Below are 56046 nucleotides of genomic sequence, written 5' to 3'. Positions count from 1 at the left end.
AGGTCCTCGACCGCGTCTCCCGCCTCGGCGACCTCCACGCCGGGCTGACTGCCACGCCGCCCTGACCCTTCCCGGCTTCCGCGCCGCCCTGCCTTCCGCGCCGGGCTGGCTACCGCGCCGGCCCTACCCTGCGTCGGCCGGCGCTCCGGGGGTCGGTCGTCCGCGTGATCGACCAGGTCCCGCTGTGCCCTCGGCACCGGCCACCACCCGGTGCGGGCGCTTTCCTATCGGCTCTAGGAATGGTGTCACCTCGTGCGTTTACATCTTTTTTGGTGTGGCCACACCAAAAAAGATGTAAACGCACCGCGAGTACTCGTCTGCCGCCGGGTTGTCCACAGGCCCCGGCGGTCTGCGGCTGCAGTTGTCCACAGCCCCTTTCGGCGTGGACCTTCGGCGGTGACGATGGGGCTGTGGACGAGACGGTGGACGAGCGGCAGGAGACGCTGGCCGGGCAGCTCGGGTGGTTGCTGCAGGACCGGCGGCAGCGGCGCGGATGGAGCCAGCACCAGCTCGCCGAACGTGCGGCGATCTCGCAGCAGCAGGTCTCCCGATTCGAGCGCGGAGCCCACGGGACCACCGCGGGGCTGGCCGATCGTCTCTTCGCCCCACTCGGCTTGCGGCTGAAGGTCGACGTCGAGGCGGCGGACGGGCCACTGGACGAGGCCATCGACCGGGTGCGGGCCGACCTGGTCGAGCGGCAGCGGATGGTGCTCGCCGACTTCCGGCTGTTGGCGGTGCTGGGCGCACCCCGGTTCGGCCACGTGATCGACGGGACGGCGGCGGCGCTGCTCCAGGGCGTGCCGGTCGCGGCGAAGCGGATCGACCTGCTGGTGGCCGAGGACGAGCTGGAGCTGCTCGCCGAGTGGATCTATCGGGTGCCGGGTCTGCGGCGGCGTGACGAGCGGTTCCGGGACTTCTCGCGATACGACATCGATCCGCGGGACGCGGGGCCGCTGTGGTGGCGCACCGCCCTGGTCGAGCTGAGGGTGCGGCTGGTGGCGGAGCTGCCGCGGCCGGTGCTCGTCACCGTGGCCGAGGACGGCGGGGACGAGCACCGGGTGGCGGTGCGGGCGCTGCCGGCCGTCGAGGCCGACTTCGCCGAGGTGGCGCGGGTGCTCAGGCGCCTGCGGGCCCGCTGAGCACGTCGTCGGCGTCGACGATGGTGTACGCGTAGCCCTGCTCGGCGAGGAAGCGCTGGCGGTGCGCGGCGTACTCGGTGTCGATGGTGTCGCGGGAGACGACCGTGTAGAAGTGCGCCTGGCGGCCGTCGCCCTTGGGCCGGAGCACCCGGCCGAGGCGCTGGGCCTCCTCCTGGCGCGAGCCGAACGTGCCCGACACCTGCACCGCCACCGCCGCCTCGGGCAGGTCGATGGAGAAGTTGCCGACCTTCGACAGGATCAGCGTGCGCAGCGAGCCGTCCCGGAACGCGTCGAACAGCCGCTCGCGCTCCTTGTTCGTGGTGCCGCCGTGCACGATCGGCGTGGGCACACCCTGCTCCTCCAGATAGCGGCCGATCTCGTGCAGCTGCTCCAGGTAGGCCCCGATCACCAGGACCTGCTCGTCGGAGTGCCGCTGGATCAGCGCCTCGATCACCGGCAGCTTGGCCTTCGCGGTCGCCGCGAACTTGTACTTCTCCTCCGGCTCGATCGCGGCGTAGGCCAGCCGGTCGGCGTCGGGCAGGGTGACCCGGATCTCCGTACAGTCGGCGGGTGCGATCCAGCCCTGGGCCTCGATGTCCTTCCACGGCGCGTCGTACCGCTTGGGGCCGATCAGGCTGAACACGTCGCCCTCCTTGCCGTCCTCGCGGACCAGGGTGGCGGTCAGGCCGAGGCGGCGGCGGGCCTGCAGGTCGGCGGTGAACCGGAACATCGGCGCGGGCAGCAGGTGCACCTCGTCGTAGACGATCAGGCCCCAGTCGCGCGCGTCGAACACGTTGAGGTGCGGGAACGTGCCGTTGCGGCGGGTCGTGAGCACCTGGTACGTGGCGATGGTGACCGGGCGGATCTCCTTGCGCTCGCCGGAGTACTCGCCGATCTCGTCCTCGGTCAGGGTGGTGCGGGCCAGCAGCTCGCGCCGCCACTGCCGGCCGGCGACGGTGTTGGTGACCAGGATCAGGGTGGTCGCGCTGACGTCGGCCATCGCGGCCGCGCCGACCAGGGTCTTGCCCGCGCCGCAGGGCAGCACGACGACGCCCGAGCCGCCGGCCTGGAAGTGCTCCACCGCCTCGCGCTGGTACGAACGCAGCTGCCAGCCGTCCTGGCGCAGCGCGATCGGGTGGGCCTCGCCGTCGACGTAGCCGGCCAGGTCCTCGGCCGGCCAGCCGAGCTTGAGCAGCACCTGCTTGAGATGGCCGCGCTCGGACCCGTGCACGGCGATGGTGTCGGGGTCGAGCTGCGCGCCGAGCATCCCGGCGACCTTCTTCGACTTGGCCACCTCGACCAGCACGGCGCGGTCCAGCCCGCGCAGCACCAGCCCGTGCGCGGGGTCGTTGAGCAGCTGCAGCCGGCCGTAGCGGTCCATCGTCTCGGCCACGTCGACCAGCAGCGAGTGCGGCACCGGGTAGCGGGAGAAGCGCAGCAGCGCGTCCACCACGCCCTCGGCGTCGTGCCCGGCCGCGCGGGCGTTCCACAGCCCGAGCGGCGTCAGCCGGTACGTGTGCATGTGCTCCGGCGAGCGCTCCAGCTCCGCGAACGGGGCGATGGCCATCCGGCAGGCGGACGCGTCGGGGTGGTCGACCTCGAGCAGCAGGGTCTTGTCGGACTGGACGATCAGCGGGCCGTTCGTCATGCTCACCTCGCGCTGGGGATGGAGGGTCAACAGTCCAGTCTCCCACGGTATGGCCGAACGGCTGGCAACCGTTCGTGCAGCGTGGGCGTCTATCATCCCGACACAGGCGGACATCGAACCTGGGGAGGCCTGGTGCGCCGTTTACTCGTGGGCCTGTTGGCAGTCACGACGCTGGCCCTGGCGGCAGCATGCGATCCGAAGGACCCGAACGCCGGAAGGCAGCCCGATTTCGTGGCCGCGCCGACCGATCAGCCCGTGCCGGCACCCGCGTCGAGCGCTCCGGAGCCGAGCGCGGAGCCGTCGCCGAGCGTGGTGCCGTCGCCGACGAAGAAGCCGACGTCGAGCCCGACGCCTGCCGGCTGCCCGCAGGGCGAGTACCAGAAGGTCGTGGAGCAGGCGCTGGCCACGCTCGGCGGGTACGGCACGGTGACCGTGGACGGCAAGCAGTCCGCCGCCGACTGCGCCGCGATCAAGAAGTTCCAGAAGCGCTTCGACATCCGGCCGGTCAACGGCAAGGCCGGTCCACTGACCCGCAGCGTGTCGCAGCGCCTGGTCAAGTCGAAGCCGAGCAGCTGCAACGCGGGCAACGCCCTCACCGCCTGCATCGACCTGACCAACCAGACCACCTGGATCATGAGCGGTGGAAAGGTGATCTACGGTCCGACGGTGACCCGGACGGGCATGGCGGGCTACACCACCCCCACCGGCTCGTACACGATCCACGACCGGCAGACGAAGAACTGGTCGACCGACTGGGACGTGTGGCTGCCCCTGTGGCAGCGGATCGTGGAGGGAAAGGGTTTCCACACCACCACGACCTACATCCACAACAGCAGCATCGGCTCGCACGGCTGTGTCAACCTGCTGCCCGTCGACTCGCAGAAGTACTGGAACACGCTCAAGAGCGGTACCGCGGTCAAGATCTTCGGGCGCCGTCCGGGTACCTGATCGATCCTCCCCCGTACGGTTGATGACGGTCATTCTTTCGGGCTAAAACGAGACTAGGCCGCAACCGCAGACCGTCCGGGATGCGTAATCCGATTGCCGTGCGCGTTCGGGGCGCCAAACGGGGGCGAGCGCAACGTCAGATGGGCCGTGGCGGTTAGGGGCAGCCACGGCCCATCACCCTTTCCGGGCTCATCTGCGGCTGCGGTAGGTCGCCCCGGCCACCGACAGCACCAGCAGCAGGAAGATGCCGCTGCCGATCGACTCCCCGGCGGCGTCCACCACATTGCGGCGCAGGCCCAGCCAGGCGTAGAAGAACCAGGCCACCAGCCCGCCGCCGACCGCGCCCGCGATCATGACGAGGTTGCGCGAAGGCCCCCGCGCCGGGGGTCGGGCCGGTTCGATCTGCTCGGCCGCCGTCTCCTGGTCAGTCGTCATCGTTTCCCATCCCTTCCCGGTTCCAGCGTGCCATCCGGTGCCCGGTTGCGGCTGAAATGCCAGGCATTAGAGGGATAGGAATGGAGGTCAGTCGGCCGGCGCCGCCGCGGTGATCCGGTGCAGAGCGAAGGTGTGCAGGGTCTGCGTACGGTCGTCCTCGGCGCGCAGGTAGCCGGCCCCGATGGAGACCGGCCGGACCAGCCGCGAGGCGTTGGCGCCGTGCGCGTCCACGTACCCCACCCAGACCTTGGCCTTGTCACGGACCGCCTGCTGCAGCACCGCCAGCGCGTGGCTGTGCGCCTGCACCGCGGTCAGGCTGGACATCGGCTGCCCGGCGGCGGCCCGCACCTCGGCGGGCGCGCGGCGGGCGGCGCGGGCGCGGGCGTCCCCGCGGCGGATCTCCTCGACGATGCCGAGCAGCCGCGGCGCGGTGAGCCCGGGGGCGTCGAGGGCGTCCGGCGTCGGCTCCAGCGCCGGCCGGGCCGCCGCGCGGCGCACCTTCGGCCTGGTCAGCACCGCCGCGCCGGTGGCGTCCTCGGGCACCGGCGAGTATCCGGCGTCGCGCATCGAGGTCAGCAGCCGGGCCGAGCTGAACGGGGTCACCAGCACCGTCGGCGCGAGCCGGCGCAGCTGCAGCCCGCTGAGCCGCCGGTCGGCCAGCGCCGCCGAGATCAGGCCCTCGTCGTCGCTGCGCAGGTAACTGGTGGCGGTGCCGGTACGCAGCCCGCCGTGGGTGCGCGAGACGTCGTCCACCAGGTACGTCAGCGCCTGCGGCACCGGGGTCCGGGACCGGCGCGCGAACAGCGTGTGCAGGTCCGGCCCGGCATAGCCGGCGTCCAGCGCCCGGCGCAGGCTGGCCGCGGTGACGCGGTAGACGCTGGCCCCGCCGCCCGACTCGTGCTCGGCGACCAGGTCCAGCTCGGCGGCGAGCGCCGGCTCCGGCGGCCCCGGCACCACCACGGTCAGGTCGGCCTGGATCAGCACGTGGTCCACCGGCGGCGGCAGCAGCGTCGCCAGCGCGACGGCCACCGGAGTCTCCTCCGGCGGCAGGTCTCCCTCCGGCCGCCGCCCCAGCGGATCGTCGTCGCTTCCGGCCATCGCCGCCTGTTCCACCAGCACCCGGCCGTATCCGGTCAGCGCGCCCAGGGCGGTGATGCCCAGGTCGGCGGCCTCGGCCAGCGCCTCGCGGTGCAGGTCCTCCCGGCCGCGCAACCGCCGCGGCGCCTGCCAGCGCAGCCATTCCAGCAGCTCGTCGGCGTCCGGCCCGGTCCCGGGCAGCAGCTCGCCGAGCGCCGCCAGCACCACCCGCCGGACCGCGGGCGTGCCGGCTCGTTCCAGCTGCGGCGACAGCACGGTCAGCGGCTTGTCCTTCAGGTCGCGCTGCCCGGCCAGCCCTGGCTGCCGAGGCATGGCCAGCCACGCCCCGGCCAGCAGCGTCCAGCGCTGGGCCAGCGGCGCGACCCGCCAGTCGTCGTACCCGGCCGCGGGCAGGAACGCCACCTCCGAGCCGAGTTCCAGCTCACCGATCAGCCCGGCCGCGGCGGCCGTCTCCAGCAGCAGCCCGGCCAGCGGCTCGGTGATCCCGGCCGCCTTGGCCAGGCGGCGCAGCGGCAGCACCCCGATGCCCCCGGCGCGCAGCACCGCGGCGGGCTCGTCGCTCAGCGCCTCCAGCAGGTCCTCGGTGTGCCGTACCACCGTCATCGCCTGGCCCGCCCCGGCCCGGTCCACCGTGGTCGTCGCCCGCGGCGCGGCGCTGACGGTGGGCGGCAGCGGATGCAGCGGGCCCAGTGGACCCGCGTCGCGGCGCAGCAGCAGGCCGAGCTCGCGGGGCAGCTCGACGGAGCCCTCCGCGGTCTCCACCAGCAGGTGGTGTTCGAGCAGCCAGGCCACCGGCTCGGTGCGGTTGGTGGTGGTGCCCACCGGGGGGCCCTCGGCCAGCCGGTCCAGCACCGCGCGGGCGGCGGGCGGCGCGGCCAGCAGCGTACGGCGCAACCGCGCCGGGTCGGTGACCAGCGCGACGACCGCGCCCTTCAGATCGGCGGCAGTGTCCAGCTCGACCGCGGGACGGCCGAGCCCCGCCAGGTACGGCGAGCACACCTCGTCGACGGTGGCCACCAACCGCAGCGTGTCCGGGTCACCGGGGCTCGCCGGATACAGCAGGAATCGCGCGCGCAGCCGCTCGATCGCCTCGGTCACCCGGGCCGGTTCCGGCCCGCCGGTCGGCGCGCAGGCCATGGCCACGATCGCGGCGGCCGACGTGGTGCCGTCCGATGGGGACCGGGTGAACCGGGCCGCGTCGAGCACCTCCAGCGTGAACCGGTCGAGCGTGTCGAGCGTGCGCGCCACCGACACCCGGGTCTGGGCCCGCGCGGCCAGCACCGCCAGGTCGGTGGGCACGGGGGTGATCAGGTCGGGGCGCAGGCGGAGCAGCGCGCCGAGGGCGTCGTCGGACAGCGCGCGCAGATGGTCGGACAGCTCGGTGCTCATCGTGCCTCCACGCTATCCGGTCCGCGGTGCGCGCGCGGCAGTCGTAAGGACGGGACGGTGACGCGGAACCGGGGATTCCAGTTGGGCCCCCGGATCACGATCGCTAGCCTTGTCAGCGGGCCACCACCGGCGTGGTCCCTCAGACGTGACGGGCGCCGGACGCCCGCGGGGAAAGAAGCAGGTGTGCGGTAGTGCCTACGGGTCGCGTGAAGTGGTACGACACGGAGAAGGGCTTCGGTTTCCTGACCCGTGACGAGGGTGGCGACGTCTTCGTGCACAAGGCCGCGCTGCCCAACGGCGTGGAGGAGCTCAAGCCCGGCCAGAAGGTCGAGTTCGGGGTCGCCGCGGGCCGCAAGGGCGACCAGGCGCTGCAGGTCAAGCTGATCGACGCGCCGCCGTCGCTGCAGGAGCTGCGCCGCCGTCCCGCCGACGAGCTGAACACCCTGATCGAGGACATGATCAAGGTTCTGGAGTCGAAGATCCTCCCCGACCTCAAGCGCGGCCGCTTCCCCGAGAAGAAGACCGCCCAAGCCCTCGCCCAGGCCCTCCACACCATCGCCCGCGACCTGGAGGTCTGACCCTCCTCCGCCGCAACTTTTAAAGACTCGCGCCCTCAGGCACTACCTGAGGGCGCGAGTCCTTAAAAGTTGAGCCAGATCAGAGGGTGACGGGCGGGACCAGGCCGGCGGCGGCGGCGCGGTGGAGGAGGGCTCGGGCGGCGGCGTGGCCGTCGGGGCCGAGGTCCTCGGTGAAGTCGTTGACGTACAGCTTGATGTGCTGGTCGACGACGTCGGGCTCCATCTCCTGGGCGTGCGCGAGCACGTACGCGCGGCTGGCCTCGGGGTCGGCCCAGGCGGCTCGGACGGAGGCCCGGATCCAGCCCGTGGCGGTCGCGGCGTCGACGGCGCTCCGCTTGGCCAGGATCGCGCCGAGCGGGATGGGCAGGCCGGTGTCCGTCTCCCACCACTCGCCGAGGTCGACCAGGCTCGTCAGTCCGTACCGTCCGAAGGTGAACCGGGCCTCGTGGATCACCAGGCCGGCGTCGTAGCGGCCGGCCGCGACCCCCGGCATGATCTCGTGGAACGGCACCACCTCGATGCGTCCCGGGACCTGCCCGGTCTGCTCCGCCCACAGCCGGAACAGCAGGTACGCCGTGGTCCGGTCACCGGGCACGGCGACCGTCGCGCCGGTGACGTCCGCGCGGCCCGCTCCGCTGGTGGCTCGTCCTGGCGGCCCGCCTGGACGGCGGTCCTCCGGCGACTCCCCACCAGCGGTCAGCAGCAGCGGCCCGCAGCCCCGCCCGAGCGCCCCGCCGCAGGGCAGCAGCTCGTACTGGTCGAGCAGCCACGGCAGCGCCGCGTAGCTGACCTTGACCAGGTCGAAGCGCCCGTCGAGGGCGGCGGTGTTGGTGACGTCCACGTCGGCGAAGGTGACGTCCAGCTCCGGCGCTCCGGGCACCAGGCCGTGCACCAGCGCGTGGAAGACGAAGGTGTCGTTCGGGCACGGCGAGAACGCGATCTTCATGAGCGGCGGGCCTTCCGGTGCCGGTCGTGCACGATCATGGTGGCGAGGCCGGGCAGGCCCCAGAGCACACCGGCGACGCAGATCCACAGCCAGCTCTCGTGACCGTTGGCCGACAGCCAGTCGCGGAAGAACAACAACACGAGCCCGACCAGCGCGAACGCGGCCATGCCGCCGAGAGCGAAGGGGACGGTCGGGGGGTCCAGCGGTTTGGGTGGTTCCAAGGGCACGACAACAGCGTACGCGCTGGCAGGATAGGCACCATGCCCCTGCTGCGCGCGCTCCAGACGTTCGCCGACGTCGTGGTCCGGACCATCCGGGTGCTCATCGCCACGGTGAGCAGATCGGTCGTCGGCATCCGCTGGCTCACCCGCACCGCCCTGCGGATCCGGGTCCAGGGTTCGGGCGGCGTCACCGGCGTCGCTCGCCTGTACGACCTGTATGCCGTGGTGGTCGCCGCGGACCTGTCGCTGCTCGTGGGCCTGGCCTGGGCGGCCGCCGCGCCCGGCCGGCTGGAACTGGCGCTGGCGCTCGGGGTCGGGCTGCTCCTCGCCGTGCCCGCCGGGCTGCTGGTCTCGGGTGCGCCCGCGACCGGGCGTGCCCTGATCGGCCTGTCGCTGGTGGGCCGCGCCGTCGCGACGCTGCTCGCCGCGCAGTGGCAGCCCGGCTGGATCCTGCTGGCGGTGCTGGTCGCGCTGATCCTGCCGCAGTGGGTGGTGCACCTGGTCCTGCTGCGCCGGCTGCTGCCGCGCGACGCGCACGTGTTCGGCGCGCTGTGGCGGGCGATGCAGTACGCCGCCATCGCCGGCCTGGTGGCCGGGGTGACCGGCCTGGTCATCGGGGCGTTCGTCGCGGGCTGGCCGCTGTGGGCGGCCGCGCTCTGCCTGTCCGTCGGCGCGCTGCTGGCACTGCGCCTGCCCGCCCCGGGCGCACCCGCCCCCGGCCCGGCGCAGCCCGCGCCGCCGCCGGCCAAGCGGCTGCCGCAGCAGGAGCAGCGCACCATCCCGGAGGGATTCCACGTGTACCGTCCGTCGTCGCTGGACCCGTCCGCCGATGAGGGGAAGAAGAAATGACGCTGCTGGTGGTGACGGCGGTCGCCGCCGAGGCCGAGGCGCTGGCCCGCGGCCTGCCTCCGGGCGCGGCCGTGACCGTGGCCCCGGTCGGGGTCGGCCCGGCCGCGGCCGCCGCGGGCACGGCGCGGCTGCTGGCGCTGGCCGGGGACCGCTACCGGGCGGTGGTGTCGGCGGGCATCGGCGGCGGCATCGGTCTGGACCCCGGCGCGACCGCCCTGGCCACCCGCTGCGTGGCCGCCGACCTGGGCGCGGACTCGCCGCAGGGTTTCCTGAGCCTGGACGAGCTGGGCTTCGGCAGCGCCACGGCCGATGTCGACCCCGCCCTGCTGGCCGCGCTGCGCGAGGCGCTGCCGGACGCGGTCGCCGGCGAGGTGCTGACCGTCTCGACCGTCACCGGCACCGCCGAGGGCACCGCCGAACTGCGCCGCCGCCACCCGACCGCGGTCGCCGAGGCGATGGAGGGCTACGGCGTCGCCTGCGCCGCCCAGGGCGCGGGCCTGCCCTTCGGTGAACTCCGCACCATTTCCAACGTCGTCGGCCCTCGCGACCGCGCCGCCTGGCGCATCGGCGACGCCTTCGCCGCCCTCACCGCCGCCGCCGCGGCTCTCGCCGGGCTCCACTCCTGACGTCCGCGCGACAGTTTCGGGGAAAGTGCAGCCATGGAGACGGCGACGGCCGCAGTTTCCGTGAAACTGCGGCCATCCGGGGTGCGTGATCGCTACTCGACCTCTTCGACGACGCCGTCGTCGTAGATGGTGGGCGGGGCGGGGATGACGGTCTCGTCGATGAGGACCTCGCTGTGCCCGCCGCAGCCGTGGTCCAGGGAGACGATGCGGCCGTCGTCGGGGGCGTACACGTTGGCGCAGGCGCCGAACATGCGGCCCAGCGAGCCGCCCAGTTTCACGTAGAACGCGCAGGACACGCAGCGCGCGGTGCGCGGCGCGGCGAGCGAGATCGGGGCGTCGGGGCCGTTCTCGCCGTCGTACCAGCGCTGCGCGGCCTCCTCGCGGCCCAGCGGGGACAGCACCCGCGGGCGGCCCAGGCCGAGCTCCCAGGCGACCTCGTCGACCTCGGGGTCGCCACCCAGCATGTACCCCGGGGTGAGCCGGTCGTCGTCCTCGGGGGTGGGCAGCAGGTCGCCGACGCCCAGGTCACCGGGGTGCAGCCGCTCGTGCCAGGGGACCCAGCCGGGGGCGAGCAGGGCGTCGCCGCCGGGCAGCAGCACCGTCTCGCAGACGGTGACGTGCTTGCTGCGCGGGGCGCGGGTAACCGTGACGGCCCACTGCCAGCCCCGGTAACCCGGCAGGTCGCAGGCGAAGTAGTGGGTGACCACGCGGTCGCCTTCGGCGACCACGTTCAGATGCTCGCCGATGTGCCCGGCTTCCTCGGTGATCGCGGCACGTGCGATGTCCACGGCCTCGGCGCAGGCTTGATCGACTTTCGGGGCGCGGGTGGCGGTCCTGGTCACGTTCCCCATTCTTCCTCATCGCTGATTCGGAGTTTCGCTGACCCGGTAGCCCTGGCCGGAGGCTCGCGGGGCGGGTCGCCACAAGACGATCTCCGTGGCTCGGTACCCAATCGGCCTTCGATCTGGAACGATGCGCCCCATGAGCACAGCTGGTCCTGGTGTGGTCGGGGGCGTCGACCGCTACTTCGAGATCTCCGCCCGCGGGTCGACGATGTCCCGCGAGGTGCGTGGTGGCCTGGCCACTTTCTTCACGATGGCGTACATCGTGGTGCTGAACCCGCTCATCCTCGGCGGCGGCAAGGACATCGACGGGGTGTCGCTGCCGCTGGCGGCGGTGGCGGCGGCGACCGCGCTGATGGCGGGTCTGCTGACGATCCTGATGGGTGTCGTCGGCCGGTTCCCGCTGGCGCTGGCGGCGGGACTCGGCGTCAACGCCCTCGTGGCGTACGAGATCGCGCCTCTGATGACCTGGGCCGACGCGATGGGTCTGGTGGTCATCGAAGGTGTCATCATCGCGATCCTGGTGTTGACGAACCTGCGGGTGGCGGTCTTCCACAGCGTGCCGATGCAGCTGAAGACGGCCATCGGCGTCGGCATCGGCCTGTTCCTGACCATCATCGGCTTCGTCGACGCCGGCTTCGTACGCTCGACCGGCCAGGGTTCGCCGCCGATCGGGCTGGGCATCGGCGGCAAGATCGTGACCTGGCCGGGCCTGGTCTTCGTGATCGGCCTGCTGGCGACGATCGTGCTGGTCGCGCGCAAGGTCAAGGGCGCGATCCTGATCGGTATCGCCGGCACCACCGTGCTCGCGATCATCGTCGAGGCGATCGCGAAGGTGGGCCCCGCGGGCGGCCCGGCGGGCACCCCGGCCGGCTGGGCGCTGAACGTGCCCGTGGTGCCGGACAAGTGGGTCGGCAAGCCCGACCTTTCCCTGCTGGGCAACTTCAACGTGCTGGGCGGGTGGCAGAGCGCGGGCATCGTGGTCTGCGCGATGTTCGTCTTCACCCTGCTGCTGACCGACTTCTTCGACACGATGGGCACCATGGTCGCCGTCGCCCAGGAGGGCGGCATGCTGACCGAGGACGGCATGGTCCCGCGTACCAAGGAGATCCTGCTGGTCGACTCGATCGCGGCGGCGGCGGGCGGTGCGGCGAGCACGTCGAGCAACACGTCGTACATCGAGAGCGCGGCGGGTGTCGCGGAGGGCGCGCGGACCGGTTTCGCCAACCTCGTCACCGGTGGCCTGTTCCTGCTGGCGATGTTCCTGGCCCCGCTGGTCACCGTGGTGCCGTTCGAGGCGGCCTCGGTGGCGCTGGTGGTCGTGGGCTTCCTGATGATGACCGCGGTGCGCAACATCGACTGGACCGACTACGAGATCGGCATCCCGGCGTTCCTCACCATCGTGATCATGCCGTTCACGTACTCGATCTCGAACGGCATCGGCGCCGGTGTCATCACGTATGTCCTGATCAAGGCCAGTAAGGGCAAGCTGCGCGACGTGCACCTGCTGCTGTGGATCGTGGCGCTGCTGTTCGTGGTGTATTTCGCCGTGGGCGCGCTGGAGAAACTGGTTTTCTGAGAGCGTGACCGCGCTCACCTGGGTAAAGGGATATCGTTAGCCAAGCTTATTAGCTAAGCTAATAAGCGTGACGGAGCAGGTGGTGATGGTGGCGCAAGCTTCTCCCGAGGAGCTGACCGAGCGGCTCCGCGACGCCATCACCCGGCTCAACCGTCGGCTGCGCCAGGAGCGCCCCGTCGGCGATCTCACCGTTACCCAGCTGTCCGCCCTCACCAGCCTGCGGATCGGCGGCGCGCTCACCCCGCGCGAGCTGTCCGAGGCCGAGCGGGTGCAGCCGCCCACGATGACCAAGATCGTGGCGAAGCTGGAGGAACGCGGTCTGATCAGCCGGACGCCGCACCCCACCGACGGGCGGCAGGTTCTGCTGTCGCCCAGCGAACGAGGGCTCGCGGTGCTGGAGGACTACCAGCGGGTGCGCGACGAATGGCTGGCCGGCAAGCTGGCGGGATTCACCGCCCAGGAACGCGACACGGTGGCCCGTGCCGCAGCACTGCTGGAGCGGCTCGCGCGCGACTGATCGCGAGGGCATCCTCGCGGTCAGGCAAGCGGAGGCCTGATCCGTCCGATCCGACCGGGACACCCCCGGCCGGTGAGCGGCGGCAAGGCTATCCGAGGAGGCGCACTCCGCGTGCGGGCAAGACTGAGCACCACCTTCCGTTCCCTGACGGTTCGCAACTACCGGCTCTTCGCGGGCGGTCAGCTGATCAAGCTGATCGGCGTGTGGATGATGTACGTCGCCCAGGACTGGCTGGTCCTGGAGCTGAGCAACGACTCCCCGACCGCGCTGGGCCTGGTCACCGCACTGCAGTTCGTCCCCGTCATGCTGCTCACCCTGTACGCGGGCACGCTGGCCGACCGCTTCGACAAGCGCACCCTGCTGATGGTCTCCAACGGGGCCTGGGCCCTGCTCGCCATCGCGCAGGCCGTGCTCATCGCCACCGGGGTCATCCAGCTGTGGCACATCATGGTGTTCGCGGGCCTGCTCGGCGTGGCCCAGGCCATCGAGACACCGGTGCGCCAGGCGTTCGTATCGGAGCTGGTCGGCAAGCCGCTGCTGCCCAACGCCCTGTCGCTGTCCGCCGCCACCTTCCAGACCGCCCGCATCACCGGCCCGGCGCTGGCCGGTGTCGCCATCGCCTGGCTCGGCACCGGCCCGGTGTTCCTGGTCAGCACCGTGATGGCGGTGGCCCCGGTGCTCATGCAGGCCCGGATGCGCCCCGCCGAGCTGCATCGCCCCGAGCTGCCGCCGCGTGACGAGCGCGCCGAGGCCAAGGTCGTCGACGGCCTGCGCTACGTGCGCACCCGGCACGACCTGCTGCTGCCGATGGTGATGATGCTGGTCATCGCGATGTTCGGGTACAACTTCCAGCTCACCCTGGCGCTGCTGGCCAAGACCGTGTTCGCCACCGGCGCGGCCACCTTCGGCCTGTTCAACACGGCGCTGGCGGTCGGCTCGCTGGCCGGCGCGCTGGCAGGGACCGCCCGCAAGGGCCGGCCGTCGGTGTACCTGCTGCTCGCCGCGGCGGTCGCGTTCGGTCTGCTGGCCATGGCGGTCGGCTTCGCGTCGAGCAAGTGGCTGGTCCTGCTGCTGCTGGTGCCGACCGGGTTCAGCACGGTGTTCCTCGGCCAGGCCGCCAACCAGCGGGTGCAGCTCGGCGTCGACGGAGCGTTCCGCGGCCGGGTGATGGCGCTGTACGTGCTGATCTTCCTGGGCACCGCGCCCATCGGTTCGATGGTCATCAGCTGGATCGCGGAGACCTTCGGCGCGGCGGCCGGCATCTGGCTCGGCGGCGCGGTCTCCCTGGTCGCGGCGCTGGGCGCGCTGGTGTGGCAGCTGCGGCACGCCGGGGACCGGCTGTCCTTCCAGGCCCGGCCCATGCCCCGGGTGCGCGTCGTGCACGCGGAGAGTGTCGCCGCCGCGTGATGGAATGCGGCCCATGGACTTCCACGCCGCACTCGAAACGGATTTCGCCCGGCTGGTCGAGGTCAGCGCCGGAAACCTCGACCGGCCGGTGCCGAGCTGCCCCGGCTGGACGGTCGACGATCTCGACCGCCATGTCGCCGCGGTCTATCTGCACAAGATCGCCTGTATTCGGGACAAGACCGAGCCGGCCGACTGGCCGCCCGCCGAGCTCGCTCAGGAGGAGACGCAGTCTCAGCTGCGCCGGGCCTACCGGGAGCTGACCGACGAGCTGGCCGCTCGCGCCGACGACGAGCCTGCGGGCAACTGGTATGCCCCGGACCCGACGGTCGGCTTCTGGCGTCGCCGGATGGCCCAGGAGACCGTGATCCACCGCATCGACGCCGAGCTGGCGGCCGGGGTCCCGTCCGTGGACGTGCCGGCCGACCTGGCCCTCGACGGCATCGACGAGGTGCTGCGCATTTTCCTGGAGTATTCCGCCGCGACCTGGCACGACGAATTCGTCGAAGACCTGCGTGTCGGCGGCGGCCGGTCCGTCGCGCTGGCCGCGGGCGGGCGGCGCTGGCTGGTCGCCATCGGACCGGACATGCTCACCGTGGCCGAGGGCGACGGCCCCGCCGCCGCCGAGGTCACCGGCTCGCCGGACGCGCTGCTGCGCTGGCTGTGGCGGCGGTCCGACGACGCCACGGTGACCATCACCGGCGACTCCATCGCCGTCGCGGCCTTGCGCGACCTGCTGCGCACCGCGACCCAGTAGCGTCCCTCCCGCCCGGAGCGCTTCAAGATCGCCGTTTTAGGGCAGAACCTCCGGTGAGACCAAAGGTTCTGACCGAAGACGGCGATCATGCCGCCCCTCACCCCACCGGAGACCGGCTTGAACCATGCCTCCTGGCTCAGACGCGTCGGCGCGGCCGTGGTCGACCTGCTGGTCGCGGCCGTGTTCGTCGTGCTCGCATACGTGATCGACGGGCCCGAGGTCGTCGCGCCGTCGCTCGATCCGCGGACCGGGCAGGTCGTGCCCGGCGCGCCGAGCGGAGGCGGCGTCGTCCACTGGACGGTGCTGCTGACCGGGCTTGCGGTCGTCGGATACAACCGGTGGATCCAGGCCGGGGACACCGGCTTCAGCTGGGGCCGCCGGGTGCTGGGCGTCAAGCTCGTCGGCGACCGCACCGGCACGCCGGTCGGCGCGGGGCGGGCCTTCCTGCGCGATGTGGCCCACGTCGTCGACGCGCTCATCTGCTACCTGGGGTTCCTGTTCCCGCTGTGGGACGCCAAGCGGCAGACCCTCGCGGACAAGATCGTCCGGACGGTCGTGGTCGAGGCCTGATCGCGCGAGCGCGGATTATTCCGGCCGGGCGGCCGGTGATCGGTGACGTCAATCAACTGGCGGGGAAAGGGCAGGTGGGCATAGTGTCGTTCAATGTGGCGACCGACAGCGCTCTTCCGCTCACTCTCGGAGTGATCGCGCTCGTCGGTATGCCCGGTGCCATCGCCGCCGTGATCTGCGCGGACGACGTCGTCGCCCAGGTGCGCAGCCGGGCCGAGCAGGTCCGTGAGTCCTGGCACGAGCAGCGCACCCTCGATCGCCTGGAGCGCGCGTTCGCCCCGGCCCCGCCCGCCGGCCCGCCGTGGGTCGCCGCGGCCCGCGTCGCCACGGACGCCATCGGTTCCGCCCGGGAGAGCATGGTCCAGTTCGCCGCCGAGCGCCTCAGCGCCGTCGGCCTCGCCCCCGCCTGGCTGCCGCAGCCCGCGCCCGCCGGGCCGACCCTGGTGCCGTTCGAGGAGATCGTCGACCGGTTGCGGGAGTTGCCCCGCGACGATGCCGGCTACGACCAGGCGCTGCGCGACGCGTGCCAGTGCCTCGGCATCGCCGAGCACCTGACCGAGGTGGACGGCCTCGACCTGCAGATCGAACGGGTACGGGTCGAGGGCGCGCTCATCGCTGCGGGAGTGGTCCTCGCGGAGGCCTGATGCGCCTGTTCGTCGCCGTCTTCCCGCCACCCGGGGCGGTGGGCCACCTGGCCGCCGTGGTGGACTCCCTCGCGGTCAGCAGGGCACGCGCGCGGGTCACGCCCACCGAGCGGTGGCATCTGACCCTGGCGTTCCTGGGCGAGGTGCCCGACGAATCGGTCGGACCGGCCACGCTGGCCCTGTCCGCCGTGGACGGTCCCGTCGGCGAGCTGCGCATCCGAGGTGGCGGAAGGTTCGGCCACGGGCGTTCCACGGTGCTCTGGGCGGGCGTCGAGGGTGACGTCGACAGCCTGACCCGGGTCGGCCGGGCGGTGCGCCGCGAACTGCGGGCGCGCCGCCTGCACCCCGACGACAAGCGGTTCGCCCCGCACCTGACGATCGCCCGCCCCGGCGACCGGATCGGCCACAGCGAACTCGCGGGCGACCTGGCGACCTTGCACGACTACACCGGCCCGGCCTGGCCGGTCACCGAACTCGTGCTGGTGCGCAGCCTGCTCGGCCCGCACCCGTCCTACACCCCGCTGGCCCACCACCCGCTCTGAGCCCCGCCCCCGTGCCGGGTGCGAGCGCCCAGGCGCGCGGCGGCTCCGCCCGCCGTCTCCGCCCGGTGTGATCGTCTGACTTTGCCTGGCACCTGTGCGTATCTTGATCGCGTATTCGCCCGGCTGCCTGGCAAGTCGGGCGATCACTCGCGGCGTGGGCGGCGGGCGGCCGGGTTCACCAGGCCCAGGCCTCCGGGCCGGGGCCGCCCTTGCCGATCGGCGGGAACAGCTCGTCGAGGCGGGTCAACGTGTCCTCGTCGAGGGTGACGGCGAGTGCGCCGAGGGTCTTGTCGAGCTGCTCGGCGGTGCGCGGGCCGATGATCGGGGCGGTCACGCCCGGGCGGGACAGCAGCCAGGCCAGCGCGACGTCGGCGGGGTCGGCGTCGAGGGACTCGCAGAGCTTCTCGTACGCCTCGATGGTGCCGCGGTGCTCGGCCAGGGTGTCGGTCGACCGGCCCTCGCCGGACCGCCCCGCCGTGCCGTCCTTGATCTTGCGGAGCGCGCCGCTCAGCAGCCCGCCGTGCAGCGGCGACCACGGGATGATGCCGACGCCGTACTGCTGCGCGGCCGGGATCACCTCCAGCTCGACGTGGCGCGTCATCAGGTTGTAGATGCACTGCTCGGCGACCAGGCCGAGGAAGTGGCGGCTGCGGGCGGCCTCCTGCGCCGCGGCGATGTGCCAGCCGGCGAAGTTCGAGGAGCCGACATACAGCACCTTGCCCTGGGCGACGAGGGTCTCCATCGCCTGCCAGATCTCCTCCCACGGCGTCTTACGGTCGACGTGGTGCATCTGGTACAGGTCGATGTAGTCGGTCTGCAGGCGGCGCAGCGACGCGTCCGCGGCCTTGACGATGTGCCGGGCGGACAGCCCCTGCTCGTTGGGCCACTCGCCCATCTTGCCGTAGACCTTGGTGGCCAGCACGACCTTGTCCCGGCGGCCCCCGCCCTGCGCGAACCAGCGGCCGATGATGTGCTCGGTGATGCCCTCGCCGATCTTCCAGCCGTACACGTCGGCGGTGTCGAAGAAGTTGATGCCGTGGTCGAGGGCGCGGTCCATGATGGCGTGGCTGTCCGGTTCGGACGTCTGGGGACCGAAGTTCATGGTCCCGAGGCAGAGCCTGCTGACGGTCAGGCCGGTGCGGCCAACAGTGGTGAACTCCATGAGCACCCACCCTATCCCCGCCGGAACGGTGCCCGGCGGGGCGAAAGGAATCGCGTCAGCTTTCTCGGGCTGCGGGGGCGCCGCCGAAGAGCACGTCGTCCCAGCTCGGCAGGCGCTTGCGCGGCTTGTCGCCGGGGCCGGCCGCGGCCGTGGTGTCGGCGGGCTGCCGGCGCGGGCGCAGCACGGCCAGCGACGGCACGGCCGGCACCTCCTTGGGTGCGTCGGCGTCCTCGTCGAAGGCGCTGCTGTCCCGGCCACCGGCCAGCACGGCGCTGGCCGGGCGCTGGCGCGGCGCGTCCGAGGGCACGTCGAGCCCGCGGCCGGGGCCGCTGCCCAGGGGCCGGTCCATCGCGGCGACCAGCGCGTCACGGCCGGCCCGGATCGGGTCGCGGCCGGGGCGGCGCGTGGTGTCGGCCGGCGTGGGCAGGCCGTGGCCGCTGCGGCTGGGCGGCGGCGTCTGGCCCGCGGTCGGGTCCTGGCCCAGGATCTGGGTGGGACGCTCGGCGCACAGGTACTGCGCCATGTCGTCGTGCGGGGACACCGACTGCCGGTTGCGGTCGAGCTCCCAGATCGCCTGCGCGGTGGCCTTGCCCGAGGGCCAGGTGGCCACGACGCGCCAGGTGCCGTCGTCGCGCCGGTACGCGTCCCAGGAGATCTTCTCGGTGTCGATGCCGTGCTGGGCCAGCCGGCCGTCGACGACGTCGGCGAGGGTCGCGCCCTTGTCGGAGCTCTTCAGCCGGGTGCGCCGCGCGTGCTGGGCGAGCATGGCCCGCTCCTGCAGCACCGGGCCGGCGTAGCGCAGCACGCGGTCGACCGGCACGCCCGCGATGCGGGCCACGTCCTCGGCGCTCTCGCCGGAGCGGATGCGCGACTGGATGTCCCGCGGGGACAGCACGGTGGCCGCGTCGAAGGGCGACGCAGTGATGGTCATGGTGTGCGCGCCGGAGCCGCGGTCGGGATGGGTCGCCGAGGCGACGCGGTCGTCGATGGGCAGCGCGAGCAGACGACCGACCTCGTCCGCGAGCACGAGTGCCTGGCCGTCTTCGGAGAGAGCGACGAACCGTACGGGTCGCATCGTCAGCCTCCGTCCCCTGTGCCGGTCCATGCCGTGGCTGCCGGGGGGAGTTCCCGGCCACGGTATGACGTTCCCAAGAGAACACCGTACGCGTTGAAGGCACACCCGCGCACCCGCCACGCCGAGTCTGACGACACGCTCACATTCGCGTGCGGACATGTTCGGGGGTCCACCGTGGCCGGTGGGCCGCGTTCAGCCCCTGCGTACGGCGGCCAGCGACGTGGCCAGACCGCGCTTGAGCCGCGCGCCGAGCGGGCGCTCGACCCAGCGGTGGATCAGCCACGACACGCCGAGCATCAGCGCCACGATCCCGGCCAGCAGCAGCCAGTGCGGCGCCCGGTCGCGCAGCGCCACGATCAGCGTCTGCCCGATGGCCTGATGGATCAGGTAGAGCGGGTAGGTCAGCGCGCCCGCGACGGTCAGCCAGCGCCAGCCGACGCGGTGGAACGCGCCGAGCGCGACCGCCGCCAGCAGCGCGAAGCAGCCGGTGACCAGGGCGGCCACGCTCCACCAGCTGAGGTGGAAGTGCTCCAGCGGCGGATAGCCCTGCAGCCGGTACAGCGCGATCAGCCAGTTGACGCCGACCAGCCCCCACAGCAGCAGGTTCGAGCCGAACCGGTGGATCAGGAACAGCGCCACGCCCGCGACGAAGTACGGCGCGAACTGCGGCACGATCATGTTGTTGATCCAGCCCTGGTTCCAGGTGGTGGAGAAGACCGCGACCAGTGTCCACACGCCGCAGAAGTAGACGACCCGGCGGTAGGTCACGCCCAGCCAGACCACGATCGCGAAGAGCAGGTAGAAGCGCAGCTCCGCGCCGAGTGACCAGTACGACCAGTCCTGATCGGTGACGCCCAGCCCGCTCTGCAGCATGGTCAGGTTGACCAGCGACTCGGGCGCGGGCAGCGGCCCGCGCAGCGCCGGCCAGGCGGCGAGCACGGCCGTGGTCAGCACGACGCCGACCCAGTACGCGGGGAACAGCCGGACGACGCGGGAGACCGCGAACTCGCCGAGGCCGCGGCCCCAGCTGCTCAGGCAGATCACGAAGCCGCTGATCAGGAAGAACAGGTTGACGCCGAGCCAGCCGAAGGAGGCGACGGCGGCCAGCGGGCCGAACAGCGAGCCGGGGTCGACGCCCCACGGCCCGCGTACCAGATGATGGGCGACCACCAGCAGCGCCGCGGCCAGCCGCAGCCCGTCGAGGATCAGCAGCCGGGCCGGCGCGGTCCGCGCGGCGGGCGCGCCGTCGGGGCTCGCGGCCGGGGCGTCCACGACCGAGACCACCGGCCGGCCGGCCGTCGGGGCGTGCGCCGGCAGGGTCTGCGGCGGCGCCTCCAGCGGGATGGCCTTCATGACCTTCAGAACACGGGTACCCCCCGCTCGGGTTGAGGCGTCTGCCGCCTTTTTTCCGATCGGCTCCGTCTGCGTCGACACCAGTGGGACCCCTTGCGCTGGTCGGATGGGCTCGCTCTGAAGGCGGTTGCCCAGCCGTGCCGCTGGATACACCCGGCGGAAGGGGCGAGCCTATCCAAGGCACCTGGTTATCCGGGCAAAAGCCGCAGACATTCACCGGTACGCGGACAAAAATGCGGCGGAGCCCTTCGGGCCCCGCCGCATCAGGTGCGTGAAACGGTCTACAGCTGCTCGATCACGTAGTCGATGCTCGCGGTCAGCGCCTGCACGTCCGACGGGTCGATGGCCGGGTAGAGCGCCACGCGCAGCTGGTTGCGGCCCAGCTTGCGGTAGGGCTCGGTGTCGACCACGCCGTTGGCGCGCAGCGTCTTGGCGATCGCGGCCGCGTCGATGCCCTCGTTGAAGTCGATCGTGGCCACCACATTGGAGCGCAGCCCCGGGTCGGTCACGAACGGCGTCGCCACCGGCGACTTCTCCGCCCAGCGGTACAGGATCTCGGCGCTCTCCGCGGTGCGCTGCGCCGCCCAGGACAGGCCGCCCTGCGCGTTCATCCAGTCCGTCTGCTCGGCAGCCAGGAAGATGGTGGCCAGCGCCGGGGTGTTCAGCGTCTGCTCCAGCCGCGAGTTCTCGATCGCGGTGACCAGGTCCAGGAACGCCGGGATGTACCGGCCGCCGGCCTTGATCTCCTCGGCGCGCGCGATGGCGGCCGGGGAGAGGATGGCGATCCACAGGCCGCCGTCCGAGGCGAAGCACTTCTGCGGCGCGAAGTAGTAGACGTCGCTCTGGGTCAGGTCCACGTCCAGGCCGCCCGCCGCCGAGGTGGCGTCGTGCAGGATCAGCGCGCCCGGGTCGGCCCCGGCCACCCGCTGCACCGGCACCGCGACACCGGTCGACGTCTCGTTCTGCGGGATGCCGTACGCGTCCACGCCCTCCTCGGCGACCAGGAACGCGGCGCTGCCCGGCTCGCCCTTGTGCACCGTCGGCGCGCCCAGGAACGGGGCGTCCTTGACGGCCTTGGCGAACTTCGCGCCGAACTCGCCGAACGTGGCGAACTGCGCCCGGTCCTTGATCAGGGAGAACGCGGCGACCTCCCAGAAGGCGGTGGTGCCACCGTTGCCGATGATCACCTCGTAGCCCTCGGGCAGGCCGAAGAAGTCGGCCAGGCCCTGGCGGAAGCGGGCGACCTGGTTCTTCACCGTCTTCTGCCGGTGCGAGGTGCCGAGGAAGGAACCGGCGACCGAACTGAGCGCCTCCACCGCCTGGGGCCGTACCTTGGACGGGCCGCAGCAGAACCGGCCGTCGACAGGCAGGAGCTCGGCAGGGATGGTGATCGGCGTCTCGGCCATGACATCAGTCCTTCAGGCGTGTCAGATCGTGCGAGAAAGCATCGGCGACGCTGCCAATGCCGCATTCTCCCACGTCAACGACCCACCCCAGGGCTCCGTCCCATCGTTTCCCCCGTGACGGTCCTCACGCACGAAGGGCGCCCGTTGTGCGGACGCCCTTCGGTGTTCAGACCATTCAGTGGTGGCTGATGGCGCTCCAGCCTTCGACTTCCTGGGCCTTGCGGGTGCCGGGGCCGACGTACGTCGCCGACGGGCGGACCAGGCGGCCCAGCTTCTTCTGCTCCAGGATGTGCGCGGACCAGCCGGCCACCCGGGCGCAGGTGAACATCGAGGTGAACATGTGCGCGGGCACCTCGGCGAAGTCGAGCACGACCGCCGACCAGAACTCGACGTTGGTCTCCAGCACCCGGTCGGGGCGGCGGGCGCGCAGCTCGGCCAGCGCCGCCTTCTCCAGCGCCTCGGCCACCTCGTAGCGGGCCGCGCCCAGCTCCTTGGCGGTGCGGCGCAGCACGCGGGCGCGCGGGTCCTCGGCCCGGTAGACCCGGTGGCCGAAGCCCATCAGGCGCTCGCCGCGGTCGAGCACGCCCTTGACGTAGCCCTCGGCGTCGCCGGAGCGCTCGACGCCCTCGATCATGTGCAGCACCCGCGACGGCGCGCCGCCGTGCAGCGGGCCGGACAGCGCGCCGATGCCGGAGGAGATGCAGGCCGCGGCGTCGGCGCCGGTGGAGGCGACGACCCGGGTGGTGAAGGTGGAGGCGTTCATGCCGTGCTCGGCGGCGGAGATGAAGTACGCGTCGACGGCCTTGACGTGCCGCGGGTCGGGCTCGCCGCGCCAGCGCTTCATGAAGCGCTCGACGATCGTCTGCGCCTTGTCGATCTCCTTCTGCGGCACGGCCGGCAGGCCCAGGCCGCGGGCCGACTGCGCCACGAACGACAGCGCGGTCACCGACACCCGGGCGAGGTCCTCGCGGGCCTGCTCGTCGGAGATGTCGAGCAGCTGGCCCAGGCCCCAGTACGGGGCGAGCATGGCGACCGCGGACTGCACGTCGACGCGGATGTCACCGGAGTGCACGGGCACCGGGAACGGCTCGGCGGGCGGCAGGCCCGGCCCGAACTTGCCGTCCACCAGCAGCGCCCAGACGTTGCCGAAGGAGACCTGGCCGATCAGATCCTCGATGTCGACGCCCCGGTAACGCAGCGAACCGCCTTCCTTGTCGGGCTCGGCGATCTCGGTCTCGAAGGCGATCACGCCCTCCAGGCCCGGCTTGAAGTCGGACATGTCGTTCTCCCGGTTCGTCGACCTGAGGTTAGGTTCAGTTCGAGCAACATCTTGCCCCGCGGGTAACCGTTTGGCGACCCGCCCCGCACACGCCGGAAGCGTCTTCTTCGGCCGGCGGGGGACTTGTCAACGGGATTTCCACCGGCGGCGAGCTGGCACGACATGATTTCCGCTGCCGATACGCAGTGCGACAGGATGACTACGTGACTTGGAGCACATCTTGACCACCGGCCCCTCCGCCGCCCCGCACGATCTGGCGCGCATGCGCCGCGAGTACGAGCCCGCCGCCGGGCCCCGCCCGGCCGTGCGCGAGGAGCCCCTCGTCGAGGAGCACCTCGCCGCGGACTGGCCGACCCAGTTCGGCCGGTGGTTCGCCGAGGCGGTCGCCGCGCAGCTGCCCGAGCCGAACGCGATGATCGTCTCGACGGCCGACGCCGAGGGACGGCCGAGCAGCCGCACGGTGCTGCTCAAGGGCTACGACGAGCGCGGGTTCGTGTTCTTCACCAACTACGGCTCGCGCAAGGGGCGGGAGGCGCTGGCCAACCCGTACGCCAGCCTGCTCTTCCCCTGGTTCGCGATGGGCCGCCAGGTGGTGGTCTGCGGCCGGATCAGCCCGGTGGACCGGCACGTGAGCGAGGAGTACTTCCGGGTCCGGCCGCGCGGGGCGCAGCTCGGCGCGTGGGCGAGCGCGCAGTCGTCGGTGCTGCCCGACCGGCGGGCGCTGGACGACGCGTACGCCGCCGCGGAGCAGTCGTTCCCGGCCGAGGCCGAGGTGCCGCTGCCCGAGCACTGGGGCGGCCTGCGGGTGGAGCCGGAGACCGTCGAGTTCTGGCAGGGCAGGCGCAGCCGGCTGCACGATCGGCTCCGTTTCCGCAGGGACACCGGCGGCGGCGCGGACAGGTGGATCGTGGAGCGCCTCGCGCCCTAGAAAGCAATGTAGGGTGCGGGATCGTGACCAACTTTCGGCCGTCCGGCACCCAATGGACGCTCAGCCACGGTGACCAGACCGCTACCGTCGTCGAGGTCGGCGGCGGTCTGCGCAGCTACACGGTGGGCGGGGCGGAGATCCTCGACGGGTACGCCGAGGCGGAGCTCTGCCCGGCCGGCGCGGGCCAGCTGCTGATGCCCTGGCCGAACCGGATCCGCGACGGCCACTACCGCCACGGCGGTCAGGCGCTCCAGCTGCCGCTGAGCGAGCCGACCCTGCACAACGCCATCCACGGCCTGGTCCGCTGGCTGTCCTGGCACCCGGTGCGGCAGGAGGACGGCCTGCTCGAGGTGGAGTGCGTGCTGGAGCCGCAGCTCGGCTACCCGTGGCGGCTGGCGCTGCGGGTGGAGTACCGGCTGGACGACAGCGGGCTGACCGTGACCCACCACGTCGCGAACCGCTCGGCCGACACCGCGCCGTTCGGCGTCGGCACCCACCCCTACCTGCGGATCCCCGGCCTGCCGGTGGACGACCTGACACTGACCGTGCCCGCCCGCACCCGGCTGCTGGTCGACGGCCGCATGCTGCCCATCGGCGCGGCCAAGGTGGCCGGCGGCGAGTTCGACTTCACCGAGCCCCGGCGCATCGGCGCGCTGGAGCTGGACACCGCGTTCGGTGACCTGGTGCGCGACGACGAGGGCGGCTCGACGGTCACCATCAGCGCCGCGGACGGGCGCGCGGTGCACGTCTGGGCGGACCGCAACTTCCACTGGTGGCAGCTGTTCACCGCGCACACGCTGGCCGGCGAGCGGCACCGCCGCGCGGTCGCGATCGAGCCGATGACCTGCCCGCCCGACGCGATGCGCTCGGGCCGGGACCTGATCGAGCTGGCCCCGGACGAGACCTGGCAGGGCACCTGGGGGATCCGCGCCGACCTCGGGGCCTGAGCGTGGAGTTCGCCGACGTCGTCCGCCGGCGCCGGATGGTGCGCCGCTACGACGCGGACCGGCCGGTGCCCGCGGAGGCCGTGCACCGGTTGCTGAGCCACGCCGTCCGGGCCCCCTCGGCCGGCTTCGCCCAGGGCTGGGCGTTCCTGGTGCTGGAGACGCCGGAGGAGCGCGAGCGTTTCTGGGCCGCGGCGTCGCCGCAGCCGGGCGCGCGTACCCGCTGGCTGGTGAACATGCGCACCGCGCCGCTGATCATCGTGCCGCTGTCGAACAAGTCGGCGTACCTGGACCGGTACGCCGAGGCGGACAAGGGCTGGACGGACCGCGACGAGGCCCGCTGGGCGGTGCCGTACTGGCACGTCGACACCGGCATGGCCGCCCTGCTGATGCTGCTCACCGCAGTGGACGAGGGCCTGGACGGGTGCTTCTTCGGCATCCCGCCGCAGCGGCTCGACGCGTTCCGGGAGGCGTTCGCGGTGCCGGCGGAGTACAGCCCGGTCGGGGCGGTGAGCGTGGGCTACCGGGCGGCCGACCACCGCTCGGCGTCACTCGCCCGGGGGCGCAGGTCACTCGACGAGGTGGTGCACCGCGGGACCTGGGGATCGACCGGAGATGTGGCGCAGGCGTCGGCGGGTGCGCGCAACGTCGCCGACGGCGGTTAGGCTGAGCGCACTCGGTTTCTGGAGGGGAGGGCAGGGCGCGTGATTTTCAAGGCGGTGCGCGACGGGCAGCCGTACCCGGAGCACGGGTACACCCTCAAGCAGTGGGCCGAGATCCCGCCGCGGCCGGTGTCGCTGAACCAGCTCATCACGATCAAGCTGGAGATGGCACTGGACCGGGTCCTGGCGGAGGACTCGACGTTCTACGGGGACCTGTTCCCGCACGTCGTGCAGTGGAAGGGCGAGCTCTACCTGGAGGACGGGCTGCACCGGGCGCTGCGTGCGGCGCTGCAGCAGCGCCACCAGATCCATGTTCGCGTTCTGGTGCTCAGCTGAATTGCCGTTAAGGTGAGCCGGTGACGACTCCGGTGCTCCCCCTCGATCTGCTCGACCTGGACTCGCTGCTCACCGACGAGGAGCTGCAGATCCGCGCCGTGGTGCGGCGCCTGGTCGACGACAAGGTGCGCCCGCACGTGGCCGGCTGGTACGAGACCGGCCACGTCCCGGTGCGCGAGCTGGCCCGCGACTTCGGCGCGCTCGGCCTGCTCGGCATGCACCTGGAGGGCTACGGCTGCGCCGGGTCCTCCGCGGTCGCGTACGGGCTGGCCTGCCTGGAGCTGGAGGCGGCCGACTCGGGCGTGCGGTCGCTGGTGAGCGTGCAGGGCTCGCTGGCCATGTTCGCGATCTGGAAGTACGGCTCCGAGGAGCAGAAGCAGCGTTGGCTGCCCGGTATGGCCAAGGGTGAGCTGATCGGCTGTTTCGGGCTGACCGAGCCCGACCACGGCTCCGACCCGGCGAACATGTCCACCCGGGCCCGCCGTGACGGCGACGGCTGGGTGCTGCACGGCGGCAAGATGTGGATCACCAATGCGCCGCTGGCGGACGTGGCGGTGATCTGGGCCCGCACCGACGAGGGCGTGCGCGGCTTCGCGGTGCCGATGGACACCCCCGGCGTGACCGCCAAGGAGATCACCGGCAAGCTCTCGCTGCGCGCCAGCGCCACCGGCGAGATCGTGCTGGACGAGGTGCGCCTGCCCGCCGACGCGATCCTGCCCGCCGCGGCCGGCCTGAAGGCTCCGCTGAGCTGCCTCACCGAGGCCCGCTACGGGATCGTGTGGGGGGCGATGGGCGCGGCCCGCGACTGCCTGCACACCGCGCTGGAGTACGCGGGCACCCGCACCCAGTTCGGCAAGCCGATCGCGGGCTTCCAGCTCACCCAGGCCAAGCTCGCCGACATGGCCCTGGAGCTGCAGAAGGGCTTCCTGCTGGCGCTGCACCTGGGCCGGACCGCCGACCGGGGCGGGCTGCGCCCGGAGATGGTCAGCGCGGGCAAGCTCAACAACGTGCGTGAGGCCATCGCGATCGCCCGGCAGTGTCGCACCATCCTGGGCGCCAACGGTGTGTCCGGGGAGTACCCGGTGCTCCGCCACGCCAACAACCTGGAGAGCGTGCTGACCTACGAGGGCACCTCGGAGATCCACCAGCTGGTGCTCGGCCAGCGCCTCACCGGCATCGCCGCGTTCGCCTGACCCGCGCCCGCGGTTATCGCGTATTCGTCCGACCGCAGAGGGTGCTTGTTGTCGTGGTCGGGTAATACCGTGGTGTCCGTACACCCCAGCGGTCAGACAGGAGACGTCACATGGGCGCCGCCGACGAGCCGACGCAGAACCTGCCGGAGTTCAAGCCCGGCCGGTCCCGGCCGACCGAACCGCTGCCCCGGCAGCGACCCGACGACGAGGAGCACGAGCCGGTCGCGCCGCCGCGCCGGTCCGGATTCGGCCGCGCGCTGCTGACCCTGGTGGTCGTGCTCGGTCTGCTGGCCGGGGGCTACTTCGGCCTCACCGCGGCCGGGCTGCTCCCGAAGTGGACCAACCCGTTCGCGGAGCGCACGACCGACAACACCCAGCCGCCGCTGCTGCTGTCGATCAAGGACCTGAGCCGCTTCGTCGCCGCCGAGGGCAACTTCGAGGTCATCGTCGACCTCAAGCAGGACCGCAAGTTCATCCCGGACTGGCTGCTCAACCAGCGCACCCTGTTCGTGGCCGCGGGCACCGTCGAGGCGTACGTCGACTTCAGCAACGTCTCCGACGACAAGATCGTCGTCTCGCCGGACCGCAAGTCGGTCACGATCACGCTGCCGCCGCCGCAGGTCGCCGAACCGAAGCTGGACCTGGACCGCAGCTACGTGTTCGCCGAGGAGCGGGGCCTGATCAACCGGGTCGGCGAGTTCTTCGACGGCGACCCCAACCGCCAGCAGGAGACCCTGCTGAAGGCGGAGCAGGAGCTGGCCAACGCGGCGAAGAAGAGCACGCTGCAGCAGCGGGCCGAGGAGAACACCCGCAAGATGCTGGAGAGCATGATGCGCTCGCTGGGGTTCACCACGGTGACGGTGATCTTCGACGGGGCGTGATGTCAGGCCCGGTCGCCGGGCGCGCCCTTCGGGCCCAGCATGCGGTTCACCAGGTTCGCGGTGGCGCGCTGGATCCGGGAGTCGCGGTAGCCCCGGCGGTTGAGCGCGAGCGGCCAGTTGAAGGTGCCCGCGCAGAACACCACGGCGCCCGAGGCCGCCTCGTACACGCTGGTGTTCTGCACCGCGGGCTTGCCCTTGACGGTCATGTACGGCGAAGCGGACAGCAGGGTCTGCACACCGTCGGCGCCCGGGAAGCGGGCGTCGTGGCCGTCCGCCTCGCCGGCCACCAGCTTGCGGATCGCCGTCCCGTCCCGGACCCCGGTGCCCTCCCACATCCAGTGGGCGGCCTGCTGCACGATCAGCGGTGCGGCCTTCGCGACGACGCCGTTGTACTGCACACCGAGCAGCCGCTGCTCCGCGTCCTGCGCGTTGAGCGAGCGCCAGGTGACGGTCGACAGGCGTGCCCCCGAGGTGGGATCCTCCTGCGAGCTCTTGTAGCACGTGACGACCCGGTCCGGCCGTCCGTCGCCGGGCTCGTAGCGGATGTTCCAGTAGACGTTGTTGGCGGTCAGGAAGGCCAGGCTGGTCCCGCCGGCCACCCCGGTCTCGACGGCGGCCCGCATCTGCGCCGACCAGTACTCGTCGTGTCCGGGGAAGATCATCCCCGCGTGCCGGAGCGGATCGACCCGCCCGGTGTGCAGGTCGACGCTCGTGGCGTATGTCACGTCGTAGCCGCTGCGCTCGGCCCACTGGATCAGGTCGTAGTCGGTGTCGTAGAGGTAGGGCAGACCTGAGCCGCTGTAGGGCCGGTCGAAGGTGACCTTGCGGGACCGCTCCTCGGTGCCGAGCACGCCGTCGAGGCGGTAGCCGTGGTAGAGGCTGCGCCCGAGGCGGCCGTCGCGCGGCCAGGAGTTGTAGGCCTGGTACGTGGAGAACGGCAGCACGACGCAGAGGTTGCCGCTGCGGCTGTCGTCGCGGACGACGAAGACGGCGTGGCTGCGGTGGTTCGAGGCGGTGGTGAACACCGCCACGTACATGCCGGACACCCAGCCGGTCGGCACCTTCAGGGTCCAGGCCACCGGCCAGTCGCAGCTGATGAGGTTCGTCTTGACCGCGCGTTCCGCCTCCGGCTGCGGCCTGCCGTTCAGGGTCGGGCTGCTCACCAGGTGCCGGGCCCCGGCGCCGCCGTAGTGGCCCAGCCGGAACACCTCGATCCGGTACGGCTCGGGGGTGCCCACGTGCACGTGGAAATCGATCGACTCGCCGAGGCCGACGCTGGTCGCCGAGGCGTAGGCCGCGATCTGCTGCCCCACGTCGTCGGCGCTGCGGAAACCGGGATCGTCGGCGAGCCAGCGCTTGCCCACGGGGCGGCTGTTCTCAGCGGGGATCGGGTTGGCGGTGCGAGGCGCCCCGGTGCGGGGCGTCCCGGTGGGGGTCGGGCTGGGCTTCGGCGCCACGGGCGTGCTCACGGATTCGCCGGTGCGCTGCTGCGGCACCCTGGCGCCGGCCGGCTTGGCGGGGCTTTCGCTACAGGCGGCCAGCATCCCGGCGGCACCCGCGGCCAGCCCGATGGCGGCACGACGCGAAACAGAAGACATCACAGAACTCCCCCGAGGCGACGTCACCGGGACCGTGCTCCGTGGTCGCCCGCTCGGGTGGAGATGCTCGCCGATCGTTTCGCCGGACGTGGGGTGCCGAGGGGGAGGTGGGGGGCGCGGAACCGATTCCAGCGAGAGAGTACTCGGCTGACGCCCCGCCCGGTAGTAGAGCTACTGTTGACCGTCCGTTCCAGCGTCGGAAGGCACACCCCGTGATCAGCGTGTTCGACCTTTTCAAGATCGGGATCGGGCCCTCCAGCTCGCACACGGTCGGGCCGATGCGCGCGGCGAACCGGTTCGCGACCGGGCTGAAAGCGGACGGGCTGCTCAGCGGCGTCGCCATGGTGCGCGCCGAACTCTTCGGCTCGCTGGGCGCGACCGGGCACGGGCACGGCAGCGACAAGGCGGTGCTGCTCGGCCTCGCCGGGGACGACCCGGAGACGGTCGACACCGCCACCGCCGACGCCCGGTTCCGTGAGATCAAGGCCGCGGGCCGGGTCCGGCTGCTCGACATCGAGGACGCGAGCTTCGAGCTGACCCTGCACCGGCGCCGCTCGTTGCCGTACCACCCGAACGGCATGACGTTCGCCGCGTTCGACGCGGCCGGGACGTGCGTACGCGAGCGCACCTACTACTCGGTCGGCGGCGGCTTCGTGGTGGACGAGAACGCGGCCGGGGCCGACCGCATCAAGGCGGACGACACGCCGGTCCGTTTCCCGTTCCGGACCGGCGTCGAGCTGCTGCAGCTCGCCAAGGACACCGGCCTGCGCATCAGCGACATCGTTCTCGCCAACGAGCTGTCCTGGCGCTCTGAGGCCGACGTGCGGGCCGGGCTGCTGCGCATCTGGCAGGTCATGCAGGACTGCGTGGAGACCGGCTGCACCGTCGAGGGCACCCTGCCCGGTGGGCTGAAGGTGCGCCGGCGCGCCGCCGAGCTGCACCGCACCCTGTCGAAGGAGCACTTCACCACCGACCCGCTGCGGGTCATGGACTGGATCACGCTGTTCGCGCTCGCCGTGAACGAGGAGAACGCCGCGGGCGGCCGGGTGGTCACCGCCCCGACCAACGGCGCGGCCGGCATCGTGCCCGCGGTGCTGCACTACTACGCCCGGTTCGTGCCGGGCGCGAACGAGGACGGCGTCATCCGCTTCCTGCTCACCGCCGCCGCGATCGGCGTGCTGTTCAAGGAGAACGCGTCCATCTCCGGGGCCGAGGTCGGCTGCCAGGGCGAGGTCGGCTCGGCCTGCTCGATGGCGGCGGCCGGGCTGGCCGAGGTGCTCGGCGGCACGCCGGAGCAGGTGGAGAACGCGGCGGAGATCGCGATGGAGCACAACCTGGGACTCACCTGCGACCCGGTGGGCGGCCTGGTGCAGATCCCGTGCATCGAGCGCAACGCGGTGGCCAGCGTCAAGGCGATCACCGCGGCCCGGATGGCGATGCGCGGCGACGGCAACCACTTCGTCTCCCTGGACAAGGTGATCAAGACGATGCGGGAGACCGGCGCCGACATGAAGATCAAGTACAAGGAGACCGCGCGCGGCGGCCTCGCCGTCAACGTCATCGAGTGCTGAGGAGCCGGGTTCACCCGTCCGGGCGCGGCCCGCGTTGTTAGCGTTGACGCGATACCGGACACGGGCCCGCGCCGGCCCTGCCGCACGGGGGGCGATGCCGACGTGACGCTGCTCAGCCTGGTCCTGCCCGCCTACAAGGTGCAGGGTTACCTGCGCGAGTGCCTCGATTCGATCCTGGATCAGGGCTTCGCCGACCTGGAGCTGATCGCGGTCGACGACCGGTCGCCCGACCACTGCGGCGAGATCCTCGACGAGTACGCGGCACGGGACCCCCGGGTGAAGGTGCTGCACCTGGCGCAGAACGTCGGGCTGGGCGAGGCGCGCAACGCCGGGCTGGCCCGGGCGACCGGCGAGTACGTCTGGTTCGTCGACACCGACGACACGCTCACCCCGGGCTCGCTGGAGAAGGTCGCGCGGGCGCTGCGTGAGCAGGCTCCCGACGTGCTGATCGTGGACTTCGAGCGCACGTACCCGATCGGCCGGCCGCGACGCAGCAGGCTGCGCCGGACGCTCGCGGCCGCGGCCGGGCCCAACGGCGCCGATCTGCGGGCCCGCCCAGGGCTGATCAAGAGCATCCACACCGTGTGGAACAAGATCGTCCGGCGGGACCTGCTGGCCCAGCTCGACCTGCGCTTCGCCCCCGGCTGGTACGAGGACGTCTCCTGGACGTACCCGCTACTGGTCGGCGCGGAGCGGATCTACACGCTGGAGGAGGTCTGCTACGCCTACCGCCAGCGCCGCCAGGGCGCGATCACCCGCACCGTGAACCCCCGGCATCTGGAGGTCTTCACCCACTGGGAGCGGGCCTGGGAGCTGATCGACCGGCAGGGCGGCCGGGCCGACCCGGTGCGGCCGGTGCTGTTCGCGCGCATGATCTGGCACCTGATGCAGACGGTCGGCAACGCGGACCGGCTGCCGCCGAACCTGCGCAAGCACTCGTTCCTGCGCACCGCCGACATGTTCGCCCGCTACCTGCCGACGGGCGGGTTCGCGCCACCGCGCGGCGCGGACGGGCTGCGCTACCGCCTGGTGTCGCGGCGCGCCTGGCGCCCCTACGCGGCACTGCAGGCGGTGCGGCGCGCCCAGTGCCGGATGCGTGACGCGCTCACCGGGCAACGCGACCGCCCGGGACGCGGCGGCCTGGGCCTGCTCGCCCGCGCCTATTACCGGCTGCAGCTGCGGCTGCCGCTCGACCCGAATCTGGCCGGGTACGCGGCGTACTGGTACCGCGAGGTGTCCTGCAACCCGGCCGCGGTCGAGCAGGCGGCCCGCGGCCTCGCCCCGCACATGCGCGGGGTGTGGGTGGTCGGCCGGGACGCGACCGGCGCCGTCCCGGCCGGCACGGCGCACGTGGTCGAGGGTTCGCGGGCCTACTACCGGCTGCTGGCCCGGGCGAAGTACCTGGTCAACAACGTGAACTTCCCGGACTTCGTCCGCAAGCGGCCGGGTCAGGTGCACCTGCAGACGCACCACGGCACCCCGGTCAAGGCGATGGGCCTGGACGGGCAGCACCATCCGGCGGGCGAGAAGCACAACTTCGCGGCCCTGCTGCGCCGCTGCGACCGCTGGGACTTCAGCGTCAGCGCGAACGCGCACAGCACCGAGGTCTGGGACCGGGCCTACCCGTGCGCCTTCGAGGCGCTGGAGACCGGCTACCCCCGCAACGACCGGCTGGCCCGGGCCGGCGCGACCGAGTCCGCGGCGGCACGGGCGGCGCTCGGCATCCCGGCCGACGAGACGGTCGTGCTGTACATGCCCACGTCCCGCCCGGAGCCGGGGCGGCTGCCGCCGTTCGACGCGCCCGCACTGGCCGCGGCGTTGGGCCCGCACGGGCTGGTCCTGGTCCGCGGACGGCACGTCGCGGCCGCGTCCGGTGCAAGCGACCAGGTGCGGGACGTTTCCAGCCATCCCGCGGTGGAGGACCTCTACCTCGCCGCCGACATCATGATCACCGACTACTCGTCGGCGATGTTCGACTTCGCGGTGCTGGACCGGCCGATCGTGCTCTACGCGCCCGACTGGGCGCAGTACCGGGCGGCCCACGGCGCCGAACTCGACGTGCTCGCGCACGCCCCGGGGCCGGTCGTCCGCAGCCTGCCCGAGCTGGTGTCGCTGCTGCGGGACGGCCGCGCAGGCGAGCAGAGCGAGCGCCGCAGGGCGTTCCGCGAGCGCTTCTGCGCCTGGGACGACGGGCACGCCGCCGAGCGGGTGGTGCGCCGGGTCTTCCTCGGCGAGCAGGTCACCCCGTCGCGGCTCCCTGCTGCCATGCGAGCACGTTCAGTAGCCTCTTGACCGCATACGGCGATTGTGCGGTCACCTGGTGACGGGCACGCCGCACCGGGGTGACGCCAGGGGTGACCCCGCTCTTCCCGGATCTGGATCGTGATCCGCTCCGGACCTCGCCGAACACACCCTCCGAAAGAGACACGGTGTGTTCGCAGACGATTCCGCAGCGTCGTGAACTGCGCGGTGGGCAAGGTAATACGTCCGTGACCGCCTGAACATGGAACGTTTACCCGATAGGAAGACGGGCTATTTTTCGAGAGTGTGTCCAGATTCGGGGCCGGATCGAGGGCTGTGGGAGGAGACGGTGACAACCGTCGCGCTCAAAGACGTCACCAAGGTTTTTCCAGATGGGACCGTAGCGGTCGACAACGTCAGCCTGGACGTGGCCGACGGGGAGTTCATGGTGCTGCTCGGCCCGTCGGGCTGCGGCAAGTCGACCGTGCTCCGCATGGTCGCCGGGCTTGAGGACCCCAGCAGCGGCGCCATCATGCTCGACGGCCAGCTGGCCAACCAGCTTCCGCCGCGCGACCGGCGTATCGCCATGGTCTTCCAGGACTTCGCGCTGTACCCGCACATGACCGTCGGGGAGAACATCGGCTTCCCGCTGCGGCTGTCCGGCATCGAGCCGGAGCCGCGGGCCGAGCGGGTCGCCGACGTGGCCAGCGCACTGGGCATCGGGGACGTGCTGGGCCGCAAGCCGAGCCAGCTGTCCGGCGGCCAGCGCCAGCGCGTGGCCATGGGCCGCGCCATCGTGCGCCGCCCCGGGCTCTTCCTGATGGACGAGCCGCTGTCCAACCTCGACAGCGGCCTGCGCGCCGAGCTGCGCGCGGAGATCTCCGGACTCGTCCGCGAGCTGGGCGTGAGCACCGTGTACGTGACGCACGACCAGGCCGAGGCGCTGACCATGGCCGACCGGGTCGCCATCATGCGCAAGGGCGTGCTGCAGGACGTGGGCACGCCGACGCAGGTGTACGGCAAGCCGGCCACCCTCTACGTGGCCGCCTTCCTGGGCAGCCCGCGCATGAACCTGCTGGAGGCGTCGGTCTACGTGCACCTGGACCGCTACGTCCAGCTCAACCTGGGCGAGCAGTCGCTGTACCTGAAGTGGGACGACATCCGCGCCCGCGCCGTGTCGCACTTCCACGGCGAGCGCATCGTCATCGGCGTACGGGCCGAGGCCCTCACGCCGGTCGCCCCGGACACCCCGGGCGACGTGCTGCAGGGCCGGATCCGCTACCTGGAGCACCACGGTCACGAGTCGCTGGCCTTCGTGGACATCGGCGCGACCGCGGTCGTGGTCGACGAGATCGGCCGATCCGCGGCCGAGGCCGAGGAGCACGGCTCCCGGCTGCGCCGCTTCGGCCACGTCATCAACCGGATGAAGGGCCGTTCCAACGGGGCTGCCACCTCGGTGGTCGAGCGGCCGTCCCACCGCGAGCGGGAGAGCGTTCTCTCCGACCCGGGCCGCCACCACCGGCGGGCTGCCGAGCTGGCGGTGCGGCTCGCGCCGTATCCGCAGATCGCCTCGGGCCACCCGCTGTCCATCGCGGTGCGCATGGACGCGCTGCACTTCTTCGACGAGCGCGGTGACCGGATCGACGTCGGCTGGCGCTGACGGGTCACCGCTCAGCGGCTTTCAAGATCGCCGTTTCCGATCGAGATCTGGGTACCCACACAGATCTCGACCGGAAACGGCGATCTTTCATTGCGCCTTGCCCACTTAGTTACTCGTGGGTAACGTGGCGGCATGACGATCGACGCCACCGCTGTCGCCGAGGGCCTGCTGGCCACCGTGCCCTTCGCCCGCACCATCGGCACCCGGTTCACCGAGATCACCGTGGACGCGGACGGCGTACGCGCCGTCGCCACGCTGCCCGACGACCCCGCCGTGCACAACCACGTCGGCGGGCCGCACGCCGGCGCGATGTTCACCCTCGCCGAGACGGCCTCCGGCGCGATCGTGCTCGCCGCGTTCGGCGACCAGCTGCACCGAGCCACGCCGCTCGCGGTGCGCGCGGAGATCGCGTACAGGAAACTGGCCATGGGCGACGTCAGCGCGACCGCCACCCTGTCCCGGCCGCCCGCGGACGTGGTGTCCGAACTGGACGCCGGGCAGCGGCCCGAGTTCGAGGTGAACATCGTCATCGCCGACGCCGCGGGCGTCACCACCGGCGAGATGACCATCATCTGGACCCTGCGCCCCAACCGCTGAGCCCGCCGATCACGCCTTACCGGCAGCGCTGCGTGCACACCGTTCGCGGCGGCACGCAGCGTGAGCGGTGGGACGGTACGCGGCGGATCACCTGGCCGCCGCGGGCACTGCGGTGGCCGCTGCGGCGCGGCCGGCGGCGCGGCGCAGCCCCCAGCGGATGACGTGTGGCGCGACCAGCCCCGCGGTCGCGAAGATCGCCGCGAGGGCGCTCCAGCCCGGCGCGCCCCAGCCGATGACGAGGGCCGTGATCAGCGGCGGCCCCACCATGTTGCCGATCTGCCGCCCCGTCTGGTGCACGCCCTGATACTGGCCCTGCGCCCAGTCCGGGGCGAGGTCGAAGACGACCGCGAACGTCGCGCTCGACAGCCACAGCTCGCCCAGCACGTGCACCACCGACGCCCCCAACACCAGCACCGTCACCAGCCACGACGGCCGCCCCGCCGACAGGCCGAACAGGACGCACGAGGCGCCCACGACCAGCGCCCCGCGGCGGGCCACCCCGACCGCGTCCGCCGCGGTGTGCGTGCCGCGTGACGCCCATACCTGCAAGGTCACGCAGCCGATCGTGTTGACCAGCAGCGCCGCGGAGACCAGCGCGACGGGCGCGCCCGTGTACGCGACCAGCCACAGCGGCAGCGCCAGGCTCAGCACCTCGTTGTAGAGCGCCGCCACCAACCCGTCGAGCAGTGCGAACGTCAGGAACGGCCGATCGCGCAGGGCGACCATCCGCGGCCCGCCCGGCGGCACTGCCGCGGGCGCCACGGCGGCGACCCGCGTGACGACGGCCGCGGCGAGCAGGAACGTCACCGCGTTGCCCAGCAGCACCGCGAGGTAGCCGGCGCGCACGTCGAGCAGCAGCGGCAGGCCGCCGGCCAGGGTGCCCAGCGCGATGCCGGCGTTGTTCGTGGAGCGGATGAAGGCCCTGGTGCGCACCCGCTCCGAGGGCGGCACCGCGCCCGCGATCATCGCGCCGTTCGCCGCCTTGACGGTCGCGTCGGCGACGGCGATCACGCAGGCGATCAGCACGTACGACCAGAGGTGGTGGACCTGGGTCAGGCCGGTGAAGCAGGCGGCGAGCACGATCAGCGCCGCGATCTGCACCTGCTTCGGGCCGCGGCGGTCGGCGAGGTAGCCCATCGGGGTGGTGAGCACCATGCCGGCCAGGGCGGCGGCGCTCAGGCCGATCGCCAGCTCGGCGGGGCTCAGGCCGACCGAGCGGGTGAGGAAGAGCGCGCTGGTGGTGAGGTAGGCGCCGTTGCCGAAGGTGTTCACCAGGGTGGCGAACATGAGGACGCGCGGGGTGCCCGGGGCGGGGAGGAGCTTGCTGATCACTCTCGGATTTAACAGTACGTACGTACGGTTTGTAAAGCGGGATGGGTCTGAGCAGGGTGGAGAACACGGCAGAGGGCTCGGACGACCTCGTACCGCGAGATGTCCCGCCAGTCGCTAGACTGTGCACTCGCGCCCTCGTAGCTCAGGGGATAGAGCAACGGTTTCCTAAACCGCAGGTCGCAGGTTCGATTCCTGCCGGGGGCACCTCGATGATCAGGCATTTCTTATTCTTGACCTCGGCCTGATGCCATGCTGCGGTGATGACCGACTCCCGGCAGACGGACCTGATCACGGCGTTCGCGGCGGTGATCGACCCGCTCGTCCGGCGCATACTGACCGCGGCGGATCTGCCGGCGGTGTGCGACCTTGTCGACGAGGTCAGGTGGCAGTGCACGCAATCGCCCTACTTCGAGGACATGTGGGGTGCGGGCGAGCTGAATGCGATCTGGGGGGAGCTCGACGACATCCTCGACCGCTGGCCGGTCGACTACGGACCGCAGACCGAGACCATCGCCTTGCGCGAGTTCCGGCGCGCGGCCGAGGAGTGGCTGGCCATGCCCCGAACCGAGGACGGCATCAGGAACTACGTCCACCGGTGGCGGACGCGCTTGAACGAGCGCTTCCAGGGCTACTCGTAGCCGCTGGCGGCGATGAGGGCTTCTGCGAACAAGCGCCACTCCGCCGCGGCCGGGTATTGCCGACCGAGGTTGGCGTACAGCTGTGGCTGGGCCTTCAGGCAGCGGGCCAGCGAGTCGAGGAACCGCTCCAGGGTGCCGTTCTCCCACGCGGTCGGGTGAGCGCGCAGGTCGTGGAGCATCCGCTCGACGACCTCGGCGACCTCAGTCGCCGAGGTCACCGCCTGCACGTCGTCTTGGGGCACGGCGGCGAAGCGGCCGGTCTCGTGAGCGCTCATGAGTCGATGATCCCCTGCGCCGATTCTCCCGACGGCGAGGGTTCGCCCGCGGCCCGGATTGCCGCAACCCGCCAAGGATCGGCGCTGATCAGCTGTGACGTGGTTCAGCCGGGTTCCGTGACATGGCCGTACGGGCTGAAGGGCATCGGCAGGATCTCGCGGAGGTAGTCAAGCGACGGAATCCGCCCGGGAGTGCCGCCGAGCACGTCCAGGAGCAGATCGAGCATCCCGCCGTCGTAGCGCTCGGCGGAGCGCATCGGGATGTCCGCCACGACGCAGGTCCAGGTATCCGGGTCGTCGGCGGTGATCTCCCAGCACAGCTCGTACTCGCCGTTGACCGAGCCCCACGCGAACAGCTCACCGGGCTGGTCGCCGAACCGGGGCAGATCCGGTTCGTCGTTCGCCGGATCGTTGCGGGCCATCAGTTGTTCGACGTAGGCGCGGGTGTCGCAGAGGAGAACGAACGCGGGGTCGAACGGATGGAACACCTGCACCAAGCCGAACGCGCCGGGCGGGAACAACTCGACGTAACTCTTGAAATCAGCCGGGAAGGGTCGGCTGAAGGCGATCTCAAGCGCCTGCCAGTTCGGCGGGTGCGGCCGGCGGCCTGTCCAGCCGGTCAGCTCGGCGAGTCGAGCGGCGCGTGTCCGGTGGGCGGACTCCAGGACGGTAGGTGACAGGCGTTCGCCGTCAGCGGGGGTGAAGGGTGATGGCACCACCGCCGAATTCTGCGCGATGAGCGCATCAGGTGCTACAGCTCGATCAGCCGGCGCGAATTCGACGAGCTCGGCTGTCGTTTGTGGTCGTGTGATCCTGCCCCCCGCATCCGTGTGGAAGAAGCTATGGTTCCGCCCGTGATCACTGTGGCCGAATGCATCAGCCGGAGTTGCACGACCGGATGGCTCGACTGGGTTCACGGCGAGCTGTGGCTGACGCCGACCGGGCTGGTCCGGCGGCGTCTCAGCCGGGCGGAGTCGAGGGCGAACGGGTTGGGGCCGACGGTCACCGCGCCACTGCCCCGCGCCGAGCTTCCCGAGGCCGCCCTCACCCGCGTCCTGGCCGAGCACGCGACGAACAAGGTCGTCACCTTCGAGTCCGTGGACCGAGCACGTCTGGTCAGAGGCGTCACCGCGCATGGCTTACGGCTGGTGCTGCGCGACGGCTCGCGCCACAAGCTGCTCTGGCTGACCCGGGACCCGGCATACGGAATCCTCGCCGACGTTCTGCCGTCCGTGCTCGGTGATCGCTTCGCCGGAACGGCGACCAGCTGAGCCGGGGGAACACCTGGTGTTCCCCCGGCTCGGGCGGGTACGGGCGGTCAGCGCTTGCAGGTGCCGGGTGGCAGGGTCGGCTGTCCCAGCTGTGCGATCTTCTGGCGCATCTCGGTCGGGGTCGCGAACTGCTTGAACTGCCCGCCCACCACGAGATCGACGTCGGCGGTCGTGCGCTGGGGGTCGAATTCGAGTTCGACGGGCTCCACGAGCAGGTAGGCCCGCAGCACCTGGGCCTCGCCGACGGTCTGCGGTCCGTAACGGAGGACGGCGACAACGTCGCGGTGCTCGGTCTCGTCGCCGATGGTGCCGATGGTGAACTTCCGGTTGCGGAGGTCGAAGGAGACGTTCTCGGCCAGGTCGGCCGCCTTGGTGCCGTTGAAGACGTTGACCAGCACCTGCGATTCCGAGTCGGGCAGGGCGAGGTCGACCGGGATCTGACCGGGCAGGCAGCCGGGCGGCAGGGCCGCCGACGGGCTGGTCCCCAAGGCCGGCACGACCGGCTTGGCGGTGGGAGTGGTCACGGTGAGGACGGCCAGGACGAACGCCACCACGACGGCGGTGGCGGTGGCGGCCAGCTGTACGCGGCGGCGGGCCTGCCCGCGGTCCCGGATCTCCTGCGCAGGCGGCGCGGTGACCTCGGGCGTCTCCAGCATCAGGGTGCCGGCCAGGGCGCTGCGGCCCCGGTGCAGCCACGATTTCACGGTGCCGACCGGGGCGTCGAGGTGCTGGGCGACGTCCTCGACCGACAGGTCCGCGAGGTAGTGCAGCACCAGCGCGGAACGCTGGTTCTTCGGCAGCCGGCGCAGGGCCGCCACGACCGCGACGTGGTCCGGGCTGACCTCTGCCGCGTGCTCCTCGCGCTGCCGGTCCAGATAGGAGCGGGCGGTGCGCAGCCTGCGCCAGCGGGAGTTGGTCAGGTTGATGGAGACACGGCGGACCCAGGCGAGCGGATCGTGGTAGCCGGACACCTGGTGCCAGCGCTGCCAGGCCCGCGCGAACGCCTCCTGGGTGACGTCCTGGGCGGCTTGCATGTCCGCGGTGAAGGAGTAGACGAGCAGCACCGTGCCGGTGAAGTGGGCGTGGTAGAAGCCCTCGAAATCGGCTGCGCGGGTGGACGCCGTGGTGGTCATGTTCTGTACTCACTCCTCGGCGGCGCGGAAGGTTGCGTCGGCGGACGACTTGCGGCCGCGTCCCGTGGTTCTCGGGTACGTTCGCAGCTCTAACCGTTCCGGAGGTACGTCATGACCGCGCCGCTGCCGCCCTGAGTGAGCAGGCCAGCCGCCTCGTCGAGCTGGGGCTGCACGAGGCGGCGGGGTTGACCGCCGCGCAGGTTCGGGAGGCGGCCGAAAGCGGCACGCCGGACGCGCTGCTGGTTATCCATCCGGACCGGGTGCGGCCGTCGGCGCTCGCGCCGCTGCTGGTGCGGGACGGCAAGCCGGGGTTCGTGGTGGAGGACATGACCGACGTCGACGCGTTCGCGCCGATCGACGCCGCGGTGCCGCCGGAGTCGGCGCTGTACCTGGTGCACGGTGTCGATCGCGGGGACGCGATGGCGAACTGGAGCCCGGATGAGGCGCTGCCCGCTATCGCGGGTGCGGGGCGTACGCCGCTGCTCCTCACCGAGGGCATCCTGTGGCTGCTCCAGCGGCCGGACGTGCTGGAGCGCAACCGGTGCTTCATGACCGTCGGCTCCCGGCTGCGGCGCGCGAACGGGTCGCTCGACGCGCGGACCCCGGCCCTGTGGATCAGCAACGGGACGGGCCGGGACGGCGGCGCCCGGCGGCACGCGCCGAAGGTCGGCTGGTGCTGGGCGGGCAACCGGCACACCTGGCTCGGCTTCGCCTCGGCGGCCGCGCGTACGCCACTGGCCGGGTCCGGCCCGGCCTGAGCCGCTGGTCAGACGGCCGCTTCGAGCTCGCGGTACTCGTCGTCGGTCAGGGTGATCTCAGCGGCGGCGATGTTCTCCTCCACGTGGGCGACGCTGGACGTGCCCGGGATCGGCAGCATCACCGGCGAGCGCCGCAACAGCCAGGCCAGCGCGAGCTGCGCTGGGCTGGCCCCGTGCGCCTGCGCGGCCTGGTCGAGCGGGCCGCCCGGTTTGGCGAGTTCGCCGGTCGCGATGGGGAACCACGGGATGAAGGCGAGGTTCTGCTGTTCGCAGTGCCGCAGCACGTCCTCGGCGCTGCGGTTGACCAGGTTGTACAGGTTCTGCACGGACACGATCGGGGCGAGTGCGCGGGACTGCTCGATCTGCGCGACCGTCACCTCGGACAGCCCGATGTGCCGGATCAGGCCCTCCTGCTGCAGCAGCACCAGCTCGCCGAGCTGGTCCTCCAGCGGCACCTTCGGGTCGATGCGGTGCAGCTGGTAGAGGTCGATGCGGTCCAGGCCCAGGTGGCGCAGGCTCAGCATGCACTGCTGGCGCAGGTACTCGGGCCGCCCGACCGCTCGCCAGTCGCCGGGGCCGGCCCGGGTGAAGCCACCCTTGGTCGCGATGACCAGGCCTTCCGGGTACGGGTGCAGCGCCTTCTTGATCAGCATCTCGCTGACGAAGGGGCCGTACGAGTCAGCGGTGTCGATGAAGTCGACGCCCAGTTCGACCGCGCGGCGCAATACGCGGACGGCCTCGTCCGGGTCGGCCGGGTCGCCCCAGACGCCGGGGCCGGTGAGCTGCATCGCGCCGTAGCCGAGGCGGTTGACGGGCAGGTCGCCGCCGACGGAGAAGCGGCCCGAGGCCGCCGCGGGAAGGGTGCTCTGCGCCGCCATGAGTGCTCCTCGCCTGGTGATCGCGGGATGTCACGCCTGACGATCAGCCTAGCCGGATACGTTCCGGCGGTCCGGGGAAGCGGGCAGCCCGGTCAGCCGCGGGAGGCCGGTGCGTCGAGCCGCTCGGCGCGGACGGCGGCCCATTCCAGAGCGTGCCGTACGCCGTCCTCGACGGTGTATTCGCAGCTGAAGTCGAGCAGCTTGCGGGCCCGGTCGACCCGGGTGTGCGCGCCGACGACGTCACCGGCGCGGCGGGGCGCGGCGACCGTCGGCAGGGGCACCCCGCGGACGGCGTCGAGCGCGTCGACCAGCTCGCGGACCGTGGTGCCGCGGCCGGTGCCGATGTTGACGGCCAGGTGCGGCTCGGGCTCGCCGGCCAGCACCTCGTCGAACTGCACGAGAGCGGCGACGTGCGCTCGGGCGAGGTCCCACACGTGGATGTAGTCGCGGATGCCGGTGCCGTCGTGGCTCTCGAAGTCGGTGCCGGTGATCCGGAACGGCTCGCCGGTCTCCACCGCCTCGATCATCTTGCCGAGCGCGTGGGTGGGCCGCGGCAGCTGCAGCCCGGTGCGCATCTGCGGGTCGGCGCCGATGGGGTTGAAGTAGCGCAGGGAGATCACGGCGAAGTCCTCGGCCGCGCACACGTCGGCCAGCACCGCCTCGACCATGGCCTTGGTACGGCCGTACGGGCTGACCGGGCCGATGGGCGAGTCCTCGTCGACGGTGAACTCGGGGCCGGGCTGGTAGATCGCCGCCGTGGAGCTGAAGATCAGCCGGCGGCAGCCGTTGCGCAGCAGGTGGTCCACGAAGTCGACGGTCTTGGCGAGGTTCTCCCGGTAGTAGCGCAGCGGCTGGGCGACCGAGTCGGGCACGACGGTCAGGGCGGCGCAGTGCACCACGGCGAAGATCTCGGGGTGCTCGGCGAAGACGCGGTCGACCAGGGCGCCGTCGGCGATGTCGCCTTCGAAGAACGCGCGGCCGGTGGTGAACTCACGCCGGCCGGTCGACAGGTTGTCCAGGATCACCGGGGTGAGGCCGGCGTCGAGGCAGGCGGTGGCGATCGTGCTGCCGATGTAGCCGGCTCCGCCGGTGATCAGCACCTTCAGACCCCTGTGCGTGGGGGCTCCCGGCACGCTGTCCGTCATCGTCTGTCCTGGCCCGTCGTCTCCCGCGGTTGGGCATGCCGGTGGCCGGCACCCGTGAACGCCGAAGTTAGCAGGCCCGCCACGGCCAGGCAAACAGCTCACGGTGGCGCATCCGCGCCGGTCGATAGGGCCCGTCGGTGGGGATCTTGTGGCCATTTGGGGCTGGCGGTCGGTAGTGCGCGTCTGGCACCCTTTGCTGACGTGAGACATGAATCCCCCTCGCCCTCCCCTCGCATCTCGTTCGTCGTACCGGTCTACGGGGTGGAGAAATTCCTGGGGGAATGCCTCGAATCGCTGCTCGCCCACCCCGGCGACGAGATCGAGATCGTCGCGGTGAACGACGCCTCGCCCGACGGGTGCGGGGCCATCCTGGACGCGTTCGCGGCCCGTGACGCCCGGGTGCGGCCGGTGCACCTGACGACCAACGTCGGCCTCGGCGGGGCGCGCAACGCCGGTCTGGCGCAGGCCGAGGGCGACTACGTCTGGTACATCGACTCCGACGACTGGGTGCCGGACGGGGCCGTCCGGGTGGTGCTCGACCGGCTCGCGCTGCACAGTCCCGACGTGCTGATCGTCGACCACGCCGAGGTGTTCGGCGACGGGACCGTGGTGCCCCGGGTCTCCGCCGGGCTGCTGGGCGACGCCCCGACGCCGCTGCACCTGTCGCGGCGGCCGGAACTGCTGCGGCTGGCCCAGTCGGCCTGCACCAAGATCGCGCGGCGGAGCTTCCTGGAGGAGAACGACCTGCGCTTCCACGCGGGCTGGTACGAGGACGCCGCGTACAGCCACCCGCTGCTGATGGCGGCGGGCAGCATCGACGTGCTCGACGTGGTCTGCTACCTGTACCGCCAGCAGACGCCCGGGGCGATCACCGCCTCGGTGTCCGACCGCCATTTCGAGGTCTTCGGCCAGTACCAGCGGGTCTTCGACGTCATGGAGCGGTCCGGCGGCGCGCTGGAGCAGTTCCGCCCCGCGCTGTTCCGGATCATGCTCGACCACTACCTGGTGATCATCGGGCATGACCGGCGGCTCGGGCAGTCCATGCGCAAGGCCTTCTTCCGCCGCATCGTCGAGGACTACCGCCGCCGGCTGCCCGACGGCGGTTACCTGCCCCCGGGCGGTCTCGGGGGGCTGAAGCACCGGCTGGTCCGCTACGACGCCTACGGGGCGTACACCCTGCTGCGGCTGGCGCACCGGCTGACCTCGCAGCGGCTCGCGGCCCTGCGCGGTTCCGGCAAGGCCGCCCCCGCGCTGCGCCTGCCGGCGCCGACGGCCGCAGTCGCCGTGCCACGCCAGCGCACCGAGGTCGACGCGTCGGTGCTCGACCCGACACACTGACCGCTCCGACCACGAGAACAGGGCCGCCGCACCTCCGAGGTGCGGCGGCCCTGCTTTGTCCGGATGGCCGTTGCGGTGGAGTCAGCCGCCGATGACGACGCGGTCGGTGCCGGCCCAGCGGGCCGGGTCGGTGACGCGGCGGCCGTCGACCAGCACCCGGACGCCCGGCAGCTCGGCGGGGCCGAGGTTGCGGTACTCGGCGTGGTCGGCCTGGATGATCGCGGCGGTGACGGCCTCGCCCTGGTGCGGCGGCAGGCCGTGCGCGGCCAGCTCCTCGGTGGTGTACATCGGGTCGCTGACGAACGGGTTCGCGCCCCGGGCGCGCAGCGCCTCGACGGTCGGGAAGACGCCGGAGAAGGCGGTCTCCTTCACGCCGCCGCGGTACGCGGCGCCCAGCACGAGCACGTTCGCGCCGGTCAGGTCGCCGTACGCGTCGGCGAGCAGGTTGACGGCGTACTCCGGCATGGCGGCGTTGGCCTCGCGGGCGGCGCGCACGACGGTGGCGGCCGGGTCGTTCCACAGGTACATCCGCGGGTAGATCGGGATGCAGTGGCCGCCGACGGCGATGCCGGGCGAGTGGATGTGGCTGTACGGCTGGGTGTTGCAGGCCTCGATGACCTTCGTGACGTCGACGCCGACGGTGTCGGCGAACCGGGCGAACTGGTTCGCCAGGCCGATGTTGACGTCGCGGTACGTGGTCTCGGCGAGCTTGGCCAGCTCGGACGCCTCGGCGGAGCCCAGGTCCCAGACGCCGTTGGGCTTGTCGAGGTCGGGGCGGTCGTCGAAGTCGAGCACGGCCTCGTAGAAGCGCACGCCGTGGGCGGCCGACGCCTCGTCGACGCCGCCGACGAGCTTCGGGTAGCGGCGCAGGTCGGCGAAGACGCGGCCGGTGAGCACCCGCTCGGGGCTGAAGACCAGGGAGAAGTCGCGACCGGCGGTCAGGCCGGAGCCCTCCTCCAGCATCGGGGCCCAGCGGTTGCGGGTGGTGCCGACGGGCAGCGTGGTCTCGTAGCTGACCAGGGTGCCCCGGCGCAGCCCGGCGGCGATGGCGCGGGTGGCGCTGTCCATCCAGCCGAAGTCCGGCACACCGTCGGCGTCGACGAACAGCGGCACGACCACGACGACGGCGTCGGACTCGGCCACCGCTGCGGTCGTGTCGGTGGTCGCGGACAGCAGCCCGGCCGCCACGGCCTCCTTCAGTTTGACGTCGAGATCGGTCTCGCCGGGGAAAGGCACCGCACCGTCGTTGACCAGGCTCACGACCCGCTCGGAGACGTCGGCGCCGATGACCTCATGGCCCTTGGCGGCGAACTGCACCGCGAGCGGAAGGCCGATCTTTCCCAGGGCTACCACACAGATCTTCATGCTGTCTTTCTTCCTCAAGGTCAACACGGCCGCAAACGGCGGATGAGCTGGTCCATCCTGACAGGGGCCGGGCTCGGCGGCAAACGGCCGGTGGCTGCTGCCGACCCGCGCACCAGCAACGTCCTTGGATTCCGCTGGAGTCTACGGTATGGCGCTGGGCGGGTCCGAGGTCCGCGGGCAGCGCAGCGGGTGGTTCAGTTTCCCGCGGGCGGACGTCCCGGCACCAGCCTGGTGTAGATGCCGTCCAGGACCTGGGCCTGTGCCTCCCAGGTCCAGTTCTCCAGCAGGCTGGGCTTGTCGTACGCGGCCCGGTAGCGCTGCGGATCCGCCAGCACCTCGCGGACCGCCCGGACGTAGTCGGCGAGATCCTCGGCGCGGAAGACCTCGCCCTGGCCCGTCGCGCGGGTGGTTTCGGCCATCATGCGCACATCGCTGACCACCAGCGGCAGCCGGGCGTGCGAGTACTCGAAGAACTTCGTGATCAGCGCGATCTCGTGGTTGGGGTAGTGCAGGATCGGGATCACGCCGACGTCGGCCCCCGCGAGGAAGCGCACGACATGCTGGTGGTGCACGTACGGCAGGGCGTGCACCCGTTCGGCGACGCCGAGTTCCCGGGCGCGGGCCTTGAGCTGCTGCAGGTACGGCGCGTTGGGCCTGGGCACGACGAAGACCGCGTGCACTCCGGGCAGTTGCGGCAGCGCCTCCACCATGATGCCCAGGCCGCGCTGCGGAGCGGCGGCGCCGCTGTAGACGGCGACGGGGGCGGCCGGGTCGATGCCGCACGACTCGCGCAGCCCGGTCGGCACCTCCTCGGCGGACCCAGGCTCGTCGCCGCCCGGCGCGTTGAGCACCACCTCGGGCAGCCGCGGCAGCTTGTGCTCCCGCTGCAGCAGCTCGGCGAGGCCCTCCGACACCGTCACCACGGCATCGGCATGCGGGGCGTACATGCGCTCGTGCGCGAGCTGTGCCGGATGCCAGCGCGGATTGTTCATCCAGGGGTTGATGCCGGGCAGGAACTCGTGCGCGTCCCAGACGAGCTTCACCGGGTGTCCCGAGGCGCGCAGCCGCCCGGCCGCACGCGCGCCGACGCCCAGCATCCGGAAATCGTTGGCGTGGATCAGGTCGGGCCGCAGGGAGTCGACGACGTGGCCGAAGGCGACCTCGAACGCCCAGAGCTGCGGGTCGAGCCGGCGCCAGGCGCTGTCGCCGAGCACGTTCTTGTACACGACCAGGGCCGTGTTGTCCCAGCCGCGCCGGACCCCGCGACCGACCTTCTCGCCGGCCGTGCGGATGCCGTCCAGCCGCCGCTTCTTCGGCGGGGCGGGGGGAGCGGCTGCGGCGGGCGACGTGGCGGGAGCGGCGGCCGGTGCGGTGGCGGCCGGCGTCGTGCCGCGCAGGCGGCGCTTCGCGCCGGAGGCCTTGCGGCGCACCCAGCCGTTGGCCCGCTGGCTGAACTTGCGCGGCATCGGCACCAGGCGTACGTCGGCCTCACCGAGCTTCCAGGTCACCGTCTTCAGGCCGGGCGCCACGCCCAGGAGCACGACCTCCCAGCCGGCGTCGGCGGCGGAGCGGGCCTGCTTCTGCACCCGCGAGTCGCCCTTGACGCCGTTGTCGACCAGCATCACCACCCGGCCCCGGAAAGCTCCGTTGCGCGCCACGCCCTGCTCCATGATCGCCCTCGCCACACCGCATCGCCTACAGGCCGCTGACGAGTGTAGGGTAACCGCCCTTCCGGCCAGCACGGGTGCGAGTGGATCAGGGCTGCCCAGGCGGGCGGAATGCCGGTACAGTCCGGTTTTTCGTGATCGACATCTCTGGTCGCCCGGCGCACCGGCCCATAGGATGCACCGGTGCAAACTCCCCTCGTCGATGCCTCGCCGGTCGCCACCCCCGCGCCGGTGGAGCGTGTGGCCACTCGGAACCACGGTCTCGACGCCCTGCGCGTCGCCGCCATCCTCGGCGTCGTGGCGATCCACGTCTTCGGCCTGATGGTCGGCAACGACGATCTGCGCGGCACCCTGCCGTGGTGGATCGCGACCGCCATCGACATGGGGGCCGTCTGGTGTGTGCCGGTCTTCATCATGATCAGCGGGGCGCTCGTCCTCGCCCCCCGGGCGCACGCCGCCGGACCGGCCCACTTCTACCGCAAGCGGTTCGCCCGGATCCTGCCGGCGCTGGTGTTCTGGCACCTGGTCTACCTGGTGCTGGTGCGCATGATGATCCAGGGCGAGCGCCCCGGCCTGGGCCGGCTGGCCATCAACGTCATCGACGGCAAGGTCTACACCGCGCTCTACTTCCTCTGGCTGATCGCCGGGCTGTACGTGATCGCGCCGGTGCTGGCCGCGTTCCTCAAGGACGGCGGCGACCGCCGGGCGCGGATCACCGCGGGCGTGGCCGTGTTCTGGACCGTGGTGGCGTACATGATCCCCGGGGTGACCCAGCTGCTCAACCAGAGCCGGGGCATCTCGCTGGGTGCCTGGAACCGCTGGTTCCCCTACGTCGGCTTCTTCCTGGCCGGCTGGGCGCTGCGCAACGTGCTGCTGAGCCGGCGCGGCATCGCGCTGGCCGCGGTGGTGGCCCTGGTGCTGCAGGCCGAGGTCGTCTGGCAGTACGGCATCCGCCCCGAGTACCCGTGGCTGCAGGCCCTGCTGCCGGTCAACGCCAGCGGCCTGGTCACCACGATCGTCTCCGGCCTGCTGTTCGTCATCGCCGTGAGCCTGGGCGCGCGCTGGACGCTGTCCGAGCGCGCGGGCGACCGGCTCCGCAAGCTCTCCGACGCGACGTTCGGCGTCTTCCTCGTGCACCTGCTCGTGCTCAGGGTCGTGCAGCTGCTGGTGCCGGAGGTCGGGCAGGGCACGTCGCTGGCGTTGACGGCCGGGGCGTACGCGGTGGTGGTGGCGGTCTCGTTCGTGCTGTCGCACCTGGCCGGGAAGGTGCCGTACCTGCGCACGGTGGTGTGAGCGCGGTTCAGTGGAAACGCGGCGCGGCCCGGGGCAGAAGTGCCACCGGGCCGCGCCGTTTCCATCGGAGAGTTAGCGCAGGAAGGTCGCCAGCGCGGCGGCGGTGCGCCGCCCGTCGTGGAACTCCCGCGCGAACCGGGCCGAGGCCGCGCCGATCCGAGCCGTGCCGGCCCGGTCGTTCAGCATCGACTCCAGCACGCTGATCAGGTTGTTCGGGTTGGCCGAGACGATCGGCAGGTCAGGGCCCACCGCCTGGGACACCTGCTCGCTGATGTACGCGACCACCGGCTTGCCGGCGGCCATCGCCTCGCAGCCGAGCGTGCCGTAGGCGCCCGTGGTGAACTGGTCGAGCACGATGTCGGACTCCTTGACCAGGTCCTTCATCTGCTCCCAGGGGATGCCCTCGGCGAGCCGCAGGTCGATGACGCCTCGTTTGTGCAGCCGGGTGAGGCTGGGCAGGATCCGGTCCGTGCCCTTGGTCCAGCGCTTGGAAGGGGCATGCATCACGATGGGCCGCTTGCGCTCCATCACCGGCCGGTCGCAAGCCCACAGGTCGATGTTGATGACCAGCGGCGCCCAGGTCGCCGTCGGGAGATCTTCGACCAGGTCGGGTGTGGTGACGAACAGCGGCAGCCCGCACGACTCGGCGATCTTCCGGTTGCGCTCGGCGCGTTTGGCGAGCTGGGCGGCGATGCCCACCGGCGCGTCGCGGAACAGCGAGAACTCGTGGTTCTTCAGGTGCCGGCGCGGGTCGCGGATCTCGCTGCCGTGGGCGAGGATGGCCACCTGGACCCCGGCGCGGCCGAGCATGGCGAGGTCGCCCTCGATGGTGGTGCCGTTGAGGTGTCCGAAGACCGGCATGAACGCGTCGACCAGCACGTGCGTGTAGCGGCCGAGCACGCGGTGGATCTGCTGCGACTGCACGTTGAAGTCGGCCAGGCGATTCACGTCGATGTAGACGTTGGCCGGGAAGCCGAACGACTCCGGCTGGCGGATCATCACGACCTCGGCCGAGACGTCGACCATTTCCCGGCAGATCGCCTTGGCGAAGGCCGCGCCCTGCCCGGCGTAGTTGGCCGGGCCGAGACCCAGCCGGACCCTGGTGTCCCCGATCTCCCGCCAGTCGCCGACCAGCAGCGGGTCCACCGGCGGCGGATCCTCCTGCACGTCCCACGGGATGTCGGCGGGCACGGCGGGCACCCGCGCCGACAGGCTCCGGTACAGGGCCAGCAGCGCCTTGCTCTGGTGCTCCCAGGACAGGTCGTCGAGGATCTCCTCGGTGATCCCTGCGGAGAGCACCGCACGCTGCTGGTAAGCCTTCTCGGCGGCCACCGCGAAGGCGTCGACGTCCTCGGCCGGGAACACCTCGCCGATGCCGTGCTCCTCGACGAAGGCGCGGACCACCTTGACGTCGCTGGTGACCAGCGGCAGGCGGGCGTGCAGGTACTCCGAGATCTTCGTGGGCAGCGAGATCTCGGTGTTGGGCACCCGCCGGAACGGGATCACCCCGAGGTCGGCCGAGTGCAGGTAGGCGGCCACCTCGTGCTGCGGCACGTAGGGCAGCAGGTGGATGCGGTCCCGCACACCCAGTGTCTCGGCCTGCAGGAGCAGCTGCTTGAGCAGCGGGTTGGACCGGCCCACCACCAGCGCGAGGTGGTAGCCGGGCAGCTTCGGCATCGCGGCGACGACGGTGTCCAGGCCGCGTTCCTTGCCCAGCCAGCCGGCGTACACCATGAGTGGAACGTCGTCGGCGAGGTTGCACAGCGCGCGGACGGACAGGCTCTTCTCGCTGGTCGGGGCGATGATCTCGCGTACCGGCGAGTTGCCCACGACCACGGGGCTGGTCGGGAGCCGGTAATCGTCGCGCAGCATCTGCGCCAGCTGCGTCGAGACCGTCACCACGGCGTCGGCCGCGGAGATGAACTCGCGCTCGGCACTGGTGTATGCGCTGGCCTGCTGGCGGGTCGGCCACTGCACGCCGCGGATGTACTCGTGGGCGTCGTAGATCCATGAGCAGGCCAGCCCGCGGGCCCTCAGCCGCTCGGCGCAGTGCGCGGCGATGACGATGGTCGCGATGTCGTTCGCATGGATCAGGTCCGGCTCGAGTTCGTCGATCACCGGCCCGAACGTCTTGTCGAGCGATGCCAGCTGGGGCCAATCGCGGCGCCAGTCGCCGGACGGCGCGACCCGGGAGGTGCGGCGCGCGCGCAGCTCGCGGACCTCGTGGCGCACCTTGCCCACGACGCGGCGGGCGAAGCGCATGCCCAGGTCGCCGACGCGGCCGATGCCCTTCGCGCGGGACCGGTTGTCGGCATCCTTGCCGGTCTGGGCGATCCGGTCCGCGGTGCGGCCCAGACGGCTCTGCGACTTCGGCTTGGCCGCCGGTACGCGGATCACCTTCAGCTGGCCCATGGTCGTCTTCTCGAGGACGTGGGCATCGGTGCTACCCACCACCGTGACGTCCCAGCCGTCCCGTGCCGCGGCGATTGCCGTCTTCTGGACCCGCGAATCTCCTCTGATGTCGTTGGCGACGACCACGACCAGCCGCGGCTGCCTGACCTGGGATGTCATTCGGTCCTCCGTGAGCAGGAAATCATCAAGCCGATGGCCCGCCAACGCAGCCCGGACGGGCGGTTCGCTGGTGGGCCATCGGCGTCACTGTCGTCTCAGCCAGTGGAGTTTGCCACCGGTTACATATTCTCCGGAAGTGCGACCGTTGACCTGGTCTTCGCCGACTGCAGCACCGCCGAGGCCACCTCGACCGTACGCAGGCCCTGCCGCAGCGTCACGATGTCGCTGGGCTTGCCCTCCACCGCGTCACGGAAGCGCTCGTGCTCGACGAGCAGCGGCTCCCGCTTCGGGATGGCGAACCGGATCATGTCACCTTCGGCCACGCCGCGGAACGAGCGCAGCGCCTCCCACTCGGTGGTGATCGCGCCGTTGGCGTAGAACGTCAGGTCCGCGGTGAGCGTGTCGGCGACGAAGCAGCCCTTCTCGCCGGTGATCACCGTGGACCGCTCCTTGAGCGGGCTCAGCCAGTTCACCAGGTGGTTGACCATGGAACCGTCGCTGAGCTGCCCCACCGCGGCGACCATGTCCTCGTGCGGGCGGCCGCTGCGGAACACCGTGTGCGCCGACACCGAGACATACGACTGGCCGGTGACCCAGCTGGTCAGGTCGATGTCGTGGGTGGCCAGGTCCATCACCACGCCGACGTCGGCGATGCGGTGCGGGAACGGGCCCTGCCGGCGGGTGACCACCTGGAAGACCTCGCCCAGGTCGCCCGCCTCCAGCCGGGACCGCAGGTTCTGCAGCGCCGGGTTGTAGCGCTCGATGTGCCCGACGCCCGCGACCAGGCCGGCCTTCTCGAACGCGTCGACCAGCCGGCGGGCGCCCTCGATCGACGGAGCCAGCGGCTTCTCGATCAGCGCGCAGATGCCGTTGGCGGCCAGCTCCAGGCCGACCTCCTCGTGCAGCGCGGTCGGGCAGGCGATCACCGCGTAGTCGATGCCCAGCGCGATGAGCTCGGCGACCGTGGGGACCACGGGCACCCGGAGCGTGCCGGTGCTGTCGCCCATCGGGTCGACGACCGCGACCAGCTCGACGCCGGCCAGGTTGGACAGCACGCGGGCGTGGTTGCGGCCCATCGCGCCGAGCCCGATGAGGCCGGCGCGCAGCTTGCGTTCGGTGCTCACAGCTTGCCCGCCACGGTGTTCACGCCGTCGGCGATGTACTCCAGCTCCTCCGCCGTCAGCGACGGGAAGACCGGCAGCGACAGCACCTCGGCGGCGGCCTTCTCGGTCTCCGGCAGGTCCCACGCCGGGTTGACCTTGCCCTCGGCGGTCAGGTACGGCTTGAGGCGGTGGATCGGCGTCGGGTAGTACACCGCGCTGCCGATGCCCTTCTCGGTCAGGCCCTGCTGCACCGCGTCGCGGTTACCGCCCTGCACCCGGACCGTGTACTGGTGGTACACGTGCTTGGCGTTGTCCGAGACCGGCGGGGTCACCACGGCGGTGATCCGCGAGTCGAGGAACTTGGCGTTGGCCTGGCGCTGCTCGGTCCACTGCGGGAGCTGCTTGAACTGCTCCCGGCCGACCGCCGCGGCGACGTCGGTGAGCCGCATGTTCGCGCCGACGATCTCGTTGGCGTAGCGCTGCTCCATGCCCTGGTTGCGCAGCAGGCGCAGGGTGCGGGCGAACTCGGCGTCGGCGGTGGTGATCATGCCGCCTTCGAGCGAGTGCATGTTCTTGGTGGGGTAGAAGCTGAACGTGCCGGCGATGCCGAACGCGCCCACCGGGGTGCCGTTGAGCGCGGCGCCGTGCGCCTGGCAGGCGTCCTCCAGGACGGCCAGGCCGTGCCGCTCGGCGAGCGCCATGATCCGGTCCATCGCGGCGGGGTGGCCGTAGAGGTGCACCGGCATGATCGCCACGGTGCGCGGGGTGATCGCGGCGGCGGCGGCGTCGGGGTCCAGGCAGAAGCTGCCCGGCTCGATGTCGGCGAAGACCGGCTCGGCGCCGACCAGGCGGACCGCGTTGGCGGAGGCGGCGAAGGAGAACGACGGCACGATGACCTCGTCACCGGGGCCGACGCCCATCGCGATCAGCGCCAGGTGCAGGGCGGACGTGCCCGAGTTCACCGCGACGCTGTGCCGGCCGTCCACCAGGGTCGAGAACTCGTCCTCGAACGCCTTGACCTCCGGGCCCTGTACGACCATGCCGCTGCGCAGGACGCGCACGGCGGCTTCGATCTCGGCCTCACCGATCACCGGTCGTGCCGGGGGGATGGGCTTTCCGTTCAAGGGGTCCTCCTCGTTTCCTTTGCCGTGCTGTTCAACGGACCCGTACCGATGGCGAATCCGATTCTATAGTCGCTGGTGAGACTCATTTGGCGGTGCTGAATTCCTCATATGCGGCGAGGACCTCGTCGGTCGGCCCGTCCATCCGGATCACGCCCGACTCCAGCCAGATCGTCCGCTCGCAGGTGTCGCGAACGGAGCTGAGGGAGTGGCTGACCAGGAAGACCGTACCCGCGCCGGCCCGCAGCTCGCGGACGCGGTCCTCGCTGCGCTTGCGGAACTTGGCGTCACCGGTGGCCAGCGCCTCGTCGATGAGCAGCACCTCGTGCTTCTTGGCCGCCGCGATCGAGAACCGCAGGCGGGCGCCCATGCCCGAGGAGTACGTGCGCATCGGCAGCGAGCTGAAGTCGCCGCGCTCGTTGATGCCGGAGAAGTCGATGATCTCCTGCGTCTTGGTGCGCACCTCGCCCTTGGGCATGCCCATCGCCAGGCAGCCCAGCACCACGTTGCGCTCGCCGGACAGGTCGGCCATCATCGCCGCGTTCACGCCGAGCAGCGAGGGCTGGCCCTTGGTGTAGACCGCGCCCTTGGTCGCGGGCAGCAGCCCGGCGATCGCCCGCAGCAGGGTGGACTTGCCCGAGCCGTTGGTGCCGATCAGGCCGACGGCCTCGCCCTCGTGGGCGACGAAGCTGACGCCCTTGACCGCGTGCACCTCGCGCACGGTCGCCGACGGACCGCGCGAGGCGATCCGGCGCAGCGCGCCCAGCGGGGAGTTGTCCTTCGCCGCGCCGTGCACCCGGTAGACGATGTGCACGTCGTCCACGACGACGGTGGGGATCCTGGTCTCAGCCACGGCCGTACTCCTTCTCGCCACGCCAGAAGTAGAAGAAACCGAGCGCGCCCATCACGATCGCCCAGCCGAGGGCGACGAGCCACATCGACTCGACCGAGAAGTGGGACGGCGGGGTGGTCGTGATCAGCGCCTCGCGGGCCAGCTCGATGAAGACCAACATCGGGTTGAGGTGCAGCAGGGTGGAGGCCCAGGTCGGCATGTTGTCGGTCGCGGTGGTCAGGCTGTAGAACACGCCCGAGCCGTAGAGCCAGGTGCGCAGCACGAACGGCATGATCTGCTTCAGGTCGACGATCTTCGAGCCCAGCCGGCCCAGCAGCATGGCCAGGCCGCCGCTGAAGACGGTCTGCAGCAGCAGCAGCGGGATCAGGGTGAGCCAGGCCAGCCGCGGCGGCTCGCCGGTGACCAGCACGATCGCGATCAGCACGGCCATCGAGGCCAGCAGCTGCTGCAGCTGGGTGATGGTGACCGACAGCGGCAGGCTGGCCCGGGGGAACTGCAGCGCCCGGATCATGTTCAGGTTGGCGGTGATGGACACCGTTCCGGCCGAAGCCACCGCCGACGTGTAGCCGAAGATGAAGATGCCGCAGCACAGGTAGGCGACGAAGTTCTCGATGCGGTCGCTGGTGCCCAGGATCACGCCGAAGATGAGGTAGTAGACCGCGGCGTTGGTGAGCGGGGTCAGTACGTGCCAGAGCTGCCCGAGCCGTGCAGTGGTCAGCGTCGCGACGTTGCGTGCGTTCGCGAACGCGACGATGAAGTGCCGGTAGGCCCACAGCGAGCGGATGTACTCGCGGATGCCCGGCCGCTCACCCGCGGCACGCAGGCCGTAACGGGCCGCGAGCTGGGCCGGTGCGACGGTGGGATAAGGCTCTGTCACCACAGCTTCTGCCATGGTACGGGCTCCGATCTCCAGACTGGGGATGAGTGGCGGTCACACACGGTAGCCGACGCAAAGGAAGAGACGCCACCGTATCGACGTAAACGTGATGCTAGTCGGCCGCGCGTCGCGACGCAACCGTTGCGTCGCTGCGCTATCGTATGCACGTGCTGGCAGAGAGTAGGCGCGTCCCCGCGGGGGCGGCCGTGCTGAGAGGGGACATCACCGAGGCGATCCAGGCCGCGGTGGTGGAGGAACTCGCCCAGGTCGGCTACGGCCGGCTGTCGATCGAGGCGGTGGCCCGGCGCGCCGGTGTGGCGAAGACGGCCGTGTACCGCCGGTGGGGCTCCAAGCTCGAGATGGTGCTGGAGATCGTGTCCGGCCTCGCGGGCCAGAAGCTGCCGCTGCCCGACACGGGGACGCTGCAGGGGGATCTCATGATCCTCCTGCAGATCCTGACCCGGGCGCTGCGGCATCCGCTGGCGTCGCAGGTGATCCCGGACCTGCTGGCCGAGGCGGCCCGCAACCCGCAGATCGGCGAGAAGCTGCAGCAGGCGCTGCGTGGCAACCAGCACGAGATCGGGGCGCTGCTGATCGGCCGCGCCGTCGAGCGCGGCGAACTGCCCGCCGACACCGATCCCGATCTGGCGGTGGACCTGATCGTCGGCCCCGTCTACTGGCACCTCGCGGTCACCCGCAACCCGGTGCCGGCCGACTACGTGCCGCGCCTGGTGTCCGCGATCATCGCGGGCCTGACCGGCTGATCCAGGCGCGCCGCGTGCCGCCGGCCACTGTCGTGGACGGCGGCAC

Annotated in this window: 54 protein-coding genes and 1 tRNA gene (1 of these 55 only partly in view); 30 read left to right on the top strand and 25 right to left on the bottom strand. The window is 71.6% G+C overall.

Annotation, left to right across the window (positions count from 1 at the left end; translation table 11 throughout):
* Together ligD and Cco03nite_RS28950 are read left to right on the top strand one after the other, a co-directional pair.
* Positions 1 to 65, top strand: partial view of a non-homologous end-joining DNA ligase gene (gene ligD / locus Cco03nite_RS28955; RefSeq protein WP_203695708.1) — the 3' end only. Its footprint begins 766 nt before the window's first position; 65 of the gene's 831 nt are visible here — the last part of the coding sequence; its start codon lies beyond the left edge, outside the window; its stop codon occupies positions 63 to 65.
* A 345-nt stretch (positions 66 to 410) separates the two neighbouring features.
* Positions 411 to 1139 carry a helix-turn-helix domain-containing protein gene (locus tag Cco03nite_RS28950; protein WP_203695705.1) on the top strand — a complete coding sequence of 243 codons (729 nt, stop codon included), beginning with the start codon at positions 411 to 413 and terminating at the stop codon, positions 1137 to 1139.
* Here the strand turns inward: Cco03nite_RS28950 and Cco03nite_RS28945 are convergent.
* Positions 1117 to 2787 carry a DNA repair helicase XPB gene (locus Cco03nite_RS28945; RefSeq protein WP_203695703.1) on the bottom strand — a complete coding sequence of 557 codons (1671 nt, stop codon included), beginning with the start codon at positions 2785 to 2787 and terminating at the stop codon, positions 1117 to 1119. The two genes, Cco03nite_RS28950 and Cco03nite_RS28945, sit on opposite strands and share 23 nt — an antisense overlap.
* Before the next feature lie 132 nt (positions 2788 to 2919).
* On the opposite strand from Cco03nite_RS28945, the gene Cco03nite_RS28940 reads away from it, so the two are divergent.
* Positions 2920 to 3735: a L,D-transpeptidase family protein gene (locus Cco03nite_RS28940; protein ID WP_239167745.1), complete on the top strand. Its 816-nt coding sequence runs from the start codon at positions 2920 to 2922 to the stop codon at positions 3733 to 3735.
* 189 nt (positions 3736 to 3924) lie between these two features.
* Here the strand turns inward: Cco03nite_RS28940 and Cco03nite_RS28935 are convergent, their stop codons facing one another.
* Positions 3925 to 4170, bottom strand: coding sequence for a hypothetical protein (locus Cco03nite_RS28935; protein ID WP_203695701.1), 246 nt, complete (start codon positions 4168 to 4170; stop codon positions 3925 to 3927).
* A gap of 87 nt (positions 4171 to 4257) precedes the next feature.
* Positions 4258 to 6657, bottom strand: coding sequence for a helicase-associated domain-containing protein (locus tag Cco03nite_RS28930; protein ID WP_203695699.1), 2400 nt, complete (start codon positions 6655 to 6657; stop codon positions 4258 to 4260).
* Between the two features lie 191 nt (positions 6658 to 6848).
* Here Cco03nite_RS28930 and Cco03nite_RS42955 point away from each other — a divergent pair, with 191 nt between their 5' ends.
* The gene (locus Cco03nite_RS42955) at positions 6849 to 7235 is read left to right on the top strand and encodes a cold-shock protein (protein WP_203695697.1); all 387 of its coding nucleotides are present in this window, start codon (positions 6849 to 6851) and stop codon (positions 7233 to 7235) included.
* Positions 7236 to 7314: 79 nt separating this feature from the next.
* Here Cco03nite_RS42955 and Cco03nite_RS28920 read toward each other — a convergent pair whose 3' ends face one another.
* Both Cco03nite_RS28920 and Cco03nite_RS28915 read right to left on the bottom strand, forming a co-directional pair.
* Complete coding sequence (locus Cco03nite_RS28920) at positions 7315 to 8181, bottom strand: 1,4-dihydroxy-6-naphtoate synthase (protein WP_203695695.1); 867 nt, start codon at positions 8179 to 8181, stop codon at positions 7315 to 7317.
* Positions 8178 to 8408, bottom strand: a complete 231-nt coding sequence (locus Cco03nite_RS28915; RefSeq protein ID WP_203695693.1) for a DUF2530 domain-containing protein — start codon at positions 8406 to 8408, stop codon at positions 8178 to 8180. The genes Cco03nite_RS28920 and Cco03nite_RS28915 overlap by 4 nt, the downstream gene beginning before the upstream one ends.
* Before the next feature lie 33 nt (positions 8409 to 8441).
* On the opposite strand from Cco03nite_RS28915, the gene Cco03nite_RS28910 reads away from it, so the two are divergent.
* Together Cco03nite_RS28910 and Cco03nite_RS28905 are read left to right on the top strand one after the other, a co-directional pair.
* A complete protein-coding gene (locus Cco03nite_RS28910; protein WP_203695691.1) occupies positions 8442 to 9251 on the top strand; it encodes a hypothetical protein in 810 nt (269 codons plus the stop codon).
* Complete coding sequence (locus Cco03nite_RS28905; RefSeq protein ID WP_203695689.1) at positions 9248 to 9877, top strand: futalosine hydrolase; 630 nt, start codon at positions 9248 to 9250, stop codon at positions 9875 to 9877. Before Cco03nite_RS28910 ends, Cco03nite_RS28905 begins: the two co-directional genes overlap by 4 nt.
* 92 nt (positions 9878 to 9969) lie before the next feature.
* Here Cco03nite_RS28905 and Cco03nite_RS28900 read toward each other — a convergent pair whose 3' ends face one another.
* Positions 9970 to 10728, bottom strand: coding sequence for a DUF3027 domain-containing protein (locus Cco03nite_RS28900; RefSeq protein ID WP_203695687.1), 759 nt, complete (start codon positions 10726 to 10728; stop codon positions 9970 to 9972).
* Positions 10729 to 10858: 130 nt separating this feature from the next.
* Between Cco03nite_RS28900 and Cco03nite_RS28895 the strand changes: the two genes are divergently transcribed.
* The 7 genes from Cco03nite_RS28895 (at position 10859) to thpR (ending at position 16732) form a co-directional block, all read left to right on the top strand.
* A complete protein-coding gene (locus Cco03nite_RS28895; protein WP_239167744.1) occupies positions 10859 to 12298 on the top strand; it encodes an NCS2 family permease in 1440 nt (479 codons plus the stop codon).
* A gap of 67 nt (positions 12299 to 12365) precedes the next feature.
* Positions 12366 to 12815, top strand: coding sequence for a MarR family winged helix-turn-helix transcriptional regulator (locus Cco03nite_RS28890; RefSeq protein ID WP_373314349.1), 450 nt, complete (start codon positions 12366 to 12368; stop codon positions 12813 to 12815).
* 111 nt (positions 12816 to 12926) lie between these two features.
* Positions 12927 to 14222 (top strand): MFS transporter, encoded by a 1296-nt coding sequence (locus Cco03nite_RS28885; protein ID WP_203695684.1) that lies wholly within the window; start codon positions 12927 to 12929, stop codon positions 14220 to 14222.
* Positions 14223 to 14235: 13 nt separating this feature from the next.
* On the top strand, positions 14236 to 14976 hold the full coding sequence (locus tag Cco03nite_RS28880; protein ID WP_203695682.1) for a maleylpyruvate isomerase family mycothiol-dependent enzyme: 741 nt from the start codon (positions 14236 to 14238) through the stop codon (positions 14974 to 14976).
* Between the two features lie 117 nt (positions 14977 to 15093).
* Positions 15094 to 15546, top strand: coding sequence for an RDD family protein (locus Cco03nite_RS28875; protein ID WP_203695680.1), 453 nt, complete (start codon positions 15094 to 15096; stop codon positions 15544 to 15546).
* 83 nt (positions 15547 to 15629) lie between these two features.
* Positions 15630 to 16190 carry a hypothetical protein gene (locus tag Cco03nite_RS28870; protein ID WP_203695678.1) on the top strand — a complete coding sequence of 187 codons (561 nt, stop codon included), beginning with the start codon at positions 15630 to 15632 and terminating at the stop codon, positions 16188 to 16190.
* Entirely contained in the window at positions 16190 to 16732 is a 543-nt protein-coding gene (gene thpR / locus Cco03nite_RS28865) for an RNA 2',3'-cyclic phosphodiesterase (protein ID WP_203695676.1), read from the top strand. Before Cco03nite_RS28870 ends, thpR begins: the two co-directional genes overlap by 1 nt.
* A 175-nt stretch (positions 16733 to 16907) precedes the next feature.
* Here thpR and Cco03nite_RS28860 read toward each other — a convergent pair whose 3' ends face one another.
* The 5 genes from Cco03nite_RS28860 to Cco03nite_RS28840 all read right to left on the bottom strand — a co-directional run bounded on the left by Cco03nite_RS28860 (position 16908) and on the right by Cco03nite_RS28840 (position 23007).
* The gene (locus Cco03nite_RS28860; RefSeq protein WP_203695674.1) at positions 16908 to 17894 is read right to left on the bottom strand and encodes an aldo/keto reductase; all 987 of its coding nucleotides are present in this window, start codon (positions 17892 to 17894) and stop codon (positions 16908 to 16910) included.
* Between the two features lie 55 nt (positions 17895 to 17949).
* On the bottom strand, positions 17950 to 18969 hold the full coding sequence (sepH, locus tag Cco03nite_RS28855; RefSeq protein ID WP_203695672.1) for a septation protein SepH: 1020 nt from the start codon (positions 18967 to 18969) through the stop codon (positions 17950 to 17952).
* Positions 18970 to 19161: 192 nt separating this feature from the next.
* Positions 19162 to 20322: an acyltransferase family protein gene (locus Cco03nite_RS28850; RefSeq protein WP_203695670.1), complete on the bottom strand. Its 1161-nt coding sequence runs from the start codon at positions 20320 to 20322 to the stop codon at positions 19162 to 19164.
* 281 nt (positions 20323 to 20603) lie between these two features.
* On the bottom strand, positions 20604 to 21728 hold the full coding sequence (gene serC / locus Cco03nite_RS28845) for a phosphoserine transaminase (protein WP_203695668.1): 1125 nt from the start codon (positions 21726 to 21728) through the stop codon (positions 20604 to 20606).
* A 175-nt stretch (positions 21729 to 21903) separates the two neighbouring features.
* Positions 21904 to 23007 (bottom strand): citrate synthase 2, encoded by a 1104-nt coding sequence (locus Cco03nite_RS28840; protein WP_203695666.1) that lies wholly within the window; start codon positions 23005 to 23007, stop codon positions 21904 to 21906.
* 262 nt (positions 23008 to 23269) lie between these two features.
* On the opposite strand from Cco03nite_RS28840, the gene pdxH reads away from it, so the two are divergent.
* The 6 genes from pdxH (at position 23270) to Cco03nite_RS28810 (ending at position 27951) form a co-directional block, all read left to right on the top strand.
* Positions 23270 to 23935 carry a pyridoxamine 5'-phosphate oxidase gene (pdxH, locus tag Cco03nite_RS28835; RefSeq protein WP_203695728.1) on the top strand — a complete coding sequence of 222 codons (666 nt, stop codon included), beginning with the start codon at positions 23270 to 23272 and terminating at the stop codon, positions 23933 to 23935.
* 23 nt (positions 23936 to 23958) lie between these two features.
* Positions 23959 to 24882, top strand: a complete 924-nt coding sequence (locus Cco03nite_RS28830; protein WP_239167743.1) for an aldose 1-epimerase family protein — start codon at positions 23959 to 23961, stop codon at positions 24880 to 24882.
* Positions 24883 to 24884: 2 nt separating this feature from the next.
* Entirely contained in the window at positions 24885 to 25544 is a 660-nt protein-coding gene (locus tag Cco03nite_RS28825) for a nitroreductase family protein (protein WP_203695664.1), read from the top strand.
* 39 nt (positions 25545 to 25583) lie between these two features.
* Positions 25584 to 25877, top strand: coding sequence for a type II toxin-antitoxin system VapB family antitoxin (locus Cco03nite_RS28820; protein WP_203695662.1), 294 nt, complete (start codon positions 25584 to 25586; stop codon positions 25875 to 25877).
* Positions 25878 to 25909: 32 nt separating this feature from the next.
* Positions 25910 to 27070, top strand: a complete 1161-nt coding sequence (locus Cco03nite_RS28815) for an acyl-CoA dehydrogenase family protein (protein WP_203695724.1) — start codon at positions 25910 to 25912, stop codon at positions 27068 to 27070.
* A 110-nt stretch (positions 27071 to 27180) separates the two neighbouring features.
* Positions 27181 to 27951 (top strand): DUF4230 domain-containing protein, encoded by a 771-nt coding sequence (locus Cco03nite_RS28810; protein WP_203695660.1) that lies wholly within the window; start codon positions 27181 to 27183, stop codon positions 27949 to 27951.
* Between the two features lie 2 nt (positions 27952 to 27953).
* Here Cco03nite_RS28810 and Cco03nite_RS28805 read toward each other — a convergent pair whose 3' ends face one another.
* Positions 27954 to 29549 (bottom strand): N,N-dimethylformamidase beta subunit family domain-containing protein, encoded by a 1596-nt coding sequence (locus Cco03nite_RS28805; RefSeq protein WP_203695659.1) that lies wholly within the window; start codon positions 29547 to 29549, stop codon positions 27954 to 27956.
* A 212-nt stretch (positions 29550 to 29761) separates the two neighbouring features.
* Here Cco03nite_RS28805 and Cco03nite_RS28800 point away from each other — a divergent pair, with 212 nt between their 5' ends.
* The 4 genes from Cco03nite_RS28800 to Cco03nite_RS28785 all read left to right on the top strand — a co-directional run bounded on the left by Cco03nite_RS28800 (position 29762) and on the right by Cco03nite_RS28785 (position 35618).
* Positions 29762 to 31120: an L-serine ammonia-lyase gene (locus tag Cco03nite_RS28800; RefSeq protein WP_203695657.1), complete on the top strand. Its 1359-nt coding sequence runs from the start codon at positions 29762 to 29764 to the stop codon at positions 31118 to 31120.
* Positions 31121 to 31222: 102 nt separating this feature from the next.
* Positions 31223 to 33412: a bifunctional glycosyltransferase/CDP-glycerol:glycerophosphate glycerophosphotransferase gene (locus Cco03nite_RS28795; protein WP_203695655.1), complete on the top strand. Its 2190-nt coding sequence runs from the start codon at positions 31223 to 31225 to the stop codon at positions 33410 to 33412.
* 298 nt (positions 33413 to 33710) lie between these two features.
* Positions 33711 to 35021: an ABC transporter ATP-binding protein gene (locus Cco03nite_RS28790; RefSeq protein WP_203695653.1), complete on the top strand. Its 1311-nt coding sequence runs from the start codon at positions 33711 to 33713 to the stop codon at positions 35019 to 35021.
* A 132-nt stretch (positions 35022 to 35153) separates the two neighbouring features.
* On the top strand, positions 35154 to 35618 hold the full coding sequence (locus Cco03nite_RS28785) for a DUF4442 domain-containing protein (RefSeq protein ID WP_203695651.1): 465 nt from the start codon (positions 35154 to 35156) through the stop codon (positions 35616 to 35618).
* Positions 35619 to 35705: 87 nt separating this feature from the next.
* On the opposite strand, the gene Cco03nite_RS28780 is transcribed toward Cco03nite_RS28785, so the two are convergent.
* Positions 35706 to 36950, bottom strand: coding sequence for an MFS transporter (locus Cco03nite_RS28780; RefSeq protein ID WP_239167742.1), 1245 nt, complete (start codon positions 36948 to 36950; stop codon positions 35706 to 35708).
* Positions 36951 to 37081: 131 nt separating this feature from the next.
* On the opposite strand from Cco03nite_RS28780, the gene Cco03nite_RS28775 reads away from it, so the two are divergent.
* Both Cco03nite_RS28775 and Cco03nite_RS28770 read left to right on the top strand, forming a co-directional pair.
* Positions 37082 to 37154: transfer RNA gene (locus Cco03nite_RS28775), tRNA-Arg, on the top strand.
* Positions 37155 to 37210: 56 nt separating this feature from the next.
* Positions 37211 to 37588: a hypothetical protein gene (locus tag Cco03nite_RS28770; protein WP_203695649.1), complete on the top strand. Its 378-nt coding sequence runs from the start codon at positions 37211 to 37213 to the stop codon at positions 37586 to 37588.
* Here the strand turns inward: Cco03nite_RS28770 and Cco03nite_RS28765 are convergent.
* Both Cco03nite_RS28765 and Cco03nite_RS28760 read right to left on the bottom strand, forming a co-directional pair.
* A complete protein-coding gene (locus Cco03nite_RS28765; protein ID WP_203695648.1) occupies positions 37579 to 37863 on the bottom strand; it encodes a DUF7660 family protein in 285 nt (94 codons plus the stop codon). The genes Cco03nite_RS28770 and Cco03nite_RS28765 overlap by 10 nt on opposite strands.
* 104 nt (positions 37864 to 37967) lie before the next feature.
* Entirely contained in the window at positions 37968 to 38582 is a 615-nt protein-coding gene (locus Cco03nite_RS28760; protein ID WP_203695646.1) for a hypothetical protein, read from the bottom strand.
* 135 nt (positions 38583 to 38717) lie between these two features.
* Here Cco03nite_RS28760 and Cco03nite_RS28755 point away from each other — a divergent pair, with 135 nt between their 5' ends.
* Positions 38718 to 39134, top strand: a complete 417-nt coding sequence (locus tag Cco03nite_RS28755; protein WP_203695644.1) for a hypothetical protein — start codon at positions 38718 to 38720, stop codon at positions 39132 to 39134.
* Between the two features lie 47 nt (positions 39135 to 39181).
* Here Cco03nite_RS28755 and Cco03nite_RS28750 read toward each other — a convergent pair whose 3' ends face one another.
* Positions 39182 to 40267 (bottom strand): sigma-70 family RNA polymerase sigma factor, encoded by a 1086-nt coding sequence (locus Cco03nite_RS28750; protein WP_203695642.1) that lies wholly within the window; start codon positions 40265 to 40267, stop codon positions 39182 to 39184.
* A 131-nt stretch (positions 40268 to 40398) separates the two neighbouring features.
* Between Cco03nite_RS28750 and Cco03nite_RS28745 the strand changes: the two genes are divergently transcribed.
* Positions 40399 to 41025, top strand: coding sequence for a DUF5701 family protein (locus tag Cco03nite_RS28745; protein ID WP_203695720.1), 627 nt, complete (start codon positions 40399 to 40401; stop codon positions 41023 to 41025).
* Between the two features lie 8 nt (positions 41026 to 41033).
* On the opposite strand, the gene Cco03nite_RS28740 is transcribed toward Cco03nite_RS28745, so the two are convergent.
* Both Cco03nite_RS28740 and galE read right to left on the bottom strand, forming a co-directional pair.
* Entirely contained in the window at positions 41034 to 41903 is an 870-nt protein-coding gene (locus Cco03nite_RS28740) for an aldo/keto reductase (protein WP_203695640.1), read from the bottom strand.
* A gap of 92 nt (positions 41904 to 41995) precedes the next feature.
* The gene (gene galE, locus Cco03nite_RS28735; RefSeq protein ID WP_239167740.1) at positions 41996 to 43048 is read right to left on the bottom strand and encodes a UDP-glucose 4-epimerase GalE; all 1053 of its coding nucleotides are present in this window, start codon (positions 43046 to 43048) and stop codon (positions 41996 to 41998) included.
* Between the two features lie 201 nt (positions 43049 to 43249).
* On the opposite strand from galE, the gene Cco03nite_RS28730 reads away from it, so the two are divergent.
* Entirely contained in the window at positions 43250 to 44386 is a 1137-nt protein-coding gene (locus Cco03nite_RS28730; protein ID WP_203695638.1) for a glycosyltransferase family 2 protein, read from the top strand.
* A gap of 81 nt (positions 44387 to 44467) precedes the next feature.
* On the opposite strand, the gene Cco03nite_RS28725 is transcribed toward Cco03nite_RS28730, so the two are convergent.
* Positions 44468 to 45751 carry a nucleotide sugar dehydrogenase gene (locus Cco03nite_RS28725; RefSeq protein WP_203695636.1) on the bottom strand — a complete coding sequence of 428 codons (1284 nt, stop codon included), beginning with the start codon at positions 45749 to 45751 and terminating at the stop codon, positions 44468 to 44470.
* Between the two features lie 194 nt (positions 45752 to 45945).
* Positions 45946 to 47421, bottom strand: a complete 1476-nt coding sequence (locus tag Cco03nite_RS28720) for a glycosyltransferase family 4 protein (protein ID WP_373314350.1) — start codon at positions 47419 to 47421, stop codon at positions 45946 to 45948.
* A 180-nt stretch (positions 47422 to 47601) separates the two neighbouring features.
* Between Cco03nite_RS28720 and Cco03nite_RS28715 the strand changes: the two genes are divergently transcribed.
* Positions 47602 to 48711, top strand: coding sequence for an acyltransferase (locus tag Cco03nite_RS28715; RefSeq protein ID WP_203695627.1), 1110 nt, complete (start codon positions 47602 to 47604; stop codon positions 48709 to 48711).
* A gap of 72 nt (positions 48712 to 48783) precedes the next feature.
* On the opposite strand, the gene Cco03nite_RS28710 is transcribed toward Cco03nite_RS28715, so the two are convergent.
* From Cco03nite_RS28710 to Cco03nite_RS28690, 5 genes are all read right to left on the bottom strand, one after another.
* A complete protein-coding gene (locus Cco03nite_RS28710; protein WP_203695625.1) occupies positions 48784 to 51282 on the bottom strand; it encodes a glycosyltransferase family 4 protein in 2499 nt (832 codons plus the stop codon).
* A gap of 119 nt (positions 51283 to 51401) precedes the next feature.
* Entirely contained in the window at positions 51402 to 52406 is a 1005-nt protein-coding gene (locus Cco03nite_RS28705; protein ID WP_203695623.1) for a Gfo/Idh/MocA family protein, read from the bottom strand.
* Positions 52403 to 53509 (bottom strand): DegT/DnrJ/EryC1/StrS family aminotransferase, encoded by a 1107-nt coding sequence (locus tag Cco03nite_RS28700; protein ID WP_275412085.1) that lies wholly within the window; start codon positions 53507 to 53509, stop codon positions 52403 to 52405. Before Cco03nite_RS28700 ends, Cco03nite_RS28705 begins: the two co-directional genes overlap by 4 nt.
* An 82-nt stretch (positions 53510 to 53591) precedes the next feature.
* Positions 53592 to 54359, bottom strand: coding sequence for an ABC transporter ATP-binding protein (locus Cco03nite_RS28695; protein ID WP_203695621.1), 768 nt, complete (start codon positions 54357 to 54359; stop codon positions 53592 to 53594).
* Positions 54352 to 55251: an ABC transporter permease gene (locus tag Cco03nite_RS28690; protein WP_203695619.1), complete on the bottom strand. Its 900-nt coding sequence runs from the start codon at positions 55249 to 55251 to the stop codon at positions 54352 to 54354. The genes Cco03nite_RS28695 and Cco03nite_RS28690 overlap by 8 nt, the downstream gene beginning before the upstream one ends.
* A gap of 152 nt (positions 55252 to 55403) precedes the next feature.
* Here Cco03nite_RS28690 and Cco03nite_RS28685 point away from each other — a divergent pair, with 152 nt between their 5' ends.
* Entirely contained in the window at positions 55404 to 56000 is a 597-nt protein-coding gene (locus tag Cco03nite_RS28685; protein ID WP_203695617.1) for a TetR/AcrR family transcriptional regulator, read from the top strand.
* The last annotated feature ends 46 nt before the right edge of the window (positions 56001 to 56046 follow it).

Origin of the sequence: Catellatospora coxensis, from assembly GCF_016862635.1 — a bacterium.
Lineage (GTDB): Bacteria > Actinomycetota > Actinomycetes > Mycobacteriales > Micromonosporaceae > Catellatospora > Catellatospora coxensis.
This window is presented reverse-complemented; position numbering and strand designations above follow the sequence as displayed.

Excerpts from the sequence above, each read along its gene's own strand:
- Cco03nite_RS28945 (WP_203695703.1), bottom strand. The coding sequence starts at position 2,787 with ATGACGAACGGCCCGCTGATCGTCCAGTCCGACAAGACCCTGCTGCTC.
- Cco03nite_RS28935 (WP_203695701.1), bottom strand. The coding sequence starts at position 4,170 with ATGACGACTGACCAGGAGACGGCGGCCGAGCAGATCGAACCGGCCCGA.
- Cco03nite_RS28930 (WP_203695699.1), bottom strand. The coding sequence starts at position 6,657 with ATGAGCACCGAGCTGTCCGACCATCTGCGCGCGCTGTCCGACGACGCC.
- Cco03nite_RS28920 (WP_203695695.1), bottom strand. The coding sequence starts at position 8,181 with ATGAAGATCGCGTTCTCGCCGTGCCCGAACGACACCTTCGTCTTCCAC.
- Cco03nite_RS28910 (WP_203695691.1), top strand. The coding sequence starts at position 8,442 with ATGCCCCTGCTGCGCGCGCTCCAGACGTTCGCCGACGTCGTGGTCCGG.
- Cco03nite_RS28905 (WP_203695689.1), top strand. The coding sequence starts at position 9,248 with ATGACGCTGCTGGTGGTGACGGCGGTCGCCGCCGAGGCCGAGGCGCTG.
- Cco03nite_RS28900 (WP_203695687.1), bottom strand. The coding sequence starts at position 10,728 with ATGGGGAACGTGACCAGGACCGCCACCCGCGCCCCGAAAGTCGATCAA.
- Cco03nite_RS28895 (WP_239167744.1), top strand. The coding sequence starts at position 10,859 with ATGAGCACAGCTGGTCCTGGTGTGGTCGGGGGCGTCGACCGCTACTTC.
- Cco03nite_RS28880 (WP_203695682.1), top strand. The coding sequence starts at position 14,236 with ATGGACTTCCACGCCGCACTCGAAACGGATTTCGCCCGGCTGGTCGAG.
- thpR (WP_203695676.1), top strand. The coding sequence starts at position 16,190 with ATGCGCCTGTTCGTCGCCGTCTTCCCGCCACCCGGGGCGGTGGGCCAC.
- Cco03nite_RS28860 (WP_203695674.1), bottom strand. The coding sequence starts at position 17,894 with ATGGAGTTCACCACTGTTGGCCGCACCGGCCTGACCGTCAGCAGGCTC.
- sepH (WP_203695672.1), bottom strand. The coding sequence starts at position 18,969 with ATGCGACCCGTACGGTTCGTCGCTCTCTCCGAAGACGGCCAGGCACTC.
- Cco03nite_RS28850 (WP_203695670.1), bottom strand. The coding sequence starts at position 20,322 with ATGAAGGCCATCCCGCTGGAGGCGCCGCCGCAGACCCTGCCGGCGCAC.
- serC (WP_203695668.1), bottom strand. The coding sequence starts at position 21,728 with ATGGCCGAGACGCCGATCACCATCCCTGCCGAGCTCCTGCCTGTCGAC.
- Cco03nite_RS28840 (WP_203695666.1), bottom strand. The coding sequence starts at position 23,007 with ATGTCCGACTTCAAGCCGGGCCTGGAGGGCGTGATCGCCTTCGAGACC.
- pdxH (WP_203695728.1), top strand. The coding sequence starts at position 23,270 with ATGCGCCGCGAGTACGAGCCCGCCGCCGGGCCCCGCCCGGCCGTGCGC.
- Cco03nite_RS28810 (WP_203695660.1), top strand. The coding sequence starts at position 27,181 with ATGGGCGCCGCCGACGAGCCGACGCAGAACCTGCCGGAGTTCAAGCCC.
- Cco03nite_RS28805 (WP_203695659.1), bottom strand. The coding sequence starts at position 29,549 with ATGTCTTCTGTTTCGCGTCGTGCCGCCATCGGGCTGGCCGCGGGTGCC.
- Cco03nite_RS28785 (WP_203695651.1), top strand. The coding sequence starts at position 35,154 with ATGACGATCGACGCCACCGCTGTCGCCGAGGGCCTGCTGGCCACCGTG.
- Cco03nite_RS28770 (WP_203695649.1), top strand. The coding sequence starts at position 37,211 with ATGACCGACTCCCGGCAGACGGACCTGATCACGGCGTTCGCGGCGGTG.
- Cco03nite_RS28765 (WP_203695648.1), bottom strand. The coding sequence starts at position 37,863 with ATGAGCGCTCACGAGACCGGCCGCTTCGCCGCCGTGCCCCAAGACGAC.
- Cco03nite_RS28750 (WP_203695642.1), bottom strand. The coding sequence starts at position 40,267 with ATGACCACCACGGCGTCCACCCGCGCAGCCGATTTCGAGGGCTTCTAC.
- Cco03nite_RS28740 (WP_203695640.1), bottom strand. The coding sequence starts at position 41,903 with ATGGCGGCGCAGAGCACCCTTCCCGCGGCGGCCTCGGGCCGCTTCTCC.
- galE (WP_239167740.1), bottom strand. The coding sequence starts at position 43,048 with ATGACGGACAGCGTGCCGGGAGCCCCCACGCACAGGGGTCTGAAGGTG.
- Cco03nite_RS28725 (WP_203695636.1), bottom strand. The coding sequence starts at position 45,751 with ATGAAGATCTGTGTGGTAGCCCTGGGAAAGATCGGCCTTCCGCTCGCG.
- Cco03nite_RS28720 (WP_373314350.1), bottom strand. The coding sequence starts at position 47,421 with ATGGAGCAGGGCGTGGCGCGCAACGGAGCTTTCCGGGGCCGGGTGGTG.
- Cco03nite_RS28710 (WP_203695625.1), bottom strand. The coding sequence starts at position 51,282 with ATGACATCCCAGGTCAGGCAGCCGCGGCTGGTCGTGGTCGTCGCCAAC.
- Cco03nite_RS28690 (WP_203695619.1), bottom strand. The coding sequence starts at position 55,251 with ATGGCAGAAGCTGTGGTGACAGAGCCTTATCCCACCGTCGCACCGGCC.